The organism is Halarchaeum nitratireducens, assembly GCF_017874695.1.
GTDB lineage: Archaea > Halobacteriota > Halobacteria > Halobacteriales > Halobacteriaceae > Halarchaeum > Halarchaeum nitratireducens.
This window is the reverse complement of record NZ_JAGIKY010000006.1, coordinates 1-54,857: the sequence shown is the minus strand read 5'-3', so window position 1 is coordinate 54,857 and position 54,857 is coordinate 1. Positions and strand designations below refer to the sequence as shown.

Genomic DNA, 54,857 nt, shown 5'->3' with positions numbered 1-54,857 from the left:
TAGCGGTCGTCGTCGAGTTCGACGGTAGAGATGTCGTAGTCGTCGGTCACGCCGTCGCGTGCGCGGTCGGCGCTGAAAAAAGACCCGGGTCGATCATCGGACGCCGCGCTGGGGTGGGCCGAGGCGTCGACCGGCGCGAGATGGCCTGATCCGGTCGTTTCTCGTGGGGAGTGATCCGGTTAAGTGCGTTCGGCGCTAGGGTCCTCCCAACGAATGACGGCGAGTCACCACGCGGAACGCGGCGACGAGACGGCGGGTGAGCGCGATGAGTGAGGATTACATCACCGTCCGCGGGGCGGAGGAGCACAACCTGAAGGACCTCGACGTCGAGATCCCGCGCGAGGAGTTCACGGTCGTCACCGGCCTCTCCGGGTCGGGGAAGTCCTCGCTCGCGTTCGAGACGATCTACGCCGAGGGACAACGGCGGTACATCGAGTCCCTCTCCGCGTACGCCCGGAACTTCCTCGGGCAGATGGACAAACCGCAGGTCGAGTCGGTCGAGGGACTCTCGCCCGCGATCAGCATCGACCAGAAGAACGCGGCGAACAACCCCCGATCGACCGTCGGCACGGTGACGGAGCTCCACGACTACCTGCGGCTGCTCTACGCCAGAGTGGGGACGCCGCACTGCCCGGAGTGCGGGCGCGAAGTCGGCGAGCAGTCCGCCCAGCAGATGGTTCGCCGGATCATGGAGCTCCCGGAGGGGACGCGCGCGAAGCTCGCCGCGCCCGTGGTGCGCGACCAGAAGGGCGCCTTCGCAGAGCGCTTCGAGGAACTGCTCTCGGCGGGGTACGCGCGCGTCGAGGTCGACGGCGAGGCGTACGATCTGGCGACGGAGACGCCCGAGCTGGACGAGAACCTCGACCACACGATCGACGTGGTCGTCGACCGCGTGAAAGTGAGCGAGGACGCCCGTTCGCGCGTCACGGACTCCGTCGAGACGGCGCTGTCGGAGGCCGACGGCGTCCTGAAGGTGATCGTCCCCGACCCCGACGAGGGCGTCGAACTCGGGGGCGCGACGGCGCGCGCGACCGGCGACCTCGCCGACAACGGCGACGATGAGCGCCTCGTCGTCGAGTTCTCCGAGGAGTTGGCGTGTACGCACTGCGGGATCGACATCTCGGAGATCGAGACGCGCAGTTTCTCGTTCAACAGCCCGCACGGCGCGTGCCCGGAGTGTGAGGGGATCGGCGAGACGAAGGAGGTCTCCGAGGACCTCGTCGTCCAAGACCCCTCGAAGCCGATCAAGCACGTCTTCGAGCCGTGGAGCTACAACCGCTCGTACTACCGCAACATGCTCGACAACGTCGCCGAGCACTTCGGCGTGAGCGTCGAGACGCCGTTCGAGGAGCTCGACGAGGCGACCCGGCAGGCCTTCGTCTGGGGGACCGACGAGGAGGTCGTCTTCGAGAAGCAGACGAAGAACGGCGTGCGGCGCAAGACCGAGCGGTTCGAGGGCGTGGTGCCGAACCTCGAACGCCGGTACGTCGAGACGGATTCGGACCGCGTGCGCGAGCACATCGAGGACTTCATGAGCGTCACGGCGTGTCCGGCGTGCGACGGCACGCGCCTGAAGCCCTCCTCGCGGGCCGTGCTCGTCGATGGCACGTCGATCACCGAGGTGAACCAGTTGAGCATCGCCGACGCCCTCGCGCACTTCGAGGGCGTGGAGGGGAGCTTCTCGGAGCGCGAGCGGAAGATCGCCGAGGAGATCCTGAAGGAGATCCGCGCGCGCCTCGGCTTCATGACCGAGGTGGGATTGGACTACCTCACGCTCGATCGGGAGGCCTCGACGCTCTCCGGTGGCGAGTCCCAGCGCATCCGCCTCGCGACGCAGATCGGATCGGGGCTCGTGGGCGTGCTCTACGTGCTCGACGAGCCCTCCATCGGCCTCCACCAGCGCGACAACGACCGCCTGCTGAACACCTTAGAGGAGCTGCGCGACCTCGGGAACACCCTGCTCGTCGTCGAGCACGACGAGGAGACGATGCGTCGCGCGGACGAGATCGTCGACATGGGCCCCGGGCCCGGCCGACACGGCGGCGAGGTCGTCGCGCAGGGCACCTACGAGGAGATCCTCGGGAGCGAGGAGTCGATCACCGCGGACTACCTCGCGGGCCGAAAGCGGATCCCGGTCCCGGAGGAGCGCCGCGACTGGGACGAGTCGCTGACGGTTCGCGGCGCGCGCCAGCACAACCTCAAGGACCTCGACGTCGACATTCCGGTGGGCGCGTTCACCGCGATCACGGGCGTCTCGGGCTCCGGGAAGTCGACGCTGATGCACGACGTCCTCTACGAGGGGCTCGCCCGGGCGATGAACGACAACAGCTCGGTGAACCCCGGCGAGCACGACGGCATCGAGGGCACCGAGCACGTCGAGACCGTCCGGCTCATCGATCAGTCGCCCATCGGCCGGACGCCGCGTTCGAACCCGGCGACGTACACGGGCGTCTTCGACTACGTCCGCGAGAAGTTCGCGGAGACGAAGCTCGCCAAGCAGCGCGGCTACGACAAGGGCCGCTTCTCGTTCAACGTGAAGGGCGGGCGCTGCGAGGAGTGCGGCGGGCAGGGCACCGTGAAGATCGAGATGAACTTCCTCTCGGACGTCCACGTCCCCTGCGAGGAGTGCGGCGGCGACCGGTACAACGACGAGACGCTCGACGTGACGTACAAGGGCGCGACGATCGCGGACGTCCTCGGCATGAGCGTCGAGGAGGCCCTCGACTTCTTCGAGGCCGACTCGCGGCTCGCCCGCCGGCTCCAGCTGCTGAGCGACGTCGGCCTCGACTACATGCGCCTCGGCCAGCCCTCGACGACCCTCTCCGGCGGTGAGGCCCAGCGCGTGAAGCTCGCGGAGGAGCTCGGGAAGAAGGCGACGGGCGACACGCTCTACCTCCTCGACGAGCCGACGACGGGGCTCCACTCCGAGGACGAGCGCAAGCTCGTCGACGTCCTCCAGCGGCTGACGGACAGGGGGAACAGCGTGGTCGTCATCGAGCACGAGCTCGACCTCGTGAAGAACGCCGACCACGTGATCGACCTCGGGCCGGAGGGCGGCGAGGCCGGCGGAGAGATCGTCGCCACCGGGACGCCCGAGGAGCTCGCCGAGGTCGAGGCGAGCTACACCGGCCGGTATCTCCGCGATAAGCTCCCGGCCGTCGACATCGACGGACCGCGGAGCGACCGGGAGAAGCCCGATGCACCCGCGCCCGCACAGGACGACTGAAGGGAGCGGGCGCGCCGTCGGACGGCCGGTGACACAGGGGTTACCCGCACGGGCACGCGCCGCCGCTGTCCCCACGTTCATTGTGCGGGCGCGTCTCTCGCCGTGCATGTCCGACCAGCAGAAGGCCGACTACATCGACGACGTTGACGTCGACGACGCGTGGGACGAACACCCGAGCGACGCCGAACTCGAGGAGGCCGTGGAGAACCTCGAGGAGAGCGGCTTCGACGTCGAGGTCGTCGCGGACGCCAAGGCGGCCCTCGACTACGTCGTAGACGCGATCCCGTCGGGCGCGTCCGTCATGAACGGCCACTCGACGACGCTGGAGGAGATCGGCTTCATGTCGCACCTGAACGAGGGGGACCACGAGTGGGAGAACCGCTACGGCGAGGTCTTCTCGATCGACGACGACGAGGCGCGCGCGGCGGCGCGCCGCGAGGCCCAGGCCTCCGATTACTTCCTCGGGAGCGCGAACGCCATCGGGCGCGACGGCACGCTCGTCGCCGCGGACCTCTCCGGGAGCCGGATGGGCGCGTACCCGTTCGCCGCGAAGCACCTGCTCGTCGTCGCCGGCGTCAACAAGGTCGTCGCGGACGAGGACGCGGCCCGCGAGCGCCTCCACGAGTACGCCTACGCCTTCGAGAACGAGCGCGCGCAGGAGGCCTACGGCGTCGAGAGCTACCCGTCGAAGGAGCTCGTCTACCGACAGGAGGGGACGGAGGGACGCACGACGGTCGTCCTCGTCGAGGAGACGCTGGGTTACTGAGCGACGCGGCGACGGCCGTCTCGGCTACGTGAGCGGTTCGCCGCAGGCCGGACAGGAGCCGCCATCGCCCTGTTCGTCGAGGTCGGTTCGACTGCCGGTCCACCCGCAGACGGCGCACTGCTCGTAGCGCGGCACGTCCGAACGGTGGAGCGCGACGGTGCAAAAAGGTCGTGGCGGGAACGAGTGACCGGGAAGCCTATACCCGGCTGTGCGATAGGGCGGGTATGTACGACTTCGCGGTCGTCGGCGTCGGGCCGCCGGGCGCGCGCTTCGCCCGCCGAGCGGCGGAGCGCGGCCACGACGTCGTCGCGTTCGAGCGCGGCGAGATCGGCCGGCCGCTCGCGTGTTCCGGCCACGTCTCGCTCGACGTCTGGGCGTACGTCCCGGAGGAGGCCCGCGAGCGCCTCCACGAGAACGACGTCTACGGCGCGCGCTTCCACACGGGCGGTTCCGACAGCGGCGCCCACGAGTTCTACTACACGGACCGGCCGGTGTCGAACGCGATCGATCGCGTCGAGCTCGACAAGACGCTCGCCCGGGCGGCCGCGGACGCCGGCGCGGACGTCCGCGACGGACACACCGTCACCGGGGTCCGCGAGACCAGCGACGGCGTCGAACTCGACGTGCGGAGCGCGGACGGCGACGAGACGATCGCGGCGCGGATGGTCGCGGGATGCGACGGGCCGCGCTCGCGCGTCCGCGATCAGTTGGCCCTCCCGGAGCCCGAGGAGTTCCTCCACGGCGTCCTCGCCTTCGACCCCGAGCCCGACCACGACGACTACGTGGACGTCCACCTCACGGTCCCGGGCTTTTTCGCGTGGCGCATCCCCCGGGGCGAGGCGGGCGTCGAGTACGGCCTCGCGGCCACGCCGACGGAGTCAGGCGATGTCGCGACGCGCTTCGACGAGTTCGTCGCCGACTACGGCGTCGCCGGCCGGATCGAACGCCGCTGCTCGGGGCTCATCCCGATCGGACCCCCAGAGACGGTGACGGCGACGCGCGGATTCCTCCTCGGCGACGCCGCCGGGATGACGAAGCCGTTCACCGGGGGCGGGATCCTCTACGGGATGACCGCGGCCGACATCGCCGCCGAGGCGATCGATCCCGACGATCCGGGGACGCTCGCCGCCTTCGAGGACGCGTGGCGCGACGAGCTCGGACGCGACATCGCGCTCGGCAAGCTCGTGCGGAAGGGGTACGACGCCCCGGAGATCGTCCAGACGGTCGGAATGCGACTCTTCTCGGGCGAGATCGGCGTCCACATGGACCGACCGAGCACGCTCTTCTCGCGCGAGCAGCTGGGCGCGCTCTTCCGTCGCTGACGGAGGTCGACGGCGAGGCGAGGCGGCTCGGGTCGCTACTCGTATCTGGGAGCGCGCGCGGAGCGATCGCTCCCGACGAGGAAGGGGAGGTCGACGACGTCGGCGTCGCGCTCGCCGTCGTCGGTGGCGATCGTCGCGGTCTCGGCGTCGCTGTCGTACGGGACGAGTGCGAGGGCGATCGGTGCGTCGAGCGCGTCGCTCCACGCGGCGCGCGTCGCCTCGCCGACGGTCCGCCCGTCGACGCGGACGTCGAGCGGGTCGGCGACGGCGGGAACGTCGTCGGCGTCGCCGTCGAAGCGGAGGCCGACGAGGCGCTTGGAGGGACGGCCGCGGTTCTCCACCTTGGAGACGATCTCCTGACCGACGTAACACCCCTTCTCGAAGTCGAGGGCGTTTCGCAATCCGAGGACGTTCGGGACGCGACCGGCCATGTCGTGCGGGTAGAGCGGCGTCCCGGCCTCGAGCGTGAGCGCTTCCCAGACCCGCGTCCCGAACGGCGGGGCGTTCAGCCCGCGGGTGATGAGGGTCTCGAGGACGTCGCTCGCGCCGTCGGCGTCGACGACGATCTCGTACCCCTCCTCGCCGACCGCGGCGTCCGTCCGGATGACGGTGACGCCGTGCTCGTAGATCTCGCCGCGGGTGAAGGAGAGCCGAGCGTCGGGTGCGCCCGCGCCGTGGAGGACGGACGCGACCTTCTCGGTGGCCTCGGGACCGTGGACGCCGAAGACGGCGAAGTCGTCGGTCGCCTCCGCGATCTCGATGTCCGCGAGGAAGATGCTGTCGCGCCACTCCGCGACGACCGCGTCGGCGGTTTCGAGCGGGAGGAAGCAGAGGAGGCGATCGCCGGCCGCGTAGACGTACATGTCGGTCCGGATCCCGCCCTCCGGTTCGAGGAGGAGCGCGTAGACCCCCTGGCCGTCCGTCTCGGGGACGGCGTTCGTAACGACGTTGTCGACGAAGTCGTGGCGGTCCTCGCCCGTGACGACGAGGACGCCGTACGCGTGTTCGGTGACGCCGACGGCGTTTCGGACGGCGCGCTGGGTACGCGCGGGTCGGCCGAAGTGCCGCGGAAGCGCGCGCTCGCCGCGTTCCTCGAAGACGGCGCCGTAGTCCTCGTGGAGGTCCCTGACGACGGTCATACCCGTGCTCGGTGTGGCGTGCGGTTAAAGCGTCCGCTCCCGGGCTTAGAGCCCGACGCGTTCGCGGAGCCACGCGACGAAGGACTGCTCGTCTTCGTCGCCGGCGGTCGCGGGGTCGGGGACGACGCGGTCCGCGGGCTTGATGAGCGTGCGGTCCTCGCGCGATTCGGCGTCGATGAGCCCGTCGCGCTTCAGGTCCGCGAGGGCCTCCTCTAGCCCATCGATGTCGGTGTCGACGCGCGAGCGGAGCTCGAAGACCGTCATCCCTTCCTCGCGCCGGTCGACCAGCGCGTCCAACACCGCGACCTCGGTGTCGTCCCGCGAGCGGAACTCGCGCTTCGCCTGCATGCGCGAGCGTACGGACCGCTGGCGTATAGCGATGTCCCCGAGCGGTACGCTTTTCCCGGTGGGTGGGGTATCACGCGTCCAATGGGTCTAACGTGCTCCCTGCTCGGACACGAGTACGGCGAGCCCGAGACGGAACGCGAGCGGGAGGAGCGCGGCGACGAAGTCGTCGAGTACGTCCGCACGGTCGAATACTGCGATCGCTGCGGGCGCGAGCGCGTCGTGAGCGAGAGCACCGAAGTCCGCTCGGTCCGTCAAGCGCCCCCGTCCGTCGCCGACGACGGCGGGATAGACGAGGGCGAAGACGAAGACGAGGGCGAGGGGCTCGCCGCCGCGTTCGAGCGCGTCGAGAGCGAGGGGGCGGCGAGCGGCGAGCCCGCGCAGGTGTCGGAGCCCGCGGAGTTCGTCGACGCCGCGGCGAGCGCGGTCGCGGGGACGTCGACGGCGGCCGACGAAGGCGAGAGCACAGGGAGCGGCGCGGACGATCCCGTGATGGCCGACGCCGGGAACGTCCCGGCGGACGACGACGCCGAGTTCATCACCGACGAACCGACGGAGGCGACGACACCCACCGGGGCGGCGGCCGAGGACGAGACGACCGTAGCGGGAGCGTCCGAAACGGCGGAGACCGACGCGACGGAGGACGCCGCGGCGTGGCCGACCACGGACGACGACGGGCGCGCTGGCGACGGTGACGACGCCGCCGCTCCGGGCGAGGAGGCGCCGACCGACGATGCGGTGATCCTCACCGACGACGACGAACGGGAGCACGAGCGCGAGCGCGGCGCGTGGCCGTCAAGCGACGACACGCGAGAGACCGAGCGAGGCGCGGAGGCGAGAGCGCCGGCGGACGACGGGAGCGACGATTCGGAGCGGGCGCCTCGCACCGGTACCGGCATCGCGAGTGCCGGCCTGATCGAGGGCTCCTCCGAACGCGAGGGTCGCGGGGAGCTCGTCTGTCCGGAGTGCGGGAAGCGCACGGGTGCGACCGGGTCGTCGCTCCGTGCCGGCGACATCTGTCCCGACTGTCACCGCGGCTACCTCGCGGAGTCACCCGAGAGCGCGTGACGCGAAGGGGTTATACGAGTTCACCCATTTCCGTGGCGTATGAAGGAGTACAAGATGCGTCGCGGGGAGTACCTCGAAGAGCGGATCCCGGACATGGAGGCCACGGTCGAGGAGTACTTCGGCGCGATCTCGGGGACCGAGGAGTACAAGGGGAGCGACCTCTACGTCGTCGAGGACCCCGACAACCCGGTCTTCGAGCGCATCGTCGCCGGCGGGGTCTCCTACTCCGGCAAGAAGGACAAACTCGCCGTCGAGTTCGAGGAGCGCCCCGCGGCCGAGGTCATCGCCGACGGCCACGCCGACGCCGCCGAGGACGCCGTCTCCGCGAAGAACGACTTCCTCCTCGAAGCCACGGGACGGGACGCGAAGTCGCGTCGAGAATCGCTCAAGCGGCAGGTCGAGGACAAAGACGAGACCCCGGACGGGGTCTCGTAACCGCCGGACGTCGCCGGAAAGGATCGAACACGACGGGGGACGTCTCGGAAGAACGTACTCCACGCGCGCTTTTCGCGGGTCGATCGGGGCCGAGAGCGATCGCCGTCGACACGACGCGGGCCGACGGTGAGGAGGTTCGCGTTCTCCTCCGGCGGACGCCGTGCGGTGCGGGCGGACCGCCGGTCAGCGGTTGAGCTTCTGCCGGCTGATGGCGATGCCCGAGGGCGTGAGGATGAGTTGATCGTCGCCCTTCTGGATGATGTCGCCGTCGACCTCGCGGGCGACCTGGCGGAGTTCCTCGGTGAAGTGCTCGGTCATCGAGTCCTCGGTGCGGAGTCGCGTGATGTCCGCGACGACGATGTCGCCGTCGTAGACCGCGTCCTTGATGGCGATGACGTCCTCTTGATTGTCGATCTCCGCGATGTGGACGGTCGTGCGGGCGTCCCCGGCGCTGGTGTCGACGTCACCGAGGTCGAGCTCAACGTAGTCCTCGGTGCTACTACCGGAGCCGCCGAGGATCTTCTCCATGAATCCCATGGGGAAATAGAGCCACCGGCGTCCGCATAGTTCTTGCGTCCACGGACGCGTTGCCCCGACGTTTAGGGGGGTTGGGCGCTTCGGGCGTGACGATGACGTTCAGTATCTGCGTCCACGAGACCGACGCGGACGCGGCGGGCGAGCCCGCGGACCGCTTCGGCGTGGCGGTGACGACGCGACTCCCGGCGGTCGGCTCGCTCTGTCCCCACGTCTCCGAACACGGCGCGATCGCGACGCAGTCCATGGTCAACGAACGCCTCGGCGAGGTCGGCCTCGATCACGTCGCGGACGGCGTCGCGGTCGACGACGCGCTGGAGGCGCTGTTGAACGCGGACGACGGGAGAGCGGAGCGACAGGTCCACGGGGTCGACGCCGAGGGGACGTTCGCGTTCTCCGGGCCGGAGTGTCACGGCTGGTACGGCGCGCGCGAGGGCGAGAACTACACGGTCGCCGGGAACCTGCTCACGGGCGCGTCGGTGGTCGAGGCCGTCGCGGACGCCTACGAGTCGAGCGACCGCGAGGAAGCGCTCGCGCCGCGGCTGATCGACGCGCTCGCGGCCGGACAGGCCGAGGGCGGCGACAAGCGGGAGTTGTTGACGGTCCAGTCGGCGGCGGTGGAAGTCGTGACCACGGGGGGCGAAGAGGCCGGCGGGTACGGGAACGACCTCCGGGTCGACGCGAGCGACTCGCCGGTTCGCGACCTCCGCGAGACGTATCGGAGCGCGACGGTGGAGTTCGCGCGGGCGGCCGAGGCGTACGAACGCGATCGCTGAGAGTGGGCGTGGTCGCGCTCGTCGACGACACTGCGAGCCGGCGGGTAGCGGTAGCGGTGGTGGAGCGGACGATCGGGGGATCAGGCGACGAACTCGAACAGTTCGTCGCCGACGTGGTGCAGCGAGTCGACGACCTTCCCGGAGTCGCCCGCCATCTCCGCGCCGTCGACGAGCGCGCGCCCGATGGCGAGCGCCTTCCCGTGGGTCTCCTCGACGATCACGACGAGGTCGCCCGCGTCGATGGAGTCGTCGGCCTCGGTGATCCCCGGGCGCATCACGTCCGCGCCGTCGCTGACGAACGAGATCGCGCCGGCGTCGACGGTGACGACGCCGCGCTCTGGCGGGTGCTCGTTCGCACCCTTGACCGTGAGAAACGGGTCGTCGTCGAAGTACGCGGCGAGCGGATCGCCGTCGACGAGGACGACGTCCCGATCGGCGTCCTTGAACTCGACGAGTTCGTAGCTGTCGGCGTCGAGCGTGACGCCGAGCAGGTCCTCGAGGGCGTCGTTCAGCTCGCTGACGTCGTCGCTTCGGAGGTGGTGGCGGGACGAGACTTCCATGGTGCCATCACGGGGCGTTCGGCGCTTAAATCGTCCGCTCGGCGCTCGGGCCACGGCGACACGACTAACTGGCGGACCCGCATACCCGATAGCATGTCGAACACCGCAGACGCGGCGAGCGCCGACGGGGAACCAGAGGGGCCGATCCGCGTTCCCGCCGACCTCGCGCGCCAGTTGGAGAACAAGCGCGAGGACCTCTTCGAGAAGTTCGAGATCCGCGACGCGTTCCCCGACGAGGTGATGGCGGAAGCCGAGGAGCGCGTCGACGACGTCCAAGCCGAGATCGAGGCCGAAATCGCGGATCGGGAGGACCTCCGCGATCTGACGACGTGGACGACCGACCCCGCGGACGCCCAGGACTTCGACGACGCGATCAGCATCGAGGAGCGCGACGAGGAGTACGTCCTCTGGGTCCACATCGCCGACGTCTCCCACTACGTCCACCCCGAATCGGCGATGTGGGAGGAGGCCATCGAGCGCGGGAACACCGTCTATCTCCCGGGCTACACCGTCCACATGCTCCCGCCCGTGCTCGCCGAGACCGTCTGTTCGCTCGTCCCCAACGAGGATCGCCTCGCGCACACCGTCGAGATGCACCTGGATAAGGAGACGCTGGGCTACGAGACCATCGACATCTACAAGTCCGTCATCGAGTCCGACGAGCGTCTCACCTACAAGCAGGCCGAGGAGCGTCTCGACGACGAGGAGGCGCCCCTCCACGAGGAGTGCAACCTCGTCTTCGACGTCGCCGACCGCATGCACGAGCAGCGCAAGGAGGAGGGCAGTCTCGTCCTCAACCCCCGCCGCGATCGGGCGCACACCATCATCGAGGAGTGCATGCTGAAGGCGAACAAGGCCGTCACGCACGAGCTTATGTGGTCGCGCGGCGTCGAAGCCGTCTATCGCGTCCACCCGCAGCCGAGCCCCGACGAGTGGGACGACGCGCTCCGCGAGATTCAGGAGCTCGACGGCGTCTCCATCCCCGGCGACTCGTGGGACGATCCCCGGAAGGCCGTTAACGCCACCCTGGAGGAGGCCCCGGGGCGCCAACTCGGGAAGATCCAGTGGGCCGTGATGAAGGTGATGCCCCGCGCGAAGTACATGAACGACCCCTTCGGCGGCCACCACGCGCTCAACTTCGAGATCTACGGCCACTTCACGAGCCCGATCCGCCGGATGAGCGACCTCGTGAACCACTGGATCGTCTACCAGAACGACGTCCCCGAGAACCTCGTGGAGCTCTGCGACCACGCGAGCGACCGCCAGAAGGCCGGCGAGAACGCCGAGCGCGAGTATTCAGACTTCTTAGAGGAGGTCGGTCTCGACTCCGACGCCGTGAAGAACCGCGGTATCGAGGTCGACGACGACCTCAACGACGTCCAGTACTGAGCAATCGAAGACGCGCGGCGCGGCCGTGTACCGGCCGCGGGCTTACTGGTGCGTGAACAGGAGGACGTCGTCGTTGTGCGTCGTCACGCAGAGGTCGAGCACCTTCGAGAGTTCGAGGCTGTTGAGGTCGTTACGGCAGACCACGAGGTCGTCGAACGGCTGCTCACACGCCGGACACGCGAGACTGACCGTGTTCGTGTACGTCTTCACACCGCCGGCTTCTTCGTACGGCGTCAGCGACGAGACGAGTTCGTTGTACGCGGCGTCGTCCATACCGGAGCGTAGAACTACACCGTCAAAGCTTTCGGGGTCGGAGAGAGCACCGGATTCCCGACGGGCATCGAACGGAACCGGTGAGAAACGCGAGTGGACTCGCTGGGTAGGTTCGCCCGCGAGTCGAGACTGTGTTACTCGTCATTGTCGAGGAGCTTCTTTCGGACTTCCATCTTCTCCCGCTCGGTGCGAACGTCGTAGTGCTCGTACAGCACGTCGAGCGAGACGTCCATGCGCTCGCTCGTCGCTTCCGGGGCGACGCCGTCGTTCAGGTGCGCGGTGATCGAGCCACGGCGAATTCCGTGCGGTGAGCGACTCGATGGGCACTTGCTGGGGTAGCCGGTGCGGGCCTCGCACGTCGCGGGGTCGCGGTCGTGCGGGCATGGCTCCCCGTACTGACAGGGTTGCGTCGCCTCGTTCACCCACGTGTAGATCGTGTCCCCAGTCGGCCGGCCGTACCGGCTCGTGATGAGCGGGCGGCGGCCCTCGTCGTCGGTCTTCTCGAAGCGAACGTCCGCCACGTAGTCCGCGACGATCTGGAACCACTCCGGGCCGAGGTACACCCAGCGTTCGCCGGACTCGCCGTTCTTCAGTCGGGTGCCGTCGTCGATACGGTGCTCAAGGACGATTGCGTGCTCGTCGGGGCGGAGGTCGTCGACGTCGAGCGACCGGAGCGCCGAGCGACGCATCCCGGTTCGCCACAAGAGCGCCATCACGACGTGGCGGCGGCTCGCGTACTGGTAGCGGTCGAGGTACTCAAGCATCGTCTCCGCCCGGTCGGCTTCGAGGTGGACGTCCCGCGACTCGGCCCCGTCGGGGAGTTCGGGCGCGTGCAGCTTCTCCGCAAGCCCCTCCGGGACGCCCTCGATGTCCGCCCAGTAGCGGAGCGCCGTCCGGATCGTCGACAGCTGTTTCTGCAGGGTGATCGCTTTGATGTCTTCACGCCGCCACGCCACCATATCGGAGAGAGCGCGGCCCGTCAGGTCGTTCAGGTTCGTGATGTCGCGTTCGTCGCACCACGACAGGAACCAATTGAGCCGGGTGCGCGCGTTCTGCAGCGTCGAGTCCCGAACACTCGGCTTCCGATGGTCGAGGAACCGACGGACGCCCTCGTGGGGCGGCAACGGTTGGAGGTCGTCGCTCATGCGTCACCCCGCCCGAGCGTCGATTGATCCTCCGGGAGCGGATCGTCCGCGTTCGGCTGGATGTGGCGAATTTCGTCCGCCCACTCACCCATCCGCTCGCGTACACCCGCGACCTTCTCGTCCAACTCTTCGAGCGTATCCGCGGACACTTCCACCTGTAGCTTCTCCTTGTCGTTCGACCCCGTTCCCCGCGTCATCACGAGCTTCACGTCGTACGACTCGTCGCTCATCGGGACTCCTCCACGGTGAGCGTTACCTGCTCGCGTTCGTCCCGGTCGACGACGACCTTATCCCCCGGCTCGGCACCGAGCGCGTCGACGACCGGTGTGCCGAGGAGTATCCGGCGCTCATCACCGAGCCCGATCACGTGATGCGTTCGGGGGAGGTCGGGACGACGACGCTGGTAGCCGTCGTCGCTCACGACTCACTCACCTCGCTCTCGACGTCCGCGAGAACCGCACGCTCGTAGGCGTCCGTGACGAAATCAGACATCGCGTATTCGACACTCACGCCGTCGAACTCGATAGCGATCGTCGCATCTGCGAGGTTCTGCGTGATCGCGTAACTGTACCCCTCGATTTCGCCATGTCCGACCGATTCACGCAGTGCCTTCATCGCACGATCGTCGTCGTGGATGACGTCACCAACCACGCCGCGCTCACCCTCGCTCACGAGCTCCGCACGGACCCAACGCTGGCCGTTGAACGCCCATCCGTTATCACGGAGTTCGACGGCGTTCGGTTCGTCCCGGCAGTTCGGGCAGTAGTAGCCGTCTTCATCCTGCATGTCCTCGGCGAGGTAGCACTGGCACGACCAGCACCGCGTCTGTTCGCTCATCGCTCGCCCTCCACGGGACAGTCGTGCTCCTCAATCCGCTCCGGCAACCCGACCATCCCACAGACGGGACACGCTTGGAGCTCCGGCCCCAGCGGATCCTCGTCGAGATCGCGGACGACGTCGAGGAGCGCGCCCACCATTCCGACGGGCACGCGAACGGCGACGGAACCAGATGCGCCATGCAGTTCGAGCACCCGCCCCTCGCGGACGGTCGCCCCACGAAGCTCGCCGAGGCCGTGCCGGTCGTCGGGATGCCCCGAGCGCGGCGTCCCGGCGTCACTCATCGGCGTCGGCCTCCACGTCGTCTTCGAGCGCTTCGAGACGCTCCCACTCGTCGTCAGTGAGCGTACTCGTGAGGTGGTCCGTGAGCGTGCCGAGATGCTCGCGTTCCTCTACCGTCAACTCACGCTGTCGAGTCGTCACGTCGGCGAGTCGGACGCGACCAAGCGCCTCCCGCGCCTCCCTGACCGCGACGATCGCGTCAACAAGCGCCGCCCTCATGCCGACGCACCCCCAGTCCACGCCCGCCGCGCCGACAGCGCGCGACGACCCAGCTCAGTCAACTCGTACTCATTCGTCCGCCCGTCAGCCTCCCGAATCCGCTTCTCGATCAGCCCACCCTCCGCAAGCGCATCGAGATTCGGATACAGACGCCCGTTATTGATCTCCTCGCCGTAGTAGTCCGCGATCGCGTCCTTCACCGCCAGCCCCTTCGCCGGCCCACGCTGATCGAGCGCGTGCAGCAAGTCTCGCTGGAACGCCGAGAGGTGCGCGAATTTATCCGATGCCGATCCGTCTAGCGTCGTGCGGGCCTCAGAGCCCGCATCGGTGGTTTCGTCCATCATCATTTCCGAAGCCACCCTTTTGGGCCGGCGCTGGCACGCCGGCCCGTACTGAGGCGAGTAGAGGTAGCTTCGTAGCTCATACGTTAAGCTCCAGATAAATATAGTTAACGCAGGGGAGCTGTAAGTAACTTGGAGGTAGTGGTAGTGCCTATTCGGTGGTCTTGTGCGTTCTGGGGCTTAGTAGAAGACTATGCGATATTCTCCTTCGTGGTTCGTTCTTGCCGACGACCGCATTCTAGAGTATCTCAATGACCGGGGCGAAGCCAGCCCTTCCAAACTTGCAAAATCCGATGTTCTCGATTTCACTCGAACGCATATTAACCAGCGTTGCCTGAAGCTCGCGGACGCGGGCCTCGTGCGTAATCTCGGAAACGGTGTCTACCAAATTACTGAAGAAGGCGAGGGGTACCTCACGGGAGAGTACGACGCCCGGACTGGCGCATGGATCAACAAGAGCACCATATCTGAAACAGATTCCGCAGGCGCGACAGAAACGAACGGAGCGTAATAGACATGATTCGACGGCCCGGCCCGTGGATGCATTCCATTGACGAGCGCATCCTAGAACATATCTACGACGAGGGTAAGACGACGCCGGATTTGATGGGGTCGCTCAGAATGTTTCGAAGTCACCAATGCATCCTTGAAGACCGGTGTCGCGTCCTCTCTCAGGCAGGCTATCTACGACCCGACGAGCGCGGGTCATCGTGGTACGTTGTCACCGAGGGCGGCATCGCGTATCTTGACGGGCGGATGCGCGCCGACGCGATTCATCCACCACCCGACGCGCGACGGCCCGGCCACGTCCTCGGCTAACCACACAGACAGAAAACCTAAGTACCACAACAGATAACCTAAGAGTAGAGCCAGCACGGGGTAATACGGTGAGACTCCGGGAGTGGACATGTAGGAGTGCCCCGCTCCGGACCGTGCATCTGCGCCGGACTCGCCGACACCGCGTCGGCGAGCCACACTACACCCACAGAGCAACGCCCTTGGGTCGTTTTCGCGCTCGTTTTGGCCATCCAATTTAAGTAATCAAGAGGACAACTAGTCAGTAACGTCGGAACACCCCCGTCCACGCCCACACGGCCCACCATAGCCACCATCGGCGTCCACGGTGGACTCCGGCGCAGATCAACATGGACCTTACACAGCTACTCGACGACGACCGAGGCGTCTCACCCGTCATCGGCGTGATCCTGATGGTGGCGATCACCGTGATCCTCGCCGCCGTCATCGGCACCTTCGTCCTCGGCCTCGGCAGCAACGTCGGCAACAACGCACCCAGCGCCACCTTCAACTACGACTACAACGACTCAGCCGAGAACCTGACTATTACGCACCAAGGCGGCGACGCGCTCGATAACTCAAGCATCAATGTGACCGCATCTGGTCAGGGGTACAGCGTCGATTACGGGGCCGACATCAACGATGACGACCAGTGGACCGCGGGCGACGACGCAGTAGTCAACTACACCGGCAGTCTCTCGTCCGGCGACGGCGCGCAGGTCATCTGGCAGTCCTCCGGTGGGTCGTCCTCGATCATCGGCGAGTGGGAGTACCAGGGCTAACGATGGATCTGAAACAACTCCTTAGCGACGATCGCGGTGTCTCACCCGTCATCGGCGTCATCCTGATGGTCGCCATTACGGTGATCCTCGCCGCCGTCATCGGCACCTTCGTCCTCGGCCTCGGCAGTAACGTCGGCAACAACGCACCGAGCGCGACGTTCAACTACGACTACACCGCTTCTAGTACTTTCGGAGACGATAGTACTGCTGACGCATGGGTGAACATCACCGACCAAGGTGGGGACTCCATCGAAGCGAGCACTCTCTCCGTCACCGTCGGCGACATCACCGTGGATAATGTGACTAGCCCCACGGATGCTGACAACATCAGCGATGCCGATGCATGGCCGGACACGGTTACAGCCGGCGACACCCTCCGCCTCAAAGAGACCGCAGGCGACTTCGGCAACAACGAGGACGTCCGCATCGTCTGGCAGTCCTCGAGTGGCTCGTCATCGATCATCAGCAAGTCGACCACCCCCCAATAACTCACAATGGACCTAACGCAACTCCTCAGTGACGATCGCGGTGTCTCACCCGTCATCGGCGTGATCCTGATGGTCGCCATCACGGTCATCCTCGCCGCCGTCATCGGCACCTTCGTCCTCGGCCTCGGCAGTAACGTCGGGAACAACGCACCGAGCGCGACGTTCGACTACCAGTACAACGACTGGGGGACGGACTCAGAAGGCCTGAACATCACCGACCAAGGTGGCGACGCGATCGACAAGTCGACGCTCACTGTGACCGTCGGTGACGACACGATTTACAACGACTCGTCGCCCAACAACACCACCAGTAATCTCAAGACATCGAGTAGCTGGTCGAGTGATGACCAAATCACTGCTGGAGACACGCTGAGCGCGTGGGCAGCGACCGATGCGGCGGTGTTCGGCAACAACGAGGACGTCCAGATCGTCTGGCAGTCCTCGGGCGGCTCCTCGTCGATCATCAGTCAGTCGACGACCCCGCAGTAACCACTCCCCTGCACCGTTCTCGTTTTTCTTCACGCCCCGCGAGCCACAGCTGAAACTCCAATGGAGTTAGACCGACACTAGTCACCAGCGCACGACTATCGGCGCGCAATGGCAACCGCAACCGGCGGCTACGTCGACCTGAACGGCAAACAGAACATAATCTTGGACGTGATCGCGTTGATGGGGATTCCGTGGTTCGCGGCGATCCTCTTCGGCGTGATGACCTCCGCACTCTCAATCTTCGGCGGCCTCGACTTCACCGCCCCAATCTGGACGATCATGGGCGCAGACATCTCCATCGCCTTCCTCGTCGTCCTCGGCGGGCTCGCATGGATCCTCGCCACCAACGAAATCGACGGCGCCGCGTACGAAGACTGGCAATGGGCGGTGATCGTGTTCGCGCTCGCCTCACCCGTCCTCTACGTCCTCGTCCCCTCCTTCAAGAACCTCGTCATGATCAACGGCATCAGCCAACTCCTCTGGACCATGGCCGTCTCCGCCGCAGCCACCTACATCTCCTACTCCAACTAACAATGAGCGAGAACAAACAGCCAGACGTTGGTTCGCGGCAGATGACGCGTCGCGGCCTCATCAAGACCGTCGGGGTGGGCGTGGGCGCCGCAACCATCGGGGGCGTCGGCCTCCAACAAACTGACGACGCCGCCGCGATCGACGTCGGCACCGCCCTCGCCGCCGCTGGGTCCGCCACCGGCCTCGCCGGCGCACAAGTCGCATGGATGCTTCGGGACTGGAACCCATTCGCGGGCGATTCACCGCCGGACGGCCTCTCCGCCGACGCCCTCAAACAACGCGTCCGGCAAACCGTCAAAACCCGCAAGAGCACGAACGCCTCAACGATCATCGACAACCAGAACATCATCAGCGCGGGCCTCGAAAACACCCTCTACATCGAAGGCAAAACCGCCGCCATCGAGCAGTTGAACAACGGCAAAACCCAAGATGAAGTCCAGAGCGCCGCCATCGACGCGATGGAGAGCCACATGACGACTGTTCAGGAAAATCTGCTGAAGACGTGGAACGAGAGCGTGAACGAACTCGTGACGCTCTCGTCTGCACTTGAAAGCCACTCCGATACATCCGTGTCCGAAGTCTTCCAGGCCGCTAACACGGACGTGGGTGGGATCTCGGGAGCCTTCATGTCGTCAGCATCCTCAGTGACGCTTGCTGATGGCTCGTCGATCGATGTGCTGACCGTCGACGATGCCGGAAACGGTACCAACGTGACTTGGTCTCCCATCGATCGAATCGAGGCGACGTCGACTTGGGCGCGTCACTCAGTCCTAACAACGAGCCCTGAGATCGAGTATCTCGCGTTTAGCGACTGGCACGGAATCTGGCAGGACCTCCAAACGGTCAAAACCGACGTGAACGACGGCCTCGTCACCTGGGTCGACAACGTCTACGGCCAAGTCCAAAGCGGAGACCTGCAACTCGGGGAGTTGACGACGCCGCGGATGCGTGCGAACCAGATGGCCGACGAGAAGGGCGGGGAGGCGAACGCGATCGCGGACCTCCAAGCCCTTGATGTGCCGATCGCGGCGGGCGAGCAGACGACAGTCGAGATCGAGAAGACGAACGCGACACTCACCCTCTCCGGCACGCTCGCCTACACCGGCGATAAGACGATCCAGCCGGGGACGACCTACGACCCGAGCTCGTGGAGCGACGCCGTCGCGTACTTCACGTACGATAAGAGCACGGCATCGGGATCGTGGAGTGCGTATCAGACTGCGGTGGATGGCGGGATCGTCGCCTTCACCGCCGCACCAACCGAAGGGACGGCGTACCGAATCAGTACGGCGGCAAACGAGAGCGTGACCGTCCAAGGCGGGGACTTCACGCCAGTCGACTCCTCAGGCGCGACGGTGGATCCGGTCTCGACGACGCCGGATCATTGGGAGGTCGATCTCTCCGAGAAGCTCGCCAATCCGATCACGGAGGTGGAGTCCGTCCAACTCGCGTCAGGCGTCACCGAATCGAAGACGAAGACGATCATCCTTGACGATCCCTTCACGGTCAAATCGATCAAACGCGACGGGAAATCCGCAGAGTCGGCGACGTTCGAGCAGACGGAACCACAGACAGACGACAACTACATCACCCAAGACGAGTGGGAAGAGATGCAGAAGAAGAACCAAGAGCTGATTGAGAAGTACGAGGACTCGCAGAACTCTGGGGGCGGGCTGTCGATCCCCAGCCTCAGCGGGCTCAACCTCGGCGGCGAGACCGGTCTGCTCGGTGGCGCGGTCGTCGTCCTCGGCGGTCTCGGCTTCCTCAAGTGGCTGAGCGGCCCCCGACGTCGCTAAGCATGCGTGGCCCCCTGCTCGTGTTCGCGCTCCTCATGGTCCTCGTCGCGGGCGCGACAGGGACCACAGCGGCCGCGAACACAACGACGACGACCGGGAACGCCTCAACGCCCACGCCCATAGCGACTAACACAACATCGACAGCGACGACCACGCCCACGACGACGGCAGGCTCGGCGGCGTCAACGATGACCGGTGACGGGTCGACCCTGAAGAACGACGCGAACATCACCATGACCGACTCGGCGCGCATCACCGGCTGGGAGTTCTCCAACAATCGCGTCCGCGTCGCCATCGAAGCCGACTCGCTGACCACCGTCACCATCACCGACGGCGCCGCCGGCCTCGAAGACGCCGGCGCGTCACGGATCCCACAGACGACCCAGCGCGTCTGGGGCGGCGAAACGACGATCGTCACCATGCCCGTCGCCACCGCCTTCGACGGCCACGTCGTCGGCGTCGCAATCGGCGACACCGGCGTCCGCCTCAGCACGGACATGCAGCAGGGAGAGGACCCCCTACAGTACTTCGGCGGCACCTCCGGGCTCTTCTCCGGGATCGGCATCACCATCCTCACCTCACTGCTCGGCGCATGGTACGTCCTCAGAAAGGAAGAGACGGGGGTGACGAAAGCATGAGCGACACCAGCAGCACCTTCGGCGGCTGGGCGGACCGCCTCACGCACATCGTCGCCGAAGCGCAACTCGTCGTCCTCGGCGTCCTCTTCACCGCTGGCGCCGCCCTCTTCCTCTTCAAACCCGACCTGCCGAACGTCCCACCGGTCGCCATCTCCATCTTCGCGTCGCTACTGCTGTTCGGCCCGCCGCTCCTCGGCTTCTGGATCACCTTCGTCCGCCGCCTCCGCGACGCCCGAATGGTCACCGTCCACCACATCAACGGCGTCACCGACACCCGCGAGAAGTACTACGTCGCCCCCGAAGTCTGGGAGACCCGCACCGTCGACGGCCCCAGCCCGTACCCCGTCAACGACGCCGGCGCCTTCGAGGTCCGCGAGTTCGAGTACATCGAGGACATCGGCGACCTCCGCGTTCGTGGCTGCTACATGTCGCAGTTAGCGGACAGCAAGCTCGTCTCCGTGAAGGCGATGCTTGAGGACATCCACGGCGACATGATCGAGACGTGGCTCGCCTACAACCGCCTGCGGCCCCGCATCAGCAAGATGGGGCTCCAGATTCAGGGTGACGTCATCAACAAGGAGGCGGAGGCCGACGAACGCTCCTTGATGAATCCCGGCTCTTCCGTGCAAGAGCGCTTCGAGGACGCTGAAGGCGACGCCAAGGAGAACGCCACCGACGGCATCGAGGACGCCAGCGCGTTCGTCGAAGAGTACTACGACGAGCACAGCATCGAGGCCCGCGACGGCCTCCCACAGACCCAACAGCAAGCCGAGAGCGATACATGAGCGACGAACAGGACAACTACACCGTCGGCGGCTTCCGCGAGTATCAGGACGGCAACCAAGAGCGCGATCCTGACGAGATCTTTCCACACACCGGGTTCGTGCGTGACGAGGACGTCGACCGCCAGCTCGCGATGCGCGCCATCCACCACGACACCGACCGCTGGGACTCCAAGCCCGCGAAGGACTATCTGAGCGTCGGAAAGAACCGCGACATCCTCCGCGTCCACGGCGGCGACACGGCGCGCAACGCCCTCGACAACGGCGATACCGTCACGCTCAAACACTACCTCGGCGACCCCAGTCAGGAGGCCGACCTTGCGGGGATCAAAGCCGTCACGCGCCTGCAGGAGATCGTCGCCGGGCCCGCACCCGTGATCGTCCTCCTCGGCGACATGGGCAACGGGAAGACCGACTTCGCCGGCCTCCTCGGCCAGCTCCGCGAGCGCTGGGTCGATGGCACCCTCCTCGTCGGCTCCAACATCCGCACACTCGGCCGCCTCGATCCGTGGGAGCGCGACGACGGCAGCCTTGAGGACGGCTGGATCCCCCACTATCCACTCCTCCGCGAGTGGGTCGAACAGGACGGCGACCCCGTCGAGAACCACCAACAGCCGAAGCTCTTCATCGGCGACGAGTTCAGTACGAACGCTTCGGGGACGGGTGCGGACGGTCACAAGGTCCGCCAGAAGATGGGGCCGCTCGTCTTCAAGATCCGCAAGTACGGCGGCGCACTCATCTACATCGGCCACGACGAATCGTCGATCCACCCGCTCCTCTGGCGGGTTGGGACGATTATCAAGAAGACGTCACAGAAGACGGCCGTCGTCGCCGACCGGATCAGCGGCGGCTCACTCAAGGATAAGGACCCGCGTCCGCTCGAAGGCATCCCACCGACCGACTGGAAGTTTTCAACGGACGACCAAGCTGATTGGTCGTGGTCGGCGCCGTCCGGCGACAAGGACGACGATGTTCTTCCCGAAGAAGACGTGAAGAAGGTCGCCATGTGGACGATGGTAGAGTGCCGGAACGCCGGTATCTCACCATACCAAACCGCTGATTACGTGCCGTACAGCGACACTACGGTGCGAAACTGGCTTGAAGAGTACGACGAAGGCGGCGATAAGGCCGAATGGGTTCGGGAGGTGGCCGAGGTAATCGCATGACGGCGTCGGCTTTTCAAGACACCAAACCAAACCAGCCCCCCTTTACTGTAGTTGGCCCATCCGCCGGGGCGCGTCGCTCTAGGGGAGCGAAGCGACCGATGGGCGCGTGCGGGGAGACGGCGGCGGAGGTAGATATATATCGGCGCGCGACGCGCGAACGTGGTGGGTGGTAACGTATGCCAAGCCACCGGGCGAACGCGCACGGAACCGCGTGTGAATATGTGCTCGCCGAGAAGTACGACGTCGAGCTCGATCGCACGAGTTGGCGCGACGGGATGCGCGCCGGGACGCCGTGGGAGTTCAAAGCGACGGCACACCGCCACGCGGACGACACGCCGGGCAACTTCAAGATCTACCGCGAGTACCACCGCCGACTCGTCGAAGAGGGCGGCCGATACGGCTTCGCCGTCTACCGGATCCGGGGCACGGGAACGGAGGTACTGAAGACGACCACATGCGCGGCGTCGAAGCTCCCCACCGTCCGCTGGCACGGCGGCGGCGACCACCGAGACACCCAGCAGGCGAAGCTCGCCATCGAGGACGTCTTCTAACGATGCACGCCGAAACGCTGCTCGCCGCGATCTGCATGGGACTGGGCGTCATCGTCCCCCTCGCCGACGCGCTCACCGACGTCTTCGGGTAGCTACGGCGGCAGGTGGCGGTCGTAGACGTTCCGACGATGACCGACCGCCTCAACAACGAGCCGATCACCGTCACGATCCCACGTAATAATCGCACGATAGTCGCCAGCGCGGAGTTTGTAGTACGGGTAACCCGAGAGCCGTTCGAGGCGGTGTTCCGTCCACTCAGTCGCTTCCTCAACCTTATTGAGAACACGGTCGGCGACCTGTGGGTCTAATCCTTCTAGGTGTTCGAGGGCCTGTTCGGTGTATTCGACATCAGTCATCGAGACCAAGACGCTCGCGCGCATCCTCACCCGACACCGTCTCACCGCGCTCACGCTGTTCGCGGCTCTCTTCTAGGTCGTCAAGCGTCTCCTCAGAGAGATCCGCCGGCGGATTCACCCAATCACGAAGCGCATCACGGATGGCCTCAGACTTGCTCGCATACCCGCGACGCTGCCACTCCTCATCAATCTCCGCGAGGAGAGACTCGGGCACACGAACGTTGATCTTCTCCATTCGATCGTCGCCACCCTCGGCGTCGGTACTCATATCTTGTGATACATCTGTATCACACAAAAGGGTTCTGTCGACTACTCGCGCGGGCCAATCGAGCGATGAGCAACAGACTCAACGACAACAGGTCCTGTGGAGGCGGTGTCAGCGATCGCCGCGACCACACTCAGTACGATGTCGGGCTCGCCGCGTCATCTTCAAGACCGGTTTCGACGTGAGCCCACGAGAAATCAGTCTTCTCCACGTAGATTCGTGACGTCCATCACGTCCGTGAGCAGCCCCGTCTCAAAATCAGCGTCCGCGACGATGAGCTCATCACCGGTAGACCGAGCGGTCGCCGCGATAAGAAGATCGCGCGCAGCCATCCGCTCACCATCATTCATCAGCTGATCCTGCATCCGCCCCGCCTCCAAGGCAATCTGCTCGTTCAAGTCAAGAGAGCGGACACCACCGAAGTCCTGCCGAACCGCAACGACATCGGTAGTACCAGACCCAACCACCCCATTCACAACCTCGAACACACAGATCGCGGACGTCAGGTAGGGCTGACCCCGACTCTCGACGGACTCAACAACATCCGGGACGCCTTCAAGCATCCCGATGATGACCGAAGAATCCAGGAACGTCACCGCTCGAAGCTCTCCCGAGAGCGCTTCACCGACTCACGGGCGCGCTCAGCCTTCTCGGTACTCCACGCGCCGATATCGATCGGTTTCTCGCTCTGTGCAAGGCGTTCAAGGAGGTCGTCAAACGTCTCGTCCTCCTGTTTCAGAGACTCAAGCATCCGTTTCGTGTCGTCAGACACCCGGATGGACGTGCTCATATGTATACGAACTGCATGCAGTCGCAATTAGCTTTCGGCGTAAACCCGGTCTCGACGTGAGTCCACGAGACCCGTTCCAATGTTCGACTCTACTAATAGACCCGAACATTCAAGCCCGAACCGGCCAACCTTCTTTATATACACACCATGCCCCCGACCGCCAACTCTGCAAACTCGAACATTTGGCTGAAGCCCGAGCAAGTCGAAGCCATGCGCGACGCCGCACACGAAGGCCGCCACGGCACCCGCGACGACGCGATCGTCACCACACTCTACGACACCGGGCTCCGTCGCGCCGAACTCGCGCAGGTGAACCGCGACATGCTCGACCTCAACGACGACCAGCTCCGCATCCCGGCGAGCATCCAGAAGGACTACCCCAACGACAACACCCCGAGCGCCGCGACGTTCGCCCTCGACCCGAGCGGAGACCTCCGAACCGTCCGCACCCTCCGCATCTACCTTCAATCGAGAGACGACGACTCGCCCGCGCTCTTCCCGAGTCGGAAGAGCGACCGGCTCACCGGGAAAGCCATCAACGACGTCGTGAAGCGCCTCGCAGACCGCGCCGACGTCCGCCCCTACACCGTCGGCGGTCGCGGCGACCCCGACGACGTCACCGCCCATACGCTCCGCCACAGCGTCGCGTGGCGCATGCTCCGCGCAGAAGAAGGGAACACGCTGTACGATGTTCGGAACCGACTACGCCACGCCACGATTCTCACCACCGAACGCGAGTACGACCACTTCGAAACGATCTAACAAACAGGACTATTGAGAGCAGAAACGAATCAGAGGCGCTTCAGCTTCCTCCGGATTTTCTTTGAGGGAGACTCAGTCACCCCAATAATTTGGCCGCAAGAGTCGCACTTCCATTGTTTCTGAACCCACTCTTGCTCCTTACCGATGACCTCGTAGACGACACCCCGGGTTGAATCGCAATGTGGACACTTCCCTCTCATCTTCCAGTATTTTCCACTCTCCGCAGGATGTTTAGTGTGATCCGAGTGGAGTGAAAGTGAAAGGGCGTCGTACTTCGCACGAGAGGACGACGCCGGTCGCCGCTATTTCCGGAGGACCGCATAGTCGTCTTCGAGTTGCTCGGCGACGTCACGTGCGCTGTACGGCGAGAGGTAGAGCCACTGCCGGACCCACACGACCGCGACGACGTACCAGCACCACGGCGGCAACGAGAGCACCGGCGTCCACGACAACGGGATCGCAAACACGTTCAGCTTGAACGCCAGCACGAGCTTAGCGAACGTCAACGTCCCGCCGGGCGCGATGAACGCAACGAGATACGCCAGCACCACCTCGCCAACCGTCGCCGTCGCGTAATCCACGAGCTTCCCCAGCGTCACCGTGACCCCTCCTCGACGCCGGCGTCGTCGACGATTGACCGATAGGCACTCGCCACTCCCCGGAAGAACGCCGCTTGCTCAGGGTCGTCGACCGACTGAGCGCGCTCGTCGGCTTCACGAGCGCGTCGGACCGCAGTCTCAATCAGCGACTCACTCATCGTCGTCACCCCCGGATCGTTCGGTGTCCGCAGAGACTTCACGCGAGCGAAGATGCTCGGCAGCGACTTGCTTGCTCTCGAATTCTCGACCACAGGAGCATCGAAGTGTATCCTCGTTTTTGACTGGGCCGCGCCCCTCGTTGTGGTGGACGACGAGGTTGCCGTCGTCGTCGAGCTCGAAGACTTCGATGTCGGACACCCACGTCTGCCGTTCAATCCGGTGTTCGTTCCCGCTCGAAGACTTCACGCCGACCCACCTCCATCAGCCCGCGCCGGCTCAGCATCCGCGAGACGCTCACGCGCCTCCGACAGCACCTCTGCCTCTGCTTCCGACAGCCCGCCGCCGTCGCGCCCACTCGACGCCTCTCCGACACCCTCACGTGACGCCGATACCGACTCGCCGGCCGTCGGCGGCTGTACGACGACATCCACCGATTCCCGACGCGGCTTCACCGAAATATACCCCTGCTGATTCAGCGGCTTCGTCACCTGCATCCGAATCTGCTCCATATCCAACGACAACTGCTGCGCCAGCCGGTTCTCCACCCACGACAACGTCGTGTTGTTCCCGATCCCGACGTTCTCAAGCAACCACGACTCAGCCACCTCCTGATCGTCACTCAGCCCCTCGAACTCGCGTGCCTCCTCACGGGCCATCAACAACCGGAGCGCATCACGCACCGTCTCCGACCCGTTCTCACGCTCCTCGTACCACTCCGCCAACTCGCCGCTGAGCCGCGCCCGCGCATCCGTCACGCCACGACACCCCCGCTGACCGCCCCCATGTCCGCGCGCTGCAGCACGCGCGCGTTTCCTATTTGCGCACGCTGGTGCGCCCGCACACATGGTTGCATTAGCAGATTTCCCCCCACGGGTGTTTCCACACGGGTGCGATGCGCCGCCTTGGTATCTGTCGCGCTCGAAATCGTCATTTGCGTCTGTGGAACAGCCTCGAAATCTGTGGAACAACACTTGCAACACTTACAACGGGGGGTGTCGGGAGTCATCGACCCGACCACCTCGGTTCGGGGCCACGATCAACCGGCGGAGCAACGCGATCGCGTGCGTCTGGATCATGACTCGGCGCACGTCGTGGGCCGCCGTCGGCGCGAAGGCCGGGATCGTGGTCCGCCTCGGCGAGCACAGCCGTGTCGACCGCCTCGATGCGCTGGCCGTCGACGCTCTCGGCGCCGATGAACTCGGATTTGCGGAGGACGCAGAGGTGGGCGCACGGGACGGACTCGTCGCTGTAGTGGAAGCCGTCACAGTCACAGAAGCCGACACGCGCCCCGCGTTCGAGCCCGTACGCGACGGCGTGCGGCGCGGCGCCATCTTGGAGCATGACGACGTAGTCGGTGGGGCTGTGCCGCTCGATGAGCGCACGAGCAGGGTCCGCACGCTGCCACGACGTGCTCCCGTCGTCGTCGGGGTTGTCGGGGTCGGGCTGCTCGTCCTCGAAGTCGAGGTACGTCACCGGTCGTCACCTCCACACTGCGGGCAGGTACGACGCGGAAGCCCACCCGGCGAGGTCGTCGTTTCGAGGCGGCCGCCACAGGTCGGGCAGTAGTGGAGCGTGCCACTCACGCTGACCACCTCGGTTTCCTTCGCGCCGATCGACGGACGCCGCGGGGGTGGATGCCGAACGGGCATCCATTCACGCGAGACGCGACGCTCAGACGGGTGTACTCGGGGACGATTCGACAGGCAGCACGACGGACGAAGCCGTTTCTCCGCCCTTCGAAACTACCAGAAAACTGGTATGGACTCGCTGGGATTTGAACCCAGGGCCTCTTCCTTGCGAAGGAAGCGATCTACCACTGATCTACGAGCCCTCGTTCGCATCCATACGTAGCGGGGGGACGTATTTGAGGGTTCTGCTTCGCGGCGAGAGGGACACGCGGGAGACGGAGGGAAGAGGTGAGCGCTACCCGGGCGTCGAATAGGTGAGGTCGTGGGAGGCCCGGCCATCGGTCTGTGGGTAGAAGTATTGGTCGACATCGATCCACTGGCCGGCCCACGGGCGCGTCGAACTCCGTCAGACGATCGACGTCGGCGAAGCCGAGTTTGAGCGTCTGTCCGTGGAACCCACCACTCGAGGGGGTTCGCACGACGGCTGATCGGCGAGGCTAGCGCTCGACGGCGCGAAAAACGGGGAGAATCGAGAGTCGAAGAGCCGCTCAGTCTTCGAGAACGATCTCGATGCTGACGTCGTTCGGGACCTGGATCCGCATGAGCTGACGAAGCGCGCGTTCGTCGGCGTCGATGTCGATCAGACGTTTGTGGACGCGCATCTCCCAGTGCTCCCACGTCGCCGTCCCCTCACCGTCGGGAGACTTGCGCGACGGGACCTCGAGGGTCTTGGTGGGCAGCGGGACCGGCCCACTCAGGCTGACGCCCGTCTTGTCCGCGATCTCGCGGACGTCGTCGCAGATGTCGTCGAGGTCGGACGGACTAACGCCCGCGAGCCGAACACGTGCCTGCTGCATTCGTTAGGCCTCGTTGACGTCGAGGACCTTGCCGGCCGCGATGGTCTGACCCATGTCGCGGACCGCGAAGGAGCCGAGCTCCGGGATTTCGGAGGACGGCTCGATGCTGAGGGGCTTCTGCGGGCGGACGGTGACGACAGCAGCGTCGCCGGACTGGATGAAGTCCGGGTTCTCCTCGGCGACCTCGCCGGAGGACGGGTCCATCTTCTTGTCGATGGACTCGATCGTACACGCGACCTGCGCCGTGTGGGCGTGGAAGACCGGCGTGTACCCCGCCGTGATGACGGACGGGTGCTGCATCACGACGACCTGCGCCGTGAACGTCTCGGCGACGCTCGGCGGGTCGTCGGCGGGACCACAGACGTCACCGCGACGGATGTCGTCCTTGCCGATGCCGCGAACGTTGAACCCGACGTTGTCACCGGGCTCGGCGCTCGGGACTTCCTCGTGGTGCATCTCGATGGTCTTGACCTCGCCACCGACGTCAGAGGGCTGGAAGCTGACGTTGTCGCCCGTGTTCATCGTCCCGGTCTCGATACGTCCGACGGGGACGGTACCGATACCGGAGATGGTGTAGACGTCCTGGATCGGGAGGCGCAGCGGCGCGTCCGTCGGCGGCTGCGGCTCCGGCAGGCTGTTGAGGGACTCGAGGAGCGTCTCGCCGTCGTACCACGGCGTGTTCTCCGAGTGCTCGGAGACGTTGTCGCCCTCGAAGGCCGAGGTCGGGATGAAGGAGGCGTCGTCCGTGTCGAACTGGACCTGCTTGAGGAGGTCCGTGACGTCGGAGACGACCTGCTTGTAGGTGTCCTCGGAGTAGTCGACGACGTCCATCTTGTTGACGGCGACGATGAGCTCGTCGATGCCCAGCGTGCGGGCCAGGAAGACGTGCTCACGGGTCTGGGGCGCGACGCCGTCGTCGGCGGCGACGACGAGGACGGCGTTGTCGGCCTGGGACGCGCCCGTGATCATGTTCTTCACGAAGTCGCGGTGACCCGGACAGTCGACGATGGTGAAGTAGTACTCGTCGGTGTCGAACTCCTGGTGGGCGATGTCGATGGTGACGCCACGCTCGCGCTCCTCGGCGAGGTTGTCCATGACGTAGGCGAACTCGAAGCCGCCCTTGCCCTTCTCTTCGGCTTCCTCGCGGTGCTGCTCGATGACGTGCTCGGGCACACTCCCAGTCTCGAAGAGGAGCCGCCCGACCATCGTACTCTTTCCGTGGTCGACGTGGCCGATGACGGCCAGGTTCTGGTGCGGTTTGTCGCTCATGGTCAGGGGTCGCGCTGAACGCGCGCTCTGTGCAACGTATTCGCCAGTTACGTGTAAAACGGTTTCGAAAGGCGAGCGCCCCTGTCGCGCCGTGACGCGGCCGAATACTGGCACCTCGTGCCGTGGGAAGGAGTAGCTAGACGGTCAGCGCTCGGGCAGTCGCCCGACGTCAGCGAGCACCGCGCTCGCCGTCTCCGGACCGCCGGCACCCCGGCCGCTGATGTTCAGCCGCCCCGCGTTCGTCGTCTCCAGCTGGACGATGTTCTGCGTGCCCGTGACCGCGAGCGTGTCGTGTTCCGTGACCAGTCGCGGACCGACGCGAACGTCGCCGCTCTCGGTGACTTCTCCGATGAGCCGGACCGTCCGGCCGTCCTCGGCGGCGAGGTCGAGCGCGCTCGACGGGACGTCCGCGATTCCCTGCACGTCCACGTCCGCGAGCGAGTACCCGCCGCCGTGGAGGACGTTCGCCAGGATCGCGCACTTCAGCGCCGCGTCCGTGCCGTCGACGTCGAACGTCGGGTCGGCCTCCGCGACGCCGAGGTCTTGGGCCTCCGCGAGGACGTGCTCGTAGCCGAGCCCCTCGGCGGCCATCCGCGAGAGCACGAAGTTCGCCGTTCCGTTCAGCACGCCACGGGCGGCCGTGACGTGCGAGGGATCCATTCCCTCGATCGTGGCGATGACCGGAATCGCACCCCCGACCGTCGCCTCGAAGCGCACGTCACCCGCGCTCGACGACGCGAGCGCCATCACGTCGTCGTAGCGCTCCGCGACCGGCCCCTTGTTGGCGAGGACGACGTGCCGGCCGCGTTCGAGCGCCGCCTCGACGTGCTCGAATCCGGGGTGGGCGTCGCCGAGCGTCGTGGGCGTCGCCTCCACGAGGCAGTCGTACTCGGCGCCGAGCGCCGCGCTCGGATCGTCCTCGCCGACGGTGCCCACGCGCTCCTTGTGCGCGAACGCCGCGTCGGCGTCGATCCCGTCGGTGTCGACGATCGCGCCGGTCGAGTCCGCGAACGCCGTCACGTCGTGCCCGTATTCGCCGGCGAGTTCGACGACGCTTCGACCGACCGCGCCGGCGCCTATCACGGCCAGCCTCATGCGCTCCCCTCCACGAGCGGTTCGACGACGTGCAACTCCTTCTCGTCGGCGACGTCCCGCACACAGTCGAGTGCGGCGTCGGTCGATCCCTCGGTGGCGGCAAGGCGCAGGCGCGCGCTCGCCACGTCGTCCACCCCCGGTTCGTCGGTCATCGAGAAGTCAACGACGGAAGCCGACGTGCACGCCTCGATCTGCGAGAGCGTATCCGAGAGGTCGGTGCTGACGAGGGGGCCCGAGAGCAGGACCATCACCTCCTCGCCGTAGTGCTCCGTTCCCGCCTGGATGACGTTGACACCGGCGTCGCGGAGCGATTCGACGACCGTCCGGAACTGCCGGGCGGTACACTCGAGGTCGACTTCGACCGGAATGCGCCCGCGCGGGGTGAGCGACCCGCGCTCGTGGAAGACGCTCAGGAGGTTGCCGCCGTTCTCCGCGATCGGGTGGAGGGCTTTCAACAGTTCGCCGGGCTCGTCGACGAGCTCGAGCCGAACGGTGTGCGCCTGTCGCTCGTCGGCGTCGCCATCCGAGGTCCCGTCGCTCACCGGGACCACCCCACGGCGTTCCCGCTTGATGTTCCCAAAGCGACACGTACGGGTGGTTGCGCGTCGCTCCGACGGATCGCGGGCGTGTCCGCGTGCATACCTGATCGAACGCCCCCGCCGCGTTAGAAACCTTCGGCACGGCCGTCGGACGACGGACGCACGGGCCGGAGAGCGGAAAGCCGAACGGCGGAACGAAGCGAAATCACGGCGGACGGGCCGACGCCGCCGCGGCGCGTCGAAACGGGAAGCGGCCGTTTAGAAGTAGTCGACCGTTTCGGGGAGTTCCGTCTTCATGCCCTTGCGCTCGCGGATCTCCATGATGATCTCGCGCTGCATGCTGTCGGAGAGGACGCGGAAGCCGGCGTTCTCCGTGTTCCACGACGCACGACCCTCGGTCGCAGAGCGGATGTCGCTGGAGAAGCCGATCATCTCGTCGACGGGCGCGATGCCCTCGACGACCATGAGGTCGCCCTCCTGATACATGTCGTCGACGCGGCCACGGCGGCCCTGAATCTCGCCGCTCGCCGCACCCATGTGCTCGGTGGGGACGTCGATGCGGACGTCCTGAATCGGTTCGAGGAGCTTGATCTCCGCATCGATGAGCGCGTTGTGGACGGCCTGACGGACCGCGGGGATGACCTGCGCGGGACCGCGGTGGATGGCGTCCTCGTGGAGGCGCGCGTCGTGCAGACGGATCAGTGCGCCCTGCACGGGCTCGGCCGCCAGCGGGCCGTCGTTGAGAGCCTCCTGGAGCCCCTCGTTGACGAGCTCCATCGTCTCGTTGAGGTGCTGGATACCCTTCGTGTCGTCGATGAAGACGTTCGTGTTGTGGATGTCCTCGACGTTCTGCGAGGTATCCTTGTCCATCCCGGCCTCCTGGAGCGCCTCGCGGCGTTCCTGCTCGGGCATGTCCATCGAGACGTCGCCGAGCTGGATCGTCTCGACGATGTCCTCGCTGAGCGGCTCGACCGTGATGTAGAAGCGGTTGTGGTTGTTCGGCGAACGCCCCTCGACCTCTCGGGACTCCTGCGTCGGCGCCTCGCGGTAGACGACGATCGGTTCACCGGTGTTGACCGGGATCCCCTGATTGCGCTCGATGCGCTGGGTGATGACCTCGAGGTGGAGTTCGCCCTGCCCGCTGATGAGGTGCTCGCCCGTGTCCTCGTTGATCTCGATGCGGATCGTCGGGTCCTCCTTGGCGACCTGCTGGAGCGTCTCGATGAGCTTCGGCAGGTCGTCCATGTTCTTCGCCTCGACGGACTTCGTGATGACCGGCTCGCTGATGTGCTCGATGGACTCGAACGGCGTCATCTCCGTGGAGGAGACGGTAGAGCCCGCGATGGCGTCCTTCAGGCCGGTGACGGCGGCGATGTTCCCGGCCGGGACGCGTTCGACCTCCTCGCGCTCGCCGCCCATGTAGATCCCGACGGACTGGACGCGGTTCGTGCCCGCGGTCCCGGAGACGTAGAGGTCCTGTCCTTTCTCGATCGTGCCGGAGAAGACGCGACCCGCGGCGATCTCGCCGGCGTGCGGGTCGACGCCGATGTCCGTCACCATGAGGACGACCTCGCCGTCCTCGTCGACGAGGCGCATCGACTCCGCGATGTCGGACTCGTCGTCGCCGCGCCAGATGCGCGGGATACGTCGCGGCTGGGACTCGATGGGGTCCGGGAAGTGCTCGCACACCATGTCGAGCACGACGTCCGAGAGCGGGGTTCGCTCGTGGAGCTCCTGGCGCTGGTCGTTGCGCTCGAGTTCCATGATGTCCCCGAAATCCATGCCGGTGCGCTGCATCGACGGCATCGAGACGCCCCACTTGTAGAGCGCGGAGCCGAATCCGACCGTCCCGTCCTCGACCGAGACGGTCCAGTCGTCGATGTCGTCCATCTCCTCGGTCATCCCGCGGATGAGCTCGTTGACCTCGTTGATGACGCCGAGCAGGCGCTTTTGCATCTCCTCGGGGCCCTCCTGGAGCTCGCTGATGAGGCGATCGACCTTGTTGATGAACAGCGCCGGCTTGACGCCCTCGCGGAGCGCCTGCCGAACGACCGTCTCCGTCTGAGGCATCGCGCCCTCGACGGCGTCCACGACGACGAGCGCGCCGTCGACCGCGCGCATCGCGCGCGTCACGTCGCCACCGAAGTCGACGTGGCCCGGCGTGTCGATGAGGTTGACGAGGTGGGCTTCGCCCTCGTACTCGTGGGTCATGGAGACGTTCGCGGCGTCGATAGTGATACCGCGCTCCTGCTCGTCCTCCTCGGTGTCCATGGCGAGCTGCTCGCCAGCCGTCTCGTCCGAGATCATGCCCGCACCGGCGAGCAGGTTGTCGGTGAGCGTCGTCTTCCCGTGGTCGACGTGGGCGGCGATGGCGATGTTCCGGATCTGCTCCGGTTCGTCCATCAGCCGCTCACACTGTTCGACGATCTTCTTGCGTCGGCCCATTATGCACGCATGTACCGCCAGCGGGTTGAAAAGGGTAGTGTTTCCGTCTCCGCGCGTGTGCCGGCAACACACGGCCCGTTCGCCGTCCGGTGGTCCCGAAACGCGCGCGGGGCGACGATCGCCGTGGGCGCAAGAGTCAACCCCGTCCGGGTCGTGGTATTCGCACACATGGATGTACGGGTCCACGGTTCCGTCCCCGCCGGGCCGTTCCTCGGCGCACGGGACCTCTTCGAACACCAGTACGACGTCGAGAAACCGGTACACGTCCGCGTCCGGGAGGATCCGGACGAGCGGACGTGGGCCGGTCACTACGACGATCGGCACGTCCTCAACATCTCGCGGCGCGCCGCGACGTCCGTGATGGCGCGCGAGCTCGCGATTCACGAGTACGCTCACATGGCCCGATACGAGGCCGATCACGTCTCGCATACGATGGGGCTCTCCGAGATCCTCTTCCTCGCGCTCCCCGGCCGGCGCGTCGAGCGTCGCGTCCTCCAGCAGTGCGAACAGCTCGCCAACCACGCCAAGGACATCTACGCCGACGACATCACCCTAAGCGTCGCGCCGACGGACAGACTCCTCACGTTCCTCGAATCGCAGCTCGCCACCGCCGTCGCCGAGCGGCCGCCGTCCGACACCGAGCCCGCGGGCGGCTACCGACTCACCGCCGCTGCCGATCCCGAGCTGACCGCCGTCAACGCCGCGTTCGCGCTCGCGCTCCTCGAACGCCACGACGCCGTCCCGGCCGATCACCGGATCTACGAGTTCGCCGACCTCGCCGACTCGGACGCCCCCGGCGTCGACGTGACGTGGTTCAAAGAGCGGTTCCGCACGCTCGCGGACGACCCGGACGAGTCCGCCCACCGCCGCGCGCTCGTCGACCTCGTGCGCGCGTACGTGGACGCCCACGAAACGACGACGGGGCCGGCGGCCGACTGACGCGGTACCGAGCGGGGCGGGTCCGAACGTCGATGGCCGTCGCTACGCGATATTGGAGAAGACGAAGAAGAAATGAGAGCCGTGTTAGCGGGCCGCGGCGGCGACGCGCTCTTTCTCCTCCTTCTGGGAGATGGCGTACGTCTGCAGATCGTAGTCGGCGGCGCCGATGAGCTGGTTGGCGAGCGCGTCAGCGGCGGACGTCGGCGTCTTGAACGAGTCCGAGTGCGCGCCGTCGGCGAGGAACTTCAGCGCCTGATCGACGCGGCGCTGGGGCGCGACGTCGACGGCCTTCGGGACCGAGATGCCACCGTACTTCAGGCGGACGGTCTCCTCTCGGGGCGCGGCGTTCTCGACCGCGGTGACGAGGACCTGCACCGGGTTCTCGTCGGTGCGCTCGTGGATGGTCTCGAAGGCCTCGCGGACGATCTTGAGCGCCTGCTGCTTCTTGCCGGCGTTCCGGCCCGTCTTCATCAGACGGTTGGTGAGCCGCTCGACGACCGAGATCTGGCTCTTCTGGAACTGCTTGGACGCGTGACGCCCCATCGTGTGTGCGATGGGCGTCACGGTGATGTAGCGCTTCGTGGACGGGTCTGCGTAGCTGATCTCCGAGACGTCCCAGACGCCGAAGAGGTCGGCCTCGCTGGACTCCTCGGTGCCGGCGGGCGTCTCGGGTTCGGGGGCTTCTTCCGTGGACATTATCGGACGGGCTTCTCCGCGTTACCGCGAACGAGTTCGATGAGCGAGACGCCGTTGACCTTCTCGACCTTGTAGTTCACACCCGAGAGGTCACCCATGGCGCGACCCTTCGCACCACCGATGCCAGCGATCGTGACCTCGTCGTGCTCGTCGATGAAGGAGATCGCACCGTCACCGGGGCAAAAGGCGGTTACCTGCTTGCCGTTCTTGATGAGCTGGACCCGGACGCATTTCCGGATGGCGGAGTTGGGCTGCTTGGCCTCGATCCCGACCTTCTCCAGCACGATACCTCGTCCCTGGGGCGCACCCTCGAGGGGGTCGGACTTCTCCGAAAGCCCCCGCTCCCGACGCGCGTAGTCGGAGTCGGACCACCGGTGGTTCTGGCGGTCCTTCTTGAGTTTGCGCGCGGCGTACTTGCCGTTCGGCATGCGCGGTATTTCCCAGTGCAACTACTTAAGCCCGGTCTTTCGCGGATCTCCGTGTCGCTACGGCACACGACCGTCGTCGTCGCGTGCTTCCGACCGGGCGTCAGCGACCGCGAGCGAACCCGAGAATCCGTCCGGCTCGCCGGGTTCGGCGCGATGTCGTGCGCCTCGAAGGCGTCCGCGACGCGTCGGACGTACGCCGAGCGCACCTCGGCGATCAGCGTCTCCGTCGGCTCGCCGACCCAGTAGCGTGCGACGACGTCGAGCGAGTTCGCACCGAAGCCGTCGACCTGCACCGTCGGCTCGGGGTCGGCGACGATCCGCTCGTCCGCCTCGGCGGCCTCCTTGGGGAGGCGGAGCGCGGTCTCGACGTCGGCGTCGTGGCGGACGCCGAACGTCTCCGAGACGCGGTACGTCGCACCCGCGTAGGGCGAGATCAACGCGTTCGTCGTCAGCTGCGAGTTCGGCACGGTCACCGTCTCGCCCGCGGCCGTCCGAACCCGCGTCACTCGGAAGTCGACCTTTTCGACCGTCCCCTCCTGATCGCCCCACTGAACGTAGTCCCCGACGCTGAAGTCCGGGTCGGCGACGAGGAAGACGCCGCTGACGAGGTTTCCGATGACGTCTTGGCCGGCGACGCCGAGCGCGAGTGTCGCCGCCGCGACGACGAGTGCCGATCCCTGAAAGGCCCTCCCGAACCCCGCGGCGGCCGTCGCCAGCACGAGCGCGGTCGCGGCGATCGCGACCCGAGCGTAGAGCTCCGTCGCGTCCACGAGGGTCCGATTCTCGTCGTTTCGCGCGCGGACGGCGCGGACGAGCGGCGGCACGACGGCGAGACGCCCGACGGCGTAGACGACGAGCGCGATGGCGACGAAGGCCCCGAGCTGCACGAGGAGGCCGTGGTACGACGTGATCGCCGCGACGACCCGATCGAGGACGCGCGCGACTGACACCGCGGTCATACACTGCGATACGGCGCGCGCTACAAGAACGTGAGGGCGTGGCCGGGTCGGGGGCGCGAGCGGGGACTACGTGAGCTGGATGTCGTCGACGTCGAAGTGGCGTTTCGCCAGTTCCTTCGCCATCTCGATGTTCCGCCCCGACTGGCCGATGGCGACGCCGCGGTCCTCGTGGGCGACCTCGGCGTACGCGACCGTGTCGTCGTTCTCGCTGATCGTGACGTTGTACACCGCGGCGGGGCTCAGCGCGTGCGCGACGAACGCCTCCGCGCTGGGGGCGTCCTCGACGAGTTCGACGTCCCGACCGAGGTCGTCTTCGAGCCCCTGGACGCGCTCGCCGCCGCGACCGATCGCCTGTGGCATCTCGCCGGCCTTCACGACGAAGACGACGCGATCACGCTCGTCGTCGACGACGCAATCGACCGCGGTCGCGTCTGTGGCGTCCTCGAACGCGGCGATGAGGCGGCGCGCCTCGTCGGAGAGCGTGACCGTCACGGGTCAGTCGCTCGTCGTTCCCATGCGGAGGTCGACGTCGCCGGTCCCGAGGCGGACGGGCTTTCCGACGATGACGTTCTCGATGACGCCGTCGAGATCGTCGGCCTCGCCGTAGATGGCGGCGTCGAGCAGGTGATTCACCGTCACCTCGAAGGCCGCGCGCGCGAGCACGGAGTCCTTGTTCCCGGAGATCCCGTGCCGGCCGATCGACTGGATCGTGCCGTCGTTCGTCATGATGTCCGCGACCAGCATCAGGTGGCGGATGTTCACGTCGTCGAGGCCCTGCTCTTCGAGCGTCGTCATCGTCTCGTCGATGATGGCCTCGCGGGCCGCCTCGATGCCGAGGGTCTTGTGGACCTCGTGGATGTTGTTACACGTCGTCCGGGAGGCGTCGACCCCCTCGATCTTCAGCGTCTTCTTGAACGCCGAACCCTCCGTGTAGAGGACGAACTCCTCGCCCGCGTCGGTCTCCTCCTTGCGGATGACGACGCGCGAGATGTCCTCGATCCCCTTGAACGTGATCTCGCGGAGCTGCTCGACGAGCTGCAGGAGCTCGCGGTAGCTCGGCTCCTCCGGCCCGAACTCGATGACCGTGCCCGATTGGGTGACCTGCACGCCGAGGTTGTCCTGGATGATGTCGGCGATCTCGCCGGCGATCTCCGTCGTGCTCTCGACCGTGGGCCAGCGCTCCGCGAGCGTGTCCTCGTTCAGGTCGATGGAGACGATCATGTCGGCGACGTTCGTCGAGATGTCCCCGAGAGCGAGGATCTTCGTCGCCTCGATGTTCCACACGACCTCGTGGGCGCGCTCGCGGTCCGTCGCGTACTCGTCCTCGAGGTGGACCGTCATCATCGGCGTGTCCGGGTTCTTCCGAGCGTCCACGAGCTCGATGAGTCGCGGGAGGCCCTGCGTGACGTCGATCTCCGCGACGCCCGCGTAGTGGAACGTGTTCATCGTGTTGTGCGTCACGACGCCTTGCGCAGTCGTGAACGTCTCAAGCCCGGCGACCGAGAAGTCGTAGACGTGGTCGTGTGCGGGCTCGATGGCGTCGATGGCGTCAATGCGCTCCCAAGACGCACGAGCGATGGTCTGATCGAGTTCGTCCGATCCCTCACCTTCGACCGTGGCTCCACCGTCGGCAGCCGTGACGGGGGCGAAGTCGAACTCAGCAGTGTCCGAGGTTCCGTCGAACGAGCCGACGACTGGAAGGTCGTCACCAATTTCGAGCGTGTCACTCGCGACCGGCTTGATCTCGCCGTCCACTCGCTTCACGAACGAGTGCGCGCGCGTCGCGCGAATCGTCCGCCCCGACTCGAGCGTGAACTCGAGGAGATCCTCGGGTGCGTCGTGCCGGCTGACCTCCTCTACGGGCTTCCACTCGACACCCTCATCGGAGCGCAGACTCGGCACTTCGAGGTCGTCGGGCGCGAGCGCGACCTCGTGGTCGTCAATCGTCCGAGACTCGCGAGTGGAGAGCACGTCGTCAACGAGATCGCCGATCTCCACGACGTCGGTCTCGCCGTGACGGCGGACGAGCACGCGCTCGTCGTGGGGGACGCTCATCTGCGTCCCGGGCTCCCCGATGGACTGCGCGCTCACCGTCCCGACCGGGTCGAGCGGGTCGACGCGCGAGCTCGTGTACTGAGCCTCGACGGCCTTGGCGATGTAGTTCGCGTTCTCCGTGTCGACGCCGTCGCGGGCCTCGATCGTGTCGTATACGTCCTCCTTCAGGCGCCGCGGGAGGTCGGTGTCCTCCACGACGGCCTCGATGTCGTCCGTAATCTCGGTCATTTAGTCGTCACCCTCCGCGCGGGCGGATTCCTCGATCGTCCACGACTCGCCGTGTTCGGAGAGGTTCGTCGGCGGTTCGCGCTCGCCGATGAACTCCTCCAGGTCGGTCTCGCTCTCGAACTCGGATTCGAGGACGCGGTCGGCGATGCTCTCCACGTCGATGTCGGCCTCCTCGTCGGAGGCGACGCGTACCGGGCTCGTGCCGTCCTCGCCGAACTCGAACTGGACGATGGTGTCGGAGGTGTCCCGAACCGTCCCGTCGTACTGCGTTTCGAGTTCGCTGAGGGCGTTGATCAGCCGCCGCTGGAGGTAGCCGGACTTCGACGTCCGGACTGCGGTGTCGACGAGGCCCTCGCGGCCGCCCATCGCGTGGAAGAAGAACTCCTTCGGGTTCAGTCCCGAGGTGTAGGAGGACTCCACGAAGCCGTGGGCCTCCGCGGAGAGGTCGTTCGGCTCGTAGTGGCTGAGCGTGCGGTCCTCGTAGCCGCGGTTGATCCGCTCGCCGCGCACGGCCTGCTGGCCGACGCAGCCCGCCATCTGCGTGAGGTTCAGCATCGAGCCACGCGCCCCGGACTCGGCCATGACGACCGCGGGGTTCGTGTCCTCGAAGTGATCCCCCGCGATGTCGCCGGCGGAGTCGCGGGCCTTCCCGAGCGTCTGCATGATCTTCATTTCGAGGGTCTCATCGACCGTCCGACCGGGCAGGCTCTCGAGGTCGCCGGCCTCGTAGGAGTCGATGAGCTCCTCGACGCGGTCGTACGCGTTCCCGATCGCGTCGTCGATGCGCTCCTGAGCCTCGGCCGAGATGGACTCGTCGTCGATCCCGATCGAGAACCCGAAGTGCATGATCGCGCGCATCGCGAGCGCCGCGACCTCGTTGATGAAGATGCGTGCGCGCGTCGCGCCGTACACCTTCATGATGGTGTCGACGATGTCGCTCCCGAACTCGCCGACACCGTCCTCGTCGATGGTCCCCTGGATCAGCTGGCCGTCCTCGATGACGACGTCCTCGCCCGTGCTCGACTTGAACTCGAGGTTGAGGTCGTCGGGAAGGAGCTCGCTGAACAGCGTGTAGCCGGTCCAGAACTCCGCGCCGTCGTCGTCGACGCCGTCCGCGGGCGGGAGTTCGTCGATGCGGGTCTGACGCAGCAGGTCGAGCGCCTGCGTCTCGTTGAACGAGGGGTTGTCGTGCGTCAAGAGGTACATCCCGCTGATGTGGTCCTGGATCGCGCCGATGATGTTCTCACCGAAGCGCGGGCTGAGGATCTGCTCCTGTACGCGCATGAGGACGCGGGCTTCCGCGCGCGCCTCCTCGTTCTGGAGGGCGTGCATGTTCATCTCGTCGCCGTCGAAGTCCGCGTTGTACGGCGGGCAGACGACGGTGTTCAGCCGGAACGTCTTGTACGGCATCACCACGACCTCGTGGGCCATGATGCTCATCCGGTGGAGGCTGGGCTGGCGGTTGAAGATCACGATGTCGCCGTCGATGAGGTGGCGCTGGACCTCCCAGCCTGTCTCGATGCGCTCGGCGAGCTCCTCGCAGACCTTCTCGGTGACGCGGACGCGCCGACCGTCCGGCCGCTGCACGTAGTTCGCGCCGGGGTGGCCCTCGGGGCCGTTGCGGACGTACTGACGCGCGCGCTCGATGTTCTGCTCGTTGACGACCATCGTCTGCGTCATCTCGCGCGCGACGCGCTCGGGAACGCCGACCTCGTTCAGGCTCAGGGTCGGGTCCGGGCTGATGACGGTCCGAGCGGAGAAGTTCACGCGTTTCCCCGAGAGGCTCCCGCGGAACCGTCCCTCTTTGCCCTTCAGGCGCTGTGAGAGGGTCTTCAACGGCCGACCGGAGCGGTGGCGCGCCGGCGGCGTGCCGCTGATCTCGTTGTCCATGAACGTCGTGACGTGATACTGGAGGAGCTCCCAGAGGTCCTCGATGATCAGCTGGGGTGCACCCGCTTCGCGGTTCTCCATGAACCGCTGGTTGATGCGGATGATGTCCACGAGCTTGTGCGTGAGGTCGTCCTCGGAGCGCTGACCGTTGTCGAGCGTGATCGACGGCCGCGCCGTGACGGGCGGTACCGGGAGGACGGTGAGGATCATCCACTCGGGACGGGAGCGATCCGCGTCGATGCCGAGCACTTCGAGGTCGTCCCCCGGAATGTCCTCGAACCAGTCCCGGATGTCGCTCGGCATCAGCTTGTTCATGTCCTCCGTGGTGAGTTCCGCACCGATGGCCTTCTCGATGGCCTTCCGGTCGTCCTCTCGGGGGCGGAACTCGCCGCTGAGGATCTCGTTGATGCGCGAGATGTTGATGTCCGTCTCCTCGGCGAGCGCCTGCGGGCTGATGCCCGCGTCGTCCTCGTCGGGGTCGGGCTGCATCGCGGAGGCGATGCGCTCCGAGTAATCGCTGGCGAGGACCTGCTGGACCTCGTAGTACGTCGTGGGCTTCTCGTGTTTGACGTCGTACTGGGCCTCCCCGCAGTAGGGACAGTTGCTCTTCTTGCGCGCCTCCCGGATCGCGGCCTTCGTGACGTCGGAGACGTCCTGGCGCAGCCCGCGCGTCCGTTCGAGGTCGTCGCTGTACTCCTCCATCTCCTCCTCGGTGAGGAGGAGTCGACTGCAGCTCCGGCAGGTGCCGCGCAGCAGCCGTCGGATGAGCTTCGAGAAGCCGACGTGGATGACGGGCGCGGCGAGCTCGATGTGGCCGAAGTGGCCGTTACACGACCCGCTGCGGTTCCCGCAGGTCTTACACTCGAGTCCGGGGTCGATGACGCCGAGTCGCGGGTCCATCAGGCCCATGTCGATGGGGAACCCGTCGTCGTCGTACGTGTCGGCGGTGATGACCTTCGTCGCGCTCATCTCTCGATACTCCTCCGGGTCCATCAGTCCGAAGCTGATTTCCCCGATCTCCTTGGGTGACTGGCCTGTTGACATGTGTTAGACGGCGTCCTCGAGTTCGAGACGCGGCGCGATACCGAGCGCCTTCATCTCGTCGAGCAGGAGCTTGAACGCGTAGCTCATCTCGATGTTGTGCACGTCGGTCTCCTCCCCGCAGTTCGGGCAGTAGACGCGACGCTGTTCTCTGTTCTCCACGGCGGTCATCCCGCAGTTGCCACAGATGTGGACGTACTCCTGGTCGGAGGATTCGAGCAGGCGCTCTTTGAGCACCATCGCGGCGCCGTGCCCGATGACGGTGTCGCGCTCCATCTCGCCGAGGCGGAGCCCACCCTCGCGGGCGCGCCCCTCGGTCGGCTGGCGCGTCAGCACCTGCACCGGCCCCTTGGAGCGGGCGTGCACCTTGTTCGAGACCATGTGGTAGAGCTTGTGGTAGAAGATGTTCCCAACGAAGATCTGGGCCTCGATCTTCTCGCCGGAGACGCCCGAGTAGAGCTGTTCTTTCCCCGAGGAGTCGAAGCCGTGTGCCTCGAGCGTCGCCCGGATCTCCTCCTCGTCCTCGCCGGTGAAGGCCGTGCCGTCGACGGTCCGCCCGTCGAGCGCGCCCGCCTTCCCGCCGAGCATCTCCAGCACGTGACCGACCGTCATCCGCGACGGCAGGGCGTGCGGGTTCACGATGAGGTCGGGCACCACGCCCTCCTCCGTGAACGGCATGTCCTCGTGGGGCGCGAGGTGACCGATGACCCCCTTCTGACCGTGCCGTGACGCGAACTTGTCGCCGAGTTCGGGGACGCGCTCGTCGCGGACGCTCACCTTGGCGAGCTTCGACCCGTCCTCGCCCTCCATGACCGTGACCGTGTCGACGACGCCGTCCTCGCCCGATCGCATCGTGACGGATGTCTCGCGGCGCTTCTGGGGACTCAGACCCGCCATGTCGTCCGGCTCCTCGAGGAAGCGTGGCGGCGAGGTCTTCCCGAGCAGGACGGAGTTCTCGTCCACCTGCGTCTCGGGGTTGACCATCCCGTCGTCGTCGAGGTGCGTGTAGGCGTCCTCGCCCCGCGACCCGCGCACGTCCTCACCGGGGATCTCGAAGCGGTCCTCCTGGCCGCCGGGGTAGCGTCGTTCCTCGCCCTCGTAGGTGCGGAAGAAGTGCGAGCGACCGAGCGCGCGCTCGACCGACCCCTTGTTCATGACGAGGGCGTCCTCGATGTTGAACCCCTCGTAACTCATGACGGCGACCGTGAAGTTCTGCCCGGCGGGCCGGTCGTCGTAGCCGATCTGCTCGGTGGTCTGGGTGTTGACCATCGCCGCCTGGGGATAGTGCATGATGTGCTGGCGGGTGTCCGGACGGATCCGGTAGTTCGCCGCCGGCAGTCCCAGGCTCTGTTTCATCATCCCCGCGCCCATCGTGATACGCGGCGAAGCGTTGTGCTCGGGGTACGGGACCATCCCCGCGCCGATCCCGAAGATCAGCTGCGGGTCGATCTCGAGGTGCGTATGGTCCTCGGTGAGCTCATCCTCCTCGACGGCGACGAGGATGTCCTCTTCCTCCTCGGCGTCGATGAACTCAACTTTCCCCTCGTCGACGAGGTCCTCGAAGTCGCGTTCGCCGTTCTGGACGGCCTCGACGTCGGACTCGTCGGCGATCGTCTCGCCGTCCTCGACGACGAGGAGGGGGCGCCGCGCGCGCCCGGCGTCGGCGTTGACGATGACCTCGCGGGTACGGTCTTTCACCGAGACGTTCACCATCTCGGAGACGTCGCCGCGGCGGCGGGCTTCACGGATCTGATCGGCGAGCTCGTAGGGGTCCGGGTGGGTCCCGACGAGACTCCCGTTGACGTAGACTTTCGCGTCTCGTGCCTGACTCATGTAGTTAGTCGTCCGCGGGCGCGTCGTTCTCGTGTTGCAGACCGGGCACTCCCTCCACGCCCATCGAGGAGAGTTCGGCTTTCAAGTCCTGTTCGTCGTCGACGGTCTGTGAGAGCTCCATCGCCTGCGCGAAGTTCTTCACGAGGCCGCAGTTCGGTCCCTCCGGCGTCTCGGAGGGACAGATCCGACCCCACTGGGTCGCGTGCAGGTCACGCGCCTCGAAGTGGGGCTGGGAGCGACTGAGCGGACTGCGTAGTCGCCGAAGGTGTGAGAGCACGCCCATGTGGTCGGTCCGGTCGACGAGCTGGGAGACCCCGGAGCGTCCGCCGACCCAGTTGCCCGTGGCGATCGGGTGCTCGAGGCGCTCGGTCAGCACGTCCGAGCGGACCACCGTGTTGACGGTGAGCTGTCGGTTGCGCATGTTCGCGCGTTCGAGCTGGTACTTCACGTCGCGCGAGAGCTTGTTGAGCGCCGTCCGGAAGAGGTCCTTCATCAGGTCGCCGCTGACCTTCAGGCGCTTGTTGGCGTAGTGGTCCTTGTCGTCCGCCTCGCGGCGTTCGAGGGCGAGCTCGAAGCACGCCTCGGCCATCCGACAGAGGTAGTACGCCTTGTTGATGCGCGTCTCCTCGTCCTCGACGCCCTCCTCGTGGAGGTGCGGGAGGAGGTAGCGATCGATGACGTAGTTCGCGCGTTTGAGCTGGTAGTCCTTGCCCTGCCCGGAGGCGACGCGCTTGCCGAGCGTCTCGATGGCCTCGGCCTCCGTCTGGACGTCGGCCTCCTCCAAGTTCTCCAGCATGAACTTCACGATCTCCGGGTCGTCGGAGACGCGATGAACGATCTCCTCGTCGGATTCGAGTCCCAGCGCCCGCACGAGCGTCACGAAGTTGATCGAGCCCGAGACGGACGGGAACGAGACCTCGAGGATGCCCGAGCGGTTGCGCTCGCAGAGCACGAGCGCGCGGTAGCCCCGTCGCTGGCTGAAGGTCTTGGCGACCTGGATCTCGTCGCCGTACTTCGTGTCGTATTCGGCGAGGATCTTGTTCGGCGCGAGGTCCTCCGAGGTCATCAGCACGCGCTCGGATCCGTTGACGATGAAGTAGCCACCGGGGTCGGCGGGGTCCTCGCCGATGTCGACGAGCTCCTCGTCGCTGAAGTCCGCGATGTTGCACTTCGAGGAGCCGACCATGATCGGCATGCGACCGACCTTCGTCTCGGTCGTGTCGAGGACCGTCTCCTCTTCTTCCTCGCCGCCGCGCACGATGCTCATCTCCATGAACACGGGCGCGGAGTAGGTGATGTTGCGCAGACGCGCCTCCTGCGGGTAGAGGAGCTCCTCCGAGCCGTCGGCCTCTCGGACGCGCGGCGTCGTGACGCGCACGTCCCCGAGCTCCACGAAGACCGGCTCCTGATCCTCCTTGTCCCCGATGTCCGTCTCGATACGACCCTTCTCCGTGACGACGTCCTGCATTCCCCGCTCGAGGAAGGAGTTGAACGAGCGGTAGTGGTGTTCGGCGAGCCGTTCCTTCGAGAAGTACTCTCTCGACAGCTTGCGTCGATCTTGCTGTTGCATTATTCGATGACCAGTCGGTACACGATGGCTTCGTCCGTGGTTCGGGAGTCGCGCACGACCTTCACGACGTCGCCGGGCTCGGCGTCGTCGGGCAGCGCGGGATCACGGCGTTTGATCTTCGGAAGCGACGTCCGCTCGACGTCGTACTCCTCAAGGACGTCCTCTACCTCGTCCTCCGGCAGGACGGTATGGTCGGGCACGAGTTCGTGTTGGCTTTCATCTACCATGGGTGCACCTGGGTGGGGGCAGAAGCGGCTCTCACGAGATACTACAGTATCTTTTGCGCCCGCAGAGGTTAAGTCTTGTCAACTCCGTCCGCGCGTGCGGTGCGGTCACGCACTGGACAGCGCGGCCGGCCGTTATAGTGGTAACTGCTAGTACGTCCTATAGGTATTCACACGTCAGAGATGAAATGTCGTGTGTATTAGGAAACGGCTTATCGAGATGGTTGTTGACACGACTCTCGGAGAGCTCGAATGCCCGAAGTCACGTTCGAAGTCGACACCGACAGCGCGCCGGACGAACAGCCGGGACCGAACCCGTTCAACCGCTGGCACCCCGACATTCCCGCGGCCGTCGAGGCCGAACCGGGCGAGACGATGCGCCTCGAAGCCCTCGACTGGACTGGGGGACAGATCGGCGACAACGACGACCCGAATGAGGTCCGTGACGTCGACCTGACACAGGTCCACTACCTCGCGGGCCCCGTCCACGTCGAGGGCGCGGAGCCCGGCGACCTCCTCAAGGTCGAGTTTCACGACATGGGGCCGCTCAACGACCGCTCCGAGTTCGGGTTCACCGGGACGTTCTCACAGCAGAACGGCGGGGGGTTCCTGACCGATCACTTCCCGAAAGCCGCGAAGTCGGTGTGGGACATCGACGGCTACACCGTCTCCTCCCGACACGTTCCGGACGTCCGGTACGAGGGGAAGATCCATCCGGGGCTCGCCGGCTGTGCGCCGAGCCACGAGCTCCTGGAGAGGTGGAACGAGCGCGAGGGGGACCTCGTCGAGCGGTACGAGGCGGATCCCGAGTCGATCCCCAACCACCCGACCGGCGAGGCGGAGCCCCCGGTCGCCAACCTCCCGACGCCGGAGGGCGCACAGATGGGCGAGATGGACCCCGAGGCGGCGGAAGCGGCTGCCGAGGAGGCGGCGCGGACGGTCCCGCCGCGCGAACACGGGGGGAACCACGACATCAAGGACCTCTCGATCGGGTCGACGGTCTACTTCCCCGTCTACGTCGAGGGGGCGAAGTTCGGCATCGGCGACTTCCACGCCTCGCAGGGAGACGGGGAGATCACGTTCTGTGGCGCCATCGAGATGGCCGGCTACGCCGACGTCGAGTTCGACGTCGTGAAGGACGGCATGGATCGGTACGGCGTCGATCACCCTATCTTCGAGCCGGGCCATCGCGGGCCGACCTTCGAGGACTACGTCACGTTCTGCGGCTACTCGGTGACCGAGGAGGGCGAGCAGCGCTACATCGACTCGCACACCGCCTATCGCCGCGCGTGCTTACAGGCCATCGACTACCTGAAGGAGTTCGGGTACACCGGCCAGCAGGCGCTCCACATCCTCGGCACGGTCCCCGCGGAGGGTCGACAGAGCGGCGTCGTCGACGTCCCGAACGCCTGTTCGACGCTCGCGGTGCCAAAGGGCGTCTTCGAGTTCGACGTGTCGCCCGGCCATCTGGAGAACCGGACGGACCGCGGCGAGCTGCTCGTGACCGACGACCCCCTCGGGGAGTGATGGAGGCGACGACGCGTCGGCGGTCGACGGACGAACCCGCCCGGCCGGCACTCGAAGCCGGGACGGCCGTCGCGGCGACCGTCCGGACGACCCTCGGCCCGAACGGGATGGACACGATGGTGGTCGACCGGGACGGTTCCGTCCTCGTGACGAACACCGGATCGAGCGTGCTGGAGCGACTCGACGTCGCGCACCCGATCGGGCGATCCGCGGTCGCGGCGGCGGCGAGTCAGGACCGCGCGGCGAGCGACGGGAGCACGAGGACCGTGATCCTCCTCGGCGCGCTCCTCGATCGCGCGCGTGAGCTGATCGAGGACGGCGTCCATCCGCGAACCGTCGTCAAGGGGTACGCGCGGGCGACCGAGCGGGCTCGCGAGCGCCTCGCGGAGTACGCGGCCCCGTTCGACGACGACAAGCGCGAACGCCTCGAGCGGATCGTCGCGACGACCGTGAACGGCCGGTGGGACGACGACGCCGTCGGCCACTTCGCGACGGCCGTCGTCTCGGCGCTGCGGCGCGTCGACTTCGACGCCAGTCGCCTCACGCTCCACGGCTACGCGGGCGAAGGGGTGGCCGCGTCGACGCTCGTGGACGGGATCCTCGTGGATCACGACGCGTCCTCGACGAGCATCGCGCCGGTCGTCGGGGCGGGCGTCCCGTCGCTCGCGGCGCCGCGGATCGCACTCGTGCGCGACGCGATCGGCCTCGACGACACGGCGGCAGGGGCGACCGTCACCGTCGACGACGCCCACACGCTCGAGCGCGTCCGCGACCACGAGCGCGACGCGACGGCGGGGCTCGTCGATGCCGTCCGGGAGAGCGGGGCGGACGCGCTCTTCTGCGCGAAACCGGTCGACGACGGGGTCCGGGCGGCGCTCGCGCGCGCCGGCGTGCTCGTCGTCGAGCGGACGCGCTCGGACGAGTTCGCGGCGATCGAGCGAGCCACCGACGCCGACGCCGTTCCGTCGCCGCGTGACCTCGACGCGGCCGCGCTCGGCCGGGCCGGTTCGATCCGCCGGCGGGAGATCGGGGACGTGTCGACGCTCGTCGTCGCCGACTGTCCCGTCGAGGCTCACGCGTCGCTCGTGCTCCGGGGCGGGACGCCGCACGTCGTCGAGGAGACGCGCCGCATCGTCGCGGACGGGATCGACGTCCTCCGGCAGGCGGTGCGCGACGGTCGCGTCGTCCCCGGCTGCGGCGCGAGCGCGACGGCGCTGTCGCGGACGCTCGCGTCGGAAGCGACACGGGTCAGCGGACGCGAGCAACTCGTCCGGTCGGCGTATGCGGAGGCGCTCACCACGCTCCCGCGGACGCTCGCGGAGAACGCCGGTCGGGATCCGATGACGGCGATAGCCGACCTGAAGCGTCGACAGCGAGCCGACGGCCCGGACATCGGCATCGGTGTGGACGGCTCGCTCGTCGACGCTCGGGCCGCAGAGATCGTCGAGCCGCCGACGGTGCTCCGGTCGTGCCTGACGAACGCCTTCGAGACGGCGGCGACCGTGCTTCGCGTCGACGACGTGCTCCCGGCGGCCACGGCGAACCCGTCGGACGAGGGGACGGCGCCTGACGGACCCGAACACGGCGGGTACCCCTGGGCGATCGGTCACTGAGCCACCCGCACTCCCTCACTCCTGTGAACACCTGACGCGGAGGGGGTCGGAAAGAAAGTCTTAATTAGTTCACCCGGCTACGAAGAGATGCGTTCGAAGCCCGGATGGTGTAGTGGCCCATCATACGACCCTGTCACGGTCGTGACGCGGGTTCAAATCCCGCTCCGGGCGCTTCTCTGACTTCAACTCGGTGAGCGACGCTTTCACCCCTCGTCGAGGGACGCGTGGCCGGTCACCGAGCGCCGAACGGCGCGACGGCGCGACCCGCCACGGCGCCGCCCATCTCGGAACTGATACCGACGTGAGCAGTGGCGAAGCCGCTCTCTCGGCGTCGAAGAGATGTGGCCGTCGAGGAAATGCGGGCGTCGGCGGGCGCGTCGGGCCGAAGCGACGACACGACGGGGCGACGCGCGCGCCCGTCAGTCGCGTCGGGTAGTGACGTCGTACTCGTTCCCGGTGGCGAGATAGAGGAGGTCGCGCACGACGGTCCCGAGCTCGGGGAGGAGACGGAGCAGGACGAAGGTGAGCGCGACGAGCGCGACGACGGAGAGCGATTGGGCGATGACGCGATCGGCCATGTAGTAGGAGGTGATGCCGGTCTGCGTGGGACTGAAGACGAGCTCGACGAACCGGCGGGAGAGCGCGCCCTCGAACCACTGGTTGCCGTGCGCGATGGCGATGAAGGAGACGCGAACGACGTTCAGCCCGTAGATGACGGGGACCGCGATGCCGAGCGCGAGCAGGCGACGGCGTACCGGGGCGCGGAGCGCGATGATGACGCCGGCGACGATCGAGATACTGCCGATACCGGTGCACGCGAGGAGGACTTCGAGCAGATAGCGATGGCCGTCGACGACGTAGAGGAACGCGTGCGGGAAGCCGGTGTGCGAGGATTCGACCGTCGGGCCGGTGAGGACCTGCGGGTGATAGCCGAGGGCGTTCTGGAGCCACGCGCCGTGGCGCGCCGTCATGGCGATCAGCGCCCGCTCGACGCTGTCGATCGTGAGAACCGGGAGGTAGATCAGCCCCATGACGGCGACGGCGCGCGAGAGTATCATGAGCGACGGCCGGGTTGCGTACACGAGGTACGCGACGTAGAGCGACCCGGGGACCGCGGCGGCGATGAGCGCCGTCTCGATGACGCTCTTCTGTTCGAACCAGAAGTGGGGGACGAGGAGCGCCCAGAAGAGCGCGAACAGCGCCCACGAGAGCGCGGCGACGGCGCGTGCGACGCGCTCGTAGTCGTCGCGCGTGGCGAGGAGGGCGCTCGCGGCGAACAGCCCGACGACGATCCACGCGAGCGTGTCGGTGGTTTCGAGCGCCATACGCTACGCGTTGGGCGTTCGAGAGTATATGAGTGACGGTCGGACGAGCGCTGTCGGGCGCGGAGAGCGGGCCGCGACGAGCGCCGCTACTCCTCGTTCGCGTCCTCGTCGGGCGAGCGGCGCTTCCAGATGAAGGCGCCGAGCAGGATGCCGATGAGGATGATCGCGCCGCCGCCGATCGGGAGGAGCGGGAGCGAGGAGCTCTGCGAGATCCGGACCGGGATCGTGTACGACGTCGTCGTCCGGCTGACGCCGTTCGGCTGGTCGTAGTCGACGACGACGTCGAGCGGGTACGTCGTGCCGCCGGCAACGCCGGCCGCGCTCACGGCGTACGTCACGTTCGTCGACTCGCCGGGTTCGAGCGTCGTGATGACGCTCGTCCGGTAGTTGCTCTCGATCGGCCGCTCGAAGTACTGGTTGTCGAAGACGACGCTCGGCTTGATGTCGTGGAGCGTCGTGTCGCCGTTGTTCGTCACCCGGAAGGTGAGTTTGCTCCAGTCGGAGTCTTTCGGCGTGTCACCGCGGGTACCGGCGGGAATCGCGTTCACTGCCGTGATATTGAACAGGGACTCGTACGAACCGACCGACGCGTGGACCTCGTGGACATCGCTCGTGTAGGCGTCATCGTGTTCGTTGTCGTAGTGGACGGCGAGCTCGACGGGAAGCGAACTCGCGTTCTCGGTCTTCGAGACCGTCCCACCGTCAAAGGAGAACGAGGTGCTCTCACCAGCGTCGAGATCGGGCAACGCGTACGAGTGCTGGTCGAAGGAGAGCGACGAAAGGTTGTTCTGTACCACAACCGTCGCATCATGAATTGGCGCGGGCCCGGTGTTCGTCACCGTCCCGGTGAGGGTCCCGTCACTGCGGCCGATCCGAAGCGTGCTCTGGACGTCGTCGACGGAGAACGTCTGCTTCGGAAGCGGCCGGAACGTCGAGAGAAGGCGATTGGAGTGACGGGTGACGCCGTCCGCGTCGTTGAACGTGATATTCACGGGGACGGAGTAGTTGTGGACGCCGGAGATGTCCTCGACCGCGGTGTCGTACGTGAGCGTCTTCGTCTCACCAGGCTCCCAGCGATCAACGGAGGCACTGGCCGATTTCCCGGTCGAGCCGAACGAGATTGCCTGCGTCTGCGAGGACGCCTTCACGTCCGCGTTGGTCGCGACCTCCGAGCCGACGTTCTTGATGGAGACGCTGTACGTCCCGCGCTGGTTGACGTGGGCGTCCGTCGAGTGGTTCACGACCCGGAACCGCGCGCGGTCGCGGACGACGACCGGCACGTCGAACGTCACGTCGCGCTCGTAGTCCGTGTATCGCGGTTGCTCGGGGCCGTAGCGCACCTGGGCGGTGTAGGTGTACTCGGCGTGGACGGTGAGGTGGTACGTGCCGGGGTCCGTTCCCTCGGGGACGGTGATGTCGATCCCGTAGGGACCGTTCGTCCCGTCGCCGACGTGGCCGGCGGGATACTGTTTCGTGTGGACCGTGATCGGGCTGTCGCCGCTGCTGATCGACAGCTGAGTCGAACGCGCGGTCTTCACGCGCTCTTGGTACGCGGCGGGCCCGCCCTGCGTGATGACGCCGTCGTTTTGCAAGTAGAGGTCGAGGGTCGCCTCGGTACCGGCCGTGAACTCGTTGTCGATGACCGACGCGTGGAGGTCTGGGTGACCCGCGACGGAGCTGTTCGTCGTCAGTGCCGATGCGGTCAGCGGCGCGGCGCTCACGATGAGGAGCGCGATGACCGCACTCGTAACGTATCGTTCGTACTGCATTGTGTGTCTGGGTGTTCAGTCGCTCGTCGGTCGTGCGTCGGTGCCATCGGTGCCGCCGTCGCTCTCCATCTCCTCGACGTTCGACTGCTGGGAGAGTGAGAGCTCGGGGAGGAGGAGGGCGATGACGAACGCGATCGCCATCACGGGAATGAGGTAGAGAAACATCTGATCCATGCTCAGCGAGACGGCGCGAACGATGTCGTCTCGGAGCACGCGGCCGTACCGCGGCGTGTGAAGGAGGACCGGATCGAGCGTGCCGCGGGACTGCGCCCGGCCGGTGAGACGGACCATCATGTCGCTGAAGGAGTTGCTGTAGAGCGTCCCGTAGACGGAGACGCCGATCCCGCCCGCGAGCGTGCGGAGGTAGGTGATGATCGTCGTCACGACGCCGAGGTACTCGGGGCGGACGGCGTTCTGCGAGGCCGTCGTGAGCACGGGCATGATGAGGCCGAAGCCCGCGCCCGTGATGAACAGATAGATCGCGAGCGTCGAGAACGACGTGCCGCCGTGAATCGTCGAGAGGAAGAAGAACCCGACGGCGCCGAAGACCGCGCCCATCACCGGGAACGGCTTGTAGCGGCCGGTTCTGGTCATGAGGTTCCCCACGACGAAGGAGAAGCCGACCATCCCGATGATCATCGGCGCGATCAGCGCGCCCGCGGTCGTCGAGGAGACCCCCTGCGTGTACTGGAGGAAGGTCGGGATGTAGTTGATCACGAGGAGCCGACCGATGCCGGCACAGAAGCTGAGCCCGATCGCGGCCGCGACGACCCGATTCCGGAATAGCTCGAGGGGGAGAATCGGCTCCTGGGAAGCGTACTCTTGTACGAGGAAGAGCGCGAGCGCGACGACGGCGGTGACGATGAGGAGGCCGATCCGCCACGAGTCCCACCCCCAGTCGCTGCCCTTCTCGGAGACGACGATGACCGCCACCGTCGTCAAGAAGAGGAACAGCACGCCGAGGTAGTCGATGGTGTGGTCCTCGTCGGGGACCGGGAGGTCCAGCGTCGGCTCGATGACCGCGATGGCGAGCAGCCCGATCGGGAGGTTGATCACGAAGATCAACCGCCACGTGTAGTGATCGGTGAGCCACCCGCCGAGGAGCGGGCCGAGGATCGTCGCGATCCCGATCAGGATGAACATCCCGCTGATGTACTGCCCGCGTTCGCGGGGGCTGAAGATGTCGCCGATGATCGTCAGCGCCAGCGAAATCAGTCCCCCGCCACCGATCCCCTGGATCGCCCGGAAGAACGTGAGCTGCGTCGCGTTCTGCGCGACGCCACAGAGCCCGGAGGCCACCCAGAAGATCACGATCGCGCCCAAGAAGAGGGGCTTGCGACCGTACATGTCGCTCAGACGACCGTAGAGCGGCGTGGAGGCCGCCTGCATGATCAGGTACGCCGTGATGATCCACGTGATCTTGTCCTGCCCCGCGCCGAGATCGCTGAGGATGTCGGGGAGCGCGGCGGCGACGATGGTCTGATCCATCGCGGCCATCAGCACGGCGAGCATGAGGCCGGCGAGGATGACCAGCCGCTCCCGTCCGATCCCTTCGACCGCCTGACTCATGGCATCGAGTACGGCGGCGAAGCTGTTCGAGCGAGCGAGCGACGCGGGGACGGAGACGGTTCAGCGAACATCCGGTAGCTAACCAACTGTTTGGTTAGTCGTCCGGTGCAAAAGCGCTTCGAAAGCCACTCCGCCCCGAGCAGGAAGTGACGCCGTACCGATTGAGGGGCGAGTCCCGGGCTTACGCGGCCGGCAACGAAGTGGACTGGACCCGGAGCGTCTCGCCCGTCGCCGTCCGCGCGCTGACGGTGACGGAATCGCTCGGCGAGGGAGTCCACAGTCGACCGTCAGCGCCCGTCGAACCCACCGTCTCGTTTCCGATCGAGACCGTCGCGGACGTCGGCGAGCCGTCCGCCGTCACCGACACGCGCATCGGCCCGCCCGAGTACGCGCGGCTGACCGTCAGCCGCGTGTCGCCGCTCGTCGTCGACGCGTCCGGCGACGCCGCGAGCCCGTCGAGGGCGAGGGTCTCCGTCTCCTGGTAGACCTCGCCGGAGCTCATGTCGACGTACGACTCGACGGTCCCGTTCGAGTACGTGAGCGACAATCGATACGCGTACTTCGCCGAGCTCGACTGGATCGGGATCGGGACGAAGCTGACGCCGGTGCTCTGGTTCATCACCCACGGGTAGAGCGACTCGACGTGATCGATGATCGCGCTCCCGGACGGAACCCCGGCCGGGTCGGTGTCGTAGTTCGTCGGGCGCGAGGCCGTCCGGACGTACGACTCGTCCTCGACCGCGGCGAGCGCGGTCCCGTTCGGGCCGGCCTCGACGTAGAGGCGATCCAGTCGTGACTCGCCGTCGGTCGCCGCCGCGATGCGATCGCGGAGCGAGTCGCTGTACGCGAGGAGTTGCGCACGGAGCTGCGCCGCGCGCGTCTTCGACGTCGCGCTGGCCGCTGGGCGGGCCTCAATGAACTGCGCGAGGGAGATGAGCGACTCCGCACGCGCGTCGATCGACGCGAGCGTCGTGCTGTAGTTCGCTGCCGACAGCGAGCCGCGGCGGAACCGCTCGCGGGCGTCGGCCGCGTCCGCGACGAGGGCGTTCGTGCGCGTTTCGAGGACGGTCGTCGCGTTCGAGACGATGCGGCGCCGCTCCGTATCGTTCTCGGCGTCGTCGAGTCGCTGCTGAAGCGTCGCGCGAGTCAGACGCTGATCGAGCGTCGCGCGCGACGTGGCGAGCGAGTCCGTGACGCTCACGTCCACCGACGCGAAGCCGCGCCGCTCGGCAGTGACCGGGAGGTATCCCGGCGTCGTGACCGCAGCGGACGCCGACGGCCCGCCCAGGGTGGCGGCCGACGGCCCGGCGTCGACCGGGACGAACGCGGTGACTCCCGAAGTGCACAGGAGGAGGGTACAGAGGAGGGCGATCGCGCGAGGGAAACTCATGGCTACGTGGAGGGACTACCCGGAATGACGGTACGGATCACCTTAAGCGGGTGGGTGTCGACGCACGACGCCGCCGCTGCTCGGGTAGTGTACGCGAAAGAAAGGACCGCGAAGTCGCGTGACCGGTTTCGCCGGTCAGTCGTGTTGCGTTAGTTCTCGCGGCGGAGCGCCAGCAGCGCCGCACCCGCAAGCGCGATCAGCGCGAGCGCCGCGCCGAAGCCCGGCGAACTACCGCTCGACGTCGACGTGCTCGTCGAACTCGACGTGCTCGTCGACGTACTCGTGCTCGTCGACGTGGACGTACTCGTGGACGTGCTCGTCGACGTACTCGTCGAGGTCGACGTGCTCGTCGAGGTTTCGAG

At 66.4% G+C, this 54,857-nt stretch carries 59 protein-coding genes, 2 tRNA genes and 4 pseudogenes (1 of these 65 running past the window's edge); 21 read left to right on the top strand and 44 right to left on the bottom strand.

Annotated elements, in window-relative coordinates:
- On the bottom strand, nt 1-50 hold the 5' end (the start) of the coding sequence (locus J2754_RS07385) for an LURP-one-related family protein (RefSeq protein WP_188876527.1). The gene continues 526 nt to the left of window position 1, outside the view; the window shows 50 of its 576 coding nt (coding positions 1-50); it begins with the start codon at nt 48-50; the stop codon falls past the left edge of the window.
- A 215-nt stretch (nt 51-265) separates the two neighbouring features.
- On the opposite strand from J2754_RS07385, the gene uvrA reads away from it, so the two are divergent.
- The 3 genes from uvrA to J2754_RS07370 all read left to right on the top strand — a co-directional run bounded on the left by uvrA (nt 266) and on the right by J2754_RS07370 (nt 5,314).
- Complete coding sequence (gene uvrA / locus J2754_RS07380; RefSeq protein WP_211087058.1) at nt 266-3,226, top strand: excinuclease ABC subunit UvrA; 2,961 nt, start codon at nt 266-268, stop codon at nt 3,224-3,226.
- Between the two features lie 106 nt (nt 3,227-3,332).
- Nucleotides 3,333-3,992, top strand: coding sequence for a lactate utilization protein (locus J2754_RS07375; RefSeq protein ID WP_211087057.1), 660 nt, complete (start codon nt 3,333-3,335; stop codon nt 3,990-3,992).
- 224 nt (nt 3,993-4,216) lie between these two features.
- Nucleotides 4,217-5,314, top strand: a complete 1,098-nt coding sequence (locus J2754_RS07370; protein ID WP_211087056.1) for a geranylgeranyl reductase family protein — start codon at nt 4,217-4,219, stop codon at nt 5,312-5,314.
- A 35-nt stretch (nt 5,315-5,349) separates the two neighbouring features.
- Here J2754_RS07370 and ygfZ read toward each other — a convergent pair whose 3' ends face one another.
- Together ygfZ and J2754_RS07360 are read right to left on the bottom strand one after the other, a co-directional pair.
- On the bottom strand, nt 5,350-6,453 hold the full coding sequence (gene ygfZ / locus J2754_RS07365) for a CAF17-like 4Fe-4S cluster assembly/insertion protein YgfZ (RefSeq protein ID WP_188876518.1): 1,104 nt from the start codon (nt 6,451-6,453) through the stop codon (nt 5,350-5,352).
- A 45-nt stretch (nt 6,454-6,498) separates the two neighbouring features.
- Nucleotides 6,499-6,801, bottom strand: coding sequence for a DUF6432 family protein (locus J2754_RS07360; RefSeq protein WP_188876516.1), 303 nt, complete (start codon nt 6,799-6,801; stop codon nt 6,499-6,501).
- 81 nt (nt 6,802-6,882) lie between these two features.
- On the opposite strand from J2754_RS07360, the gene J2754_RS07355 reads away from it, so the two are divergent.
- Both J2754_RS07355 and J2754_RS07350 read left to right on the top strand, forming a co-directional pair.
- Nucleotides 6,883-7,866 (top strand): DUF7093 family protein, encoded by a 984-nt coding sequence (locus tag J2754_RS07355; protein WP_211087055.1) that lies wholly within the window; start codon nt 6,883-6,885, stop codon nt 7,864-7,866.
- Nucleotides 7,867-7,905: 39 nt separating this feature from the next.
- The gene (locus J2754_RS07350; protein ID WP_188876512.1) at nt 7,906-8,301 is read left to right on the top strand and encodes a DUF5611 family protein; all 396 of its coding nucleotides are present in this window, start codon (nt 7,906-7,908) and stop codon (nt 8,299-8,301) included.
- 183 nt (nt 8,302-8,484) lie between these two features.
- Here the strand turns inward: J2754_RS07350 and J2754_RS07345 are convergent, their stop codons facing one another.
- Entirely contained in the window at nt 8,485-8,838 is a 354-nt protein-coding gene (locus tag J2754_RS07345) for a cell division protein SepF (protein WP_188876510.1), read from the bottom strand.
- A gap of 92 nt (nt 8,839-8,930) precedes the next feature.
- Here J2754_RS07345 and J2754_RS07340 point away from each other — a divergent pair, with 92 nt between their 5' ends.
- Nucleotides 8,931-9,611 (top strand): DUF1028 domain-containing protein, encoded by a 681-nt coding sequence (locus J2754_RS07340; RefSeq protein ID WP_188876509.1) that lies wholly within the window; start codon nt 8,931-8,933, stop codon nt 9,609-9,611.
- A gap of 80 nt (nt 9,612-9,691) precedes the next feature.
- Here J2754_RS07340 and J2754_RS07335 read toward each other — a convergent pair whose 3' ends face one another.
- A complete protein-coding gene (locus J2754_RS07335) occupies nt 9,692-10,171 on the bottom strand; it encodes an RNA-binding protein (protein WP_188876507.1) in 480 nt (159 codons plus the stop codon).
- 93 nt (nt 10,172-10,264) lie between these two features.
- Between J2754_RS07335 and J2754_RS07330 the strand changes: the two genes are divergently transcribed.
- Nucleotides 10,265-11,560, top strand: a complete 1,296-nt coding sequence (locus tag J2754_RS07330) for an RNB domain-containing ribonuclease (protein WP_188876504.1) — start codon at nt 10,265-10,267, stop codon at nt 11,558-11,560.
- Nucleotides 11,561-11,602: 42 nt separating this feature from the next.
- Here J2754_RS07330 and J2754_RS07325 read toward each other — a convergent pair whose 3' ends face one another.
- The 8 genes from J2754_RS07325 to J2754_RS07290 form a co-directional block, all read right to left on the bottom strand.
- Nucleotides 11,603-11,833 (bottom strand): DUF7385 family protein, encoded by a 231-nt coding sequence (locus tag J2754_RS07325; protein WP_188876502.1) that lies wholly within the window; start codon nt 11,831-11,833, stop codon nt 11,603-11,605.
- A 134-nt stretch (nt 11,834-11,967) separates the two neighbouring features.
- Entirely contained in the window at nt 11,968-12,978 is a 1,011-nt protein-coding gene (locus J2754_RS07320; RefSeq protein ID WP_211087054.1) for a tyrosine-type recombinase/integrase, read from the bottom strand.
- Entirely contained in the window at nt 12,975-13,208 is a 234-nt protein-coding gene (locus J2754_RS07315) for a DUF7389 domain-containing protein (RefSeq protein WP_188878655.1), read from the bottom strand. The genes J2754_RS07320 and J2754_RS07315 overlap by 4 nt, the downstream gene beginning before the upstream one ends.
- Nucleotides 13,205-13,399: a hypothetical protein gene (locus tag J2754_RS07310; protein ID WP_211087053.1), complete on the bottom strand. Its 195-nt coding sequence runs from the start codon at nt 13,397-13,399 to the stop codon at nt 13,205-13,207. The genes J2754_RS07315 and J2754_RS07310 overlap by 4 nt, the downstream gene beginning before the upstream one ends.
- Nucleotides 13,396-13,815, bottom strand: coding sequence for a hypothetical protein (locus J2754_RS07305; protein ID WP_211087052.1), 420 nt, complete (start codon nt 13,813-13,815; stop codon nt 13,396-13,398). The genes J2754_RS07310 and J2754_RS07305 overlap by 4 nt, the downstream gene beginning before the upstream one ends.
- Entirely contained in the window at nt 13,812-14,099 is a 288-nt protein-coding gene (locus J2754_RS07300; protein ID WP_211087051.1) for a hypothetical protein, read from the bottom strand. The genes J2754_RS07305 and J2754_RS07300 overlap by 4 nt, the downstream gene beginning before the upstream one ends.
- The gene (locus tag J2754_RS07295; RefSeq protein ID WP_211087050.1) at nt 14,092-14,316 is read right to left on the bottom strand and encodes a hypothetical protein; all 225 of its coding nucleotides are present in this window, start codon (nt 14,314-14,316) and stop codon (nt 14,092-14,094) included. The genes J2754_RS07300 and J2754_RS07295 overlap by 8 nt, the downstream gene beginning before the upstream one ends.
- Nucleotides 14,313-14,657 carry a PadR family transcriptional regulator gene (locus J2754_RS07290; RefSeq protein ID WP_211087049.1) on the bottom strand — a complete coding sequence of 115 codons (345 nt, stop codon included), beginning with the start codon at nt 14,655-14,657 and terminating at the stop codon, nt 14,313-14,315. Before J2754_RS07290 ends, J2754_RS07295 begins: the two co-directional genes overlap by 4 nt.
- 1,145 nt (nt 14,658-15,802) lie before the next feature.
- Here J2754_RS07290 and J2754_RS07285 point away from each other — a divergent pair.
- The 9 genes from J2754_RS07285 (at nt 15,803) to J2754_RS07240 (ending at nt 22,675) form a co-directional block, all read left to right on the top strand.
- Nucleotides 15,803-16,234: a type IV pilin domain-containing protein gene (locus J2754_RS07285; RefSeq protein WP_211087048.1), complete on the top strand. Its 432-nt coding sequence runs from the start codon at nt 15,803-15,805 to the stop codon at nt 16,232-16,234.
- Between the two features lie 2 nt (nt 16,235-16,236).
- Nucleotides 16,237-16,722 (top strand): type IV pilin domain-containing protein, encoded by a 486-nt coding sequence (locus tag J2754_RS07280; RefSeq protein WP_211087047.1) that lies wholly within the window; start codon nt 16,237-16,239, stop codon nt 16,720-16,722.
- Between the two features lie 6 nt (nt 16,723-16,728).
- Entirely contained in the window at nt 16,729-17,211 is a 483-nt protein-coding gene (locus J2754_RS07275) for a type IV pilin domain-containing protein (protein ID WP_211087046.1), read from the top strand.
- Between the two features lie 108 nt (nt 17,212-17,319).
- On the top strand, nt 17,320-17,742 hold the full coding sequence (locus tag J2754_RS07270) for a DUF8023 family protein (RefSeq protein WP_211087045.1): 423 nt from the start codon (nt 17,320-17,322) through the stop codon (nt 17,740-17,742).
- A gap of 2 nt (nt 17,743-17,744) precedes the next feature.
- On the top strand, nt 17,745-19,538 hold the full coding sequence (locus J2754_RS07265) for an Env/VP5 family phage fusion protein (protein ID WP_211087044.1): 1,794 nt from the start codon (nt 17,745-17,747) through the stop codon (nt 19,536-19,538).
- Nucleotides 19,539-19,540: 2 nt separating this feature from the next.
- The gene (locus tag J2754_RS16825) at nt 19,541-20,176 is read left to right on the top strand and encodes a DUF8063 family protein (protein ID WP_483420138.1); all 636 of its coding nucleotides are present in this window, start codon (nt 19,541-19,543) and stop codon (nt 20,174-20,176) included.
- The gene (locus J2754_RS07250; RefSeq protein ID WP_211087041.1) at nt 20,173-20,961 is read left to right on the top strand and encodes a hypothetical protein; all 789 of its coding nucleotides are present in this window, start codon (nt 20,173-20,175) and stop codon (nt 20,959-20,961) included. The genes J2754_RS16825 and J2754_RS07250 overlap by 4 nt, the downstream gene beginning before the upstream one ends.
- Complete coding sequence (locus J2754_RS07245; protein WP_245332933.1) at nt 20,958-22,124, top strand: hypothetical protein; 1,167 nt, start codon at nt 20,958-20,960, stop codon at nt 22,122-22,124. Before J2754_RS07250 ends, J2754_RS07245 begins: the two co-directional genes overlap by 4 nt.
- A gap of 176 nt (nt 22,125-22,300) precedes the next feature.
- A complete protein-coding gene (locus J2754_RS07240; protein WP_211087040.1) occupies nt 22,301-22,675 on the top strand; it encodes a PD-(D/E)XK family putative nuclease in 375 nt (124 codons plus the stop codon).
- Between the two features lie 92 nt (nt 22,676-22,767).
- Here J2754_RS07240 and J2754_RS07235 read toward each other — a convergent pair whose 3' ends face one another.
- The 4 genes from J2754_RS07235 to J2754_RS07220 all read right to left on the bottom strand — a co-directional run bounded on the left by J2754_RS07235 (nt 22,768) and on the right by J2754_RS07220 (nt 24,086).
- The gene (locus J2754_RS07235) at nt 22,768-23,031 is read right to left on the bottom strand and encodes a type II toxin-antitoxin system RelE family toxin (RefSeq protein ID WP_211087039.1); all 264 of its coding nucleotides are present in this window, start codon (nt 23,029-23,031) and stop codon (nt 22,768-22,770) included.
- Nucleotides 23,024-23,299: a ribbon-helix-helix domain-containing protein gene (locus J2754_RS07230; protein ID WP_188878687.1), complete on the bottom strand. Its 276-nt coding sequence runs from the start codon at nt 23,297-23,299 to the stop codon at nt 23,024-23,026. The genes J2754_RS07235 and J2754_RS07230 overlap by 8 nt, the downstream gene beginning before the upstream one ends.
- 194 nt (nt 23,300-23,493) lie before the next feature.
- Nucleotides 23,494-23,892: a PIN domain-containing protein gene (locus J2754_RS07225; protein WP_188878688.1), complete on the bottom strand. Its 399-nt coding sequence runs from the start codon at nt 23,890-23,892 to the stop codon at nt 23,494-23,496.
- Complete coding sequence (locus J2754_RS07220) at nt 23,889-24,086, bottom strand: DUF7557 family protein (protein ID WP_211087038.1); 198 nt, start codon at nt 24,084-24,086, stop codon at nt 23,889-23,891. The genes J2754_RS07225 and J2754_RS07220 overlap by 4 nt, the downstream gene beginning before the upstream one ends.
- Nucleotides 24,087-24,233: 147 nt before the next feature.
- Here J2754_RS07220 and J2754_RS07215 point away from each other — a divergent pair, with 147 nt between their 5' ends.
- Nucleotides 24,234-24,848, top strand: a complete 615-nt coding sequence (locus J2754_RS07215; RefSeq protein ID WP_188878691.1) for a tyrosine-type recombinase/integrase — start codon at nt 24,234-24,236, stop codon at nt 24,846-24,848.
- Between the two features lie 302 nt (nt 24,849-25,150).
- On the opposite strand, the gene J2754_RS07210 is transcribed toward J2754_RS07215, so the two are convergent.
- The 11 genes from J2754_RS07210 to J2754_RS07155 form a co-directional block, all read right to left on the bottom strand.
- On the bottom strand, nt 25,151-25,447 hold the full coding sequence (locus J2754_RS07210) for a hypothetical protein (RefSeq protein WP_188878692.1): 297 nt from the start codon (nt 25,445-25,447) through the stop codon (nt 25,151-25,153).
- The gene (locus J2754_RS07205; RefSeq protein ID WP_188878693.1) at nt 25,444-25,605 is read right to left on the bottom strand and encodes a hypothetical protein; all 162 of its coding nucleotides are present in this window, start codon (nt 25,603-25,605) and stop codon (nt 25,444-25,446) included. Before J2754_RS07205 ends, J2754_RS07210 begins: the two co-directional genes overlap by 4 nt.
- A complete protein-coding gene (locus J2754_RS07200; protein WP_188878694.1) occupies nt 25,598-25,852 on the bottom strand; it encodes a hypothetical protein in 255 nt (84 codons plus the stop codon). The genes J2754_RS07205 and J2754_RS07200 overlap by 8 nt, the downstream gene beginning before the upstream one ends.
- The gene (locus J2754_RS07195; RefSeq protein ID WP_188878695.1) at nt 25,849-26,361 is read right to left on the bottom strand and encodes a hypothetical protein; all 513 of its coding nucleotides are present in this window, start codon (nt 26,359-26,361) and stop codon (nt 25,849-25,851) included. The genes J2754_RS07200 and J2754_RS07195 overlap by 4 nt, the downstream gene beginning before the upstream one ends.
- Nucleotides 26,362-26,608: 247 nt before the next feature.
- Nucleotides 26,609-27,079 carry a hypothetical protein gene (locus J2754_RS07190; protein WP_211087037.1) on the bottom strand — a complete coding sequence of 157 codons (471 nt, stop codon included), beginning with the start codon at nt 27,077-27,079 and terminating at the stop codon, nt 26,609-26,611.
- Between the two features lie 286 nt (nt 27,080-27,365).
- A tRNA-Ala gene (locus J2754_RS07180) sits at nt 27,366-27,437 on the bottom strand.
- A 345-nt stretch (nt 27,438-27,782) separates the two neighbouring features.
- The gene (gene rpsJ, locus J2754_RS07175) at nt 27,783-28,091 is read right to left on the bottom strand and encodes a 30S ribosomal protein S10 (RefSeq protein ID WP_188876500.1); all 309 of its coding nucleotides are present in this window, start codon (nt 28,089-28,091) and stop codon (nt 27,783-27,785) included.
- Between the two features lie 3 nt (nt 28,092-28,094).
- On the bottom strand, nt 28,095-29,360 hold the full coding sequence (gene tuf, locus J2754_RS07170; protein WP_123074340.1) for a translation elongation factor EF-1 subunit alpha: 1,266 nt from the start codon (nt 29,358-29,360) through the stop codon (nt 28,095-28,097).
- Nucleotides 29,361-29,504: 144 nt separating this feature from the next.
- Complete coding sequence (locus J2754_RS07165) at nt 29,505-30,455, bottom strand: homoserine dehydrogenase (RefSeq protein WP_211087035.1); 951 nt, start codon at nt 30,453-30,455, stop codon at nt 29,505-29,507.
- Entirely contained in the window at nt 30,452-30,997 is a 546-nt protein-coding gene (locus tag J2754_RS07160; protein ID WP_211087034.1) for an amino acid-binding protein, read from the bottom strand. The genes J2754_RS07165 and J2754_RS07160 overlap by 4 nt, the downstream gene beginning before the upstream one ends.
- A 255-nt stretch (nt 30,998-31,252) precedes the next feature.
- Nucleotides 31,253-33,439: an elongation factor EF-2 gene (locus tag J2754_RS07155; protein WP_188876494.1), complete on the bottom strand. Its 2,187-nt coding sequence runs from the start codon at nt 33,437-33,439 to the stop codon at nt 31,253-31,255.
- 168 nt (nt 33,440-33,607) lie between these two features.
- On the opposite strand from J2754_RS07155, the gene J2754_RS07150 reads away from it, so the two are divergent.
- Nucleotides 33,608-34,378, top strand: coding sequence for a DUF5781 family protein (locus tag J2754_RS07150; protein WP_188876492.1), 771 nt, complete (start codon nt 33,608-33,610; stop codon nt 34,376-34,378).
- 84 nt (nt 34,379-34,462) lie between these two features.
- Here the strand turns inward: J2754_RS07150 and J2754_RS07145 are convergent, their stop codons facing one another.
- From J2754_RS07145 to J2754_RS07105, 11 genes and pseudogenes are all read right to left on the bottom strand, one after another.
- Complete coding sequence (locus J2754_RS07145) at nt 34,463-35,074, bottom strand: 30S ribosomal protein S7 (RefSeq protein WP_188876489.1); 612 nt, start codon at nt 35,072-35,074, stop codon at nt 34,463-34,465.
- A complete protein-coding gene (locus J2754_RS07140) occupies nt 35,074-35,502 on the bottom strand; it encodes a 30S ribosomal protein S12 (RefSeq protein ID WP_188872449.1) in 429 nt (142 codons plus the stop codon). The genes J2754_RS07145 and J2754_RS07140 overlap by 1 nt, the downstream gene beginning before the upstream one ends.
- Before the next feature lie 164 nt (nt 35,503-35,666).
- A pseudogene (locus tag J2754_RS16115) lies at nt 35,667-36,461 on the bottom strand (mechanosensitive ion channel family protein); the annotation flags it as partial.
- Nucleotides 36,462-36,527: 66 nt separating this feature from the next.
- Entirely contained in the window at nt 36,528-36,953 is a 426-nt protein-coding gene (locus J2754_RS07135; RefSeq protein ID WP_188876488.1) for a NusA-like transcription termination signal-binding factor, read from the bottom strand.
- Nucleotides 36,954-36,956: 3 nt separating this feature from the next.
- Nucleotides 36,957-38,057 (bottom strand): annotated as a pseudogene (rpoA2, locus tag J2754_RS16110) (DNA-directed RNA polymerase subunit A''); the annotation flags it as partial.
- Nucleotides 38,058-38,234: 177 nt separating this feature from the next.
- Nucleotides 38,235-38,516, bottom strand: a pseudogene (locus J2754_RS16710) (DNA-directed RNA polymerase subunit A''); the annotation flags it as partial.
- Nucleotides 38,508-38,744: pseudogene (locus tag J2754_RS16705) on the bottom strand (DNA-directed RNA polymerase subunit A''); the annotation flags it as partial. The pseudogenes J2754_RS16710 and J2754_RS16705, both read right to left, overlap by 9 nt.
- Nucleotides 38,745-41,678, bottom strand: coding sequence for a DNA-directed RNA polymerase subunit A' (locus J2754_RS07120; protein WP_188876486.1), 2,934 nt, complete (start codon nt 41,676-41,678; stop codon nt 38,745-38,747).
- A gap of 3 nt (nt 41,679-41,681) precedes the next feature.
- A complete protein-coding gene (gene rpoB, locus J2754_RS07115; RefSeq protein WP_188876483.1) occupies nt 41,682-43,508 on the bottom strand; it encodes a DNA-directed RNA polymerase subunit B in 1,827 nt (608 codons plus the stop codon).
- A gap of 4 nt (nt 43,509-43,512) precedes the next feature.
- Nucleotides 43,513-45,078, bottom strand: coding sequence for a DNA-directed RNA polymerase subunit B'' (locus tag J2754_RS07110; protein ID WP_188876482.1), 1,566 nt, complete (start codon nt 45,076-45,078; stop codon nt 43,513-43,515).
- Complete coding sequence (locus J2754_RS07105; RefSeq protein WP_188876480.1) at nt 45,078-45,305, bottom strand: DNA-directed RNA polymerase subunit H; 228 nt, start codon at nt 45,303-45,305, stop codon at nt 45,078-45,080. Before J2754_RS07105 ends, J2754_RS07110 begins: the two co-directional genes overlap by 1 nt.
- 249 nt (nt 45,306-45,554) lie before the next feature.
- Here J2754_RS07105 and fmdA point away from each other — a divergent pair, with 249 nt between their 5' ends.
- From fmdA to J2754_RS07090, 3 genes are all read left to right on the top strand, one after another.
- On the top strand, nt 45,555-46,829 hold the full coding sequence (fmdA, locus tag J2754_RS07100; protein ID WP_211087033.1) for a formamidase: 1,275 nt from the start codon (nt 45,555-45,557) through the stop codon (nt 46,827-46,829).
- Nucleotides 46,829-48,442: a TCP-1/cpn60 chaperonin family protein gene (locus tag J2754_RS07095; protein ID WP_211087032.1), complete on the top strand. Its 1,614-nt coding sequence runs from the start codon at nt 46,829-46,831 to the stop codon at nt 48,440-48,442. Before fmdA ends, J2754_RS07095 begins: the two co-directional genes overlap by 1 nt.
- Nucleotides 48,443-48,540: 98 nt before the next feature.
- Nucleotides 48,541-48,613, top strand: a tRNA-Asp gene (locus tag J2754_RS07090).
- 248 nt (nt 48,614-48,861) lie between these two features.
- Here J2754_RS07090 and artA read toward each other — a convergent pair.
- The 5 genes from artA to J2754_RS07065 all read right to left on the bottom strand — a co-directional run.
- On the bottom strand, nt 48,862-49,767 hold the full coding sequence (artA, locus tag J2754_RS07085) for an archaeosortase A (RefSeq protein WP_211087031.1): 906 nt from the start codon (nt 49,765-49,767) through the stop codon (nt 48,862-48,864).
- Nucleotides 49,768-49,853: 86 nt separating this feature from the next.
- Nucleotides 49,854-51,536: a COG1361 S-layer family protein gene (locus J2754_RS07080; RefSeq protein WP_211087030.1), complete on the bottom strand. Its 1,683-nt coding sequence runs from the start codon at nt 51,534-51,536 to the stop codon at nt 49,854-49,856.
- 15 nt (nt 51,537-51,551) lie between these two features.
- Nucleotides 51,552-53,105: an MDR family MFS transporter gene (locus tag J2754_RS07075; RefSeq protein ID WP_188876470.1), complete on the bottom strand. Its 1,554-nt coding sequence runs from the start codon at nt 53,103-53,105 to the stop codon at nt 51,552-51,554.
- Between the two features lie 181 nt (nt 53,106-53,286).
- The gene (locus J2754_RS07070; protein WP_211087029.1) at nt 53,287-54,495 is read right to left on the bottom strand and encodes a DUF7094 domain-containing protein; all 1,209 of its coding nucleotides are present in this window, start codon (nt 54,493-54,495) and stop codon (nt 53,287-53,289) included.
- A gap of 149 nt (nt 54,496-54,644) precedes the next feature.
- Nucleotides 54,645-54,857 (bottom strand): PGF-CTERM sorting domain-containing protein (locus J2754_RS07065; RefSeq protein ID WP_211087028.1); only part of this gene is annotated, 213 nt, incomplete at its 5' end.

What these genes read in the sequence shown, in the direction of transcription:
- uvrA (WP_211087058.1), top strand. Translation starts at nt 266, where the DNA reads ATGAGTGAGGATTACATCACCGTCCGCGGGGCGGAGGAGCACAACCTG.
- J2754_RS07375 (WP_211087057.1), top strand. Translation starts at nt 3,333, where the DNA reads ATGTCCGACCAGCAGAAGGCCGACTACATCGACGACGTTGACGTCGAC.
- J2754_RS07370 (WP_211087056.1), top strand. Translation starts at nt 4,217, where the DNA reads ATGTACGACTTCGCGGTCGTCGGCGTCGGGCCGCCGGGCGCGCGCTTC.
- ygfZ (WP_188876518.1), bottom strand. Translation starts at nt 6,453, where the DNA reads ATGACCGTCGTCAGGGACCTCCACGAGGACTACGGCGCCGTCTTCGAG.
- J2754_RS07360 (WP_188876516.1), bottom strand. Translation starts at nt 6,801, where the DNA reads ATGCAGGCGAAGCGCGAGTTCCGCTCGCGGGACGACACCGAGGTCGCG.
- J2754_RS07355 (WP_211087055.1), top strand. Translation starts at nt 6,883, where the DNA reads ATGGGTCTAACGTGCTCCCTGCTCGGACACGAGTACGGCGAGCCCGAG.
- J2754_RS07350 (WP_188876512.1), top strand. Translation starts at nt 7,906, where the DNA reads ATGAAGGAGTACAAGATGCGTCGCGGGGAGTACCTCGAAGAGCGGATC.
- J2754_RS07345 (WP_188876510.1), bottom strand. Translation starts at nt 8,838, where the DNA reads ATGGGATTCATGGAGAAGATCCTCGGCGGCTCCGGTAGTAGCACCGAG.
- J2754_RS07340 (WP_188876509.1), top strand. Translation starts at nt 8,931, where the DNA reads ATGACGTTCAGTATCTGCGTCCACGAGACCGACGCGGACGCGGCGGGC.
- J2754_RS07335 (WP_188876507.1), bottom strand. Translation starts at nt 10,171, where the DNA reads ATGGAAGTCTCGTCCCGCCACCACCTCCGAAGCGACGACGTCAGCGAG.
- J2754_RS07330 (WP_188876504.1), top strand. Translation starts at nt 10,265, where the DNA reads ATGTCGAACACCGCAGACGCGGCGAGCGCCGACGGGGAACCAGAGGGG.
- J2754_RS07325 (WP_188876502.1), bottom strand. Translation starts at nt 11,833, where the DNA reads ATGGACGACGCCGCGTACAACGAACTCGTCTCGTCGCTGACGCCGTAC.
- J2754_RS07320 (WP_211087054.1), bottom strand. Translation starts at nt 12,978, where the DNA reads ATGAGCGACGACCTCCAACCGTTGCCGCCCCACGAGGGCGTCCGTCGG.
- J2754_RS07315 (WP_188878655.1), bottom strand. Translation starts at nt 13,208, where the DNA reads ATGAGCGACGAGTCGTACGACGTGAAGCTCGTGATGACGCGGGGAACG.
- J2754_RS07305 (WP_211087052.1), bottom strand. Translation starts at nt 13,815, where the DNA reads ATGAGCGAACAGACGCGGTGCTGGTCGTGCCAGTGCTACCTCGCCGAG.
- J2754_RS07300 (WP_211087051.1), bottom strand. Translation starts at nt 14,099, where the DNA reads ATGAGTGACGCCGGGACGCCGCGCTCGGGGCATCCCGACGACCGGCAC.
- J2754_RS07295 (WP_211087050.1), bottom strand. Translation starts at nt 14,316, where the DNA reads ATGAGGGCGGCGCTTGTTGACGCGATCGTCGCGGTCAGGGAGGCGCGG.
- J2754_RS07290 (WP_211087049.1), bottom strand. Translation starts at nt 14,657, where the DNA reads ATGGACGAAACCACCGATGCGGGCTCTGAGGCCCGCACGACGCTAGAC.
- J2754_RS07285 (WP_211087048.1), top strand. Translation starts at nt 15,803, where the DNA reads ATGGACCTTACACAGCTACTCGACGACGACCGAGGCGTCTCACCCGTC.
- J2754_RS07280 (WP_211087047.1), top strand. Translation starts at nt 16,237, where the DNA reads ATGGATCTGAAACAACTCCTTAGCGACGATCGCGGTGTCTCACCCGTC.
- J2754_RS07275 (WP_211087046.1), top strand. Translation starts at nt 16,729, where the DNA reads ATGGACCTAACGCAACTCCTCAGTGACGATCGCGGTGTCTCACCCGTC.
- J2754_RS07270 (WP_211087045.1), top strand. Translation starts at nt 17,320, where the DNA reads ATGGCAACCGCAACCGGCGGCTACGTCGACCTGAACGGCAAACAGAAC.
- J2754_RS07265 (WP_211087044.1), top strand. Translation starts at nt 17,745, where the DNA reads ATGAGCGAGAACAAACAGCCAGACGTTGGTTCGCGGCAGATGACGCGT.
- J2754_RS16825 (WP_483420138.1), top strand. Translation starts at nt 19,541, where the DNA reads ATGCGTGGCCCCCTGCTCGTGTTCGCGCTCCTCATGGTCCTCGTCGCG.
- J2754_RS07250 (WP_211087041.1), top strand. Translation starts at nt 20,173, where the DNA reads ATGAGCGACACCAGCAGCACCTTCGGCGGCTGGGCGGACCGCCTCACG.
- J2754_RS07245 (WP_245332933.1), top strand. Translation starts at nt 20,958, where the DNA reads ATGAGCGACGAACAGGACAACTACACCGTCGGCGGCTTCCGCGAGTAT.
- J2754_RS07240 (WP_211087040.1), top strand. Translation starts at nt 22,301, where the DNA reads ATGCCAAGCCACCGGGCGAACGCGCACGGAACCGCGTGTGAATATGTG.
- J2754_RS07235 (WP_211087039.1), bottom strand. Translation starts at nt 23,031, where the DNA reads ATGACTGATGTCGAATACACCGAACAGGCCCTCGAACACCTAGAAGGA.
- J2754_RS07230 (WP_188878687.1), bottom strand. Translation starts at nt 23,299, where the DNA reads ATGAGTACCGACGCCGAGGGTGGCGACGATCGAATGGAGAAGATCAAC.
- J2754_RS07220 (WP_211087038.1), bottom strand. Translation starts at nt 24,086, where the DNA reads ATGAGCACGTCCATCCGGGTGTCTGACGACACGAAACGGATGCTTGAG.
- J2754_RS07215 (WP_188878691.1), top strand. Translation starts at nt 24,234, where the DNA reads ATGCCCCCGACCGCCAACTCTGCAAACTCGAACATTTGGCTGAAGCCC.
- J2754_RS07205 (WP_188878693.1), bottom strand. Translation starts at nt 25,605, where the DNA reads ATGAGTGAGTCGCTGATTGAGACTGCGGTCCGACGCGCTCGTGAAGCC.
- rpsJ (WP_188876500.1), bottom strand. Translation starts at nt 28,091, where the DNA reads ATGCAGCAGGCACGTGTTCGGCTCGCGGGCGTTAGTCCGTCCGACCTC.
- tuf (WP_123074340.1), bottom strand. Translation starts at nt 29,360, where the DNA reads ATGAGCGACAAACCGCACCAGAACCTGGCCGTCATCGGCCACGTCGAC.
- J2754_RS07165 (WP_211087035.1), bottom strand. Translation starts at nt 30,455, where the DNA reads ATGAGGCTGGCCGTGATAGGCGCCGGCGCGGTCGGTCGAAGCGTCGTC.
- J2754_RS07155 (WP_188876494.1), bottom strand. Translation starts at nt 33,439, where the DNA reads ATGGGCCGACGCAAGAAGATCGTCGAACAGTGTGAGCGGCTGATGGAC.
- J2754_RS07150 (WP_188876492.1), top strand. Translation starts at nt 33,608, where the DNA reads ATGGATGTACGGGTCCACGGTTCCGTCCCCGCCGGGCCGTTCCTCGGC.
- J2754_RS07145 (WP_188876489.1), bottom strand. Translation starts at nt 35,074, where the DNA reads ATGTCCACGGAAGAAGCCCCCGAACCCGAGACGCCCGCCGGCACCGAG.
- J2754_RS07140 (WP_188872449.1), bottom strand. Translation starts at nt 35,502, where the DNA reads ATGCCGAACGGCAAGTACGCCGCGCGCAAACTCAAGAAGGACCGCCAG.
- J2754_RS07120 (WP_188876486.1), bottom strand. Translation starts at nt 41,678, where the DNA reads ATGTCAACAGGCCAGTCACCCAAGGAGATCGGGGAAATCAGCTTCGGA.
- rpoB (WP_188876483.1), bottom strand. Translation starts at nt 43,508, where the DNA reads ATGAGTCAGGCACGAGACGCGAAAGTCTACGTCAACGGGAGTCTCGTC.
- J2754_RS07110 (WP_188876482.1), bottom strand. Translation starts at nt 45,078, where the DNA reads ATGCAACAGCAAGATCGACGCAAGCTGTCGAGAGAGTACTTCTCGAAG.
- J2754_RS07105 (WP_188876480.1), bottom strand. Translation starts at nt 45,305, where the DNA reads ATGGTAGATGAAAGCCAACACGAACTCGTGCCCGACCATACCGTCCTG.
- fmdA (WP_211087033.1), top strand. Translation starts at nt 45,555, where the DNA reads ATGCCCGAAGTCACGTTCGAAGTCGACACCGACAGCGCGCCGGACGAA.
- J2754_RS07095 (WP_211087032.1), top strand. Translation starts at nt 46,829, where the DNA reads ATGGAGGCGACGACGCGTCGGCGGTCGACGGACGAACCCGCCCGGCCG.
- artA (WP_211087031.1), bottom strand. Translation starts at nt 49,767, where the DNA reads ATGGCGCTCGAAACCACCGACACGCTCGCGTGGATCGTCGTCGGGCTG.
- J2754_RS07080 (WP_211087030.1), bottom strand. Translation starts at nt 51,536, where the DNA reads ATGCAGTACGAACGATACGTTACGAGTGCGGTCATCGCGCTCCTCATC.
- J2754_RS07075 (WP_188876470.1), bottom strand. Translation starts at nt 53,105, where the DNA reads ATGAGTCAGGCGGTCGAAGGGATCGGACGGGAGCGGCTGGTCATCCTC.
- J2754_RS07070 (WP_211087029.1), bottom strand. Translation starts at nt 54,495, where the DNA reads ATGAGTTTCCCTCGCGCGATCGCCCTCCTCTGTACCCTCCTCCTGTGC.